Origin of the sequence: Halorubrum sp. Ea8 (assembly GCF_002252925.1) — an archaeon.
Taxonomy (GTDB): domain Archaea; phylum Halobacteriota; class Halobacteria; order Halobacteriales; family Haloferacaceae; genus Halorubrum.
In genome coordinates, this window is record NZ_NHPF01000097.1 from 1 (window position 1) to 56,906 (window position 56,906).

The window sequence follows — 56,906 nt, forward strand, 5'->3', positions numbered from 1 at the left end:
GTCACGTACGCCGAGCCCCGGATCGCCGCCAACGTCAACGAGGGGTTCGTCCCGGTCCGCGTCGACGTCGACCGTCTCCCGCGCGTGCGAGAGCGGTACAACATGGGCGGGTTTCCGACCACGGCGTTCCTCACGCCCGACGGCGAACTGCTCACCGGCGCGGGCTACCTCGACGTCGACGGGATGCGGCAGGTGCTGGAGTCCGTCCGCCAGATGTGGGCCGATAAGGGGCGCTCGGGGGGGAGAGTGCCGCGCGCGCTCGACGCCGACCTCCCGCCCCGCGGGGAGCTGACCGACGCGATCGAGAGCCACCTCGCCGGGCAGGTGGAGGTGAAGTACGACGAGGAGCACGCCGGCTGGGGGACGGACGCGAAGTTCCCGCTTCCCCGCACCGTCGAGTTCGCGCTGAAGCGCGACCGCGATCGCGCCCTCCGGACGCTCGACGCGGTTCGCGACCACCTCGCCGACGACGTCGCCGGCGGCTTCTTCCGGTTCGCCGGGACCCGCGACTGGGGCGACGTCGCCTACGAAAAGCCGATCGACACGAACGCGGCGGTCACGCGCGCGTTCGCGAACGCCTACCTCTACACCGGCGACGAGGCGTACCTGGGGCCCGCGACCGACGCGGTCGACTTCCTCACCGACGACCTCTGGACCGGCTACGGCGTCGGCGGGAGCCTCGGGCCCGGGCTCGGTCGCGCCTACTACGCCGCGCCCGCCGACGACCGCGCGGATCTCGACCCGCCCCGCCGCGACCTCACCGTCTTCGCGGGCGGGAACGCGCTCGCGGCCGACGCGTTGCTCGCGGTCGCCGCGTACACCGACGACTGGCGTGCCCGCAAGTACGCCGACCGGATCCTCGACGGTCTCGAACGCGACCTGATCGACGCCGACACCGGCGAGGTGACCCGCTACCGCGGCAGCGACGAGGTCGGCGAGTCGGACTTGCTCGACGACGTCGCTCGCGTCGTGAGCGCGTACGTGCGGGCGGCCGGCGTTCTCGGTGATGGAGCCGACGTCGCCCGCGCGGTCGCGGACCGAGCGATCGATCGACTTCACGTGGACGGCTCCTTCGTCGACGGACCGCGGTCGGGGCCGGGCCTGCTCGACCGCCCCTTCCGTCCCCTCGACGGCAACGTCGAGATGGCGACCGCGCTACTCGACTTGGCCGCGCTGACCGGCGAGGACCGCTACCGCGAGGTCGCCCGCGAGACCGCGGCGTCGTTCGCCGGGGCCACGGAGCGGCTTGGCATGCAGGTCGCCGGTTATGGGAGCCTCGTCGGGCGCCTGCTCCGCGGCACCACCGTTATCGCGGTCGGCGACGAGCCGGGGAGCGACCTCCACCGCGCGGCCTGGCGAGTCGCCGACCACGAGAAGGTCGTCGCCCCGAACGCCCACGCGGAGGGGTCGCCGGCGCCGCGGTCGGTCCCCGCGGGGTCGGCGCTTGTCGTCGCCGGCGACGCGGTCTCCGAGCCGGCGGAAACGCCGGACGAGTTGATGCGGCGAGTCGCCGAGACTGCGGAGTAGGACGCGGTATCCGTCGTTGTCGTCCGCCTTCGGTCGTCTGCGTCGATTCGATCGATCGTCCGGTAGCCGCGGAGCGCCGCTCACCACCGCACCCGCGTGTAAACGGGCGACGTGTTTATGTCAATGCCGCGTGATCGGATGGTATGGCATCTCTCCGGGATCTGGGGCTCTCCGAGTACGAGGCGCGCGCCTACCGCGCGCTGCTGCGCACCGGGCCGACGACCGCGAAGGACCTCTCGCGGGCCAGCGAGGTCCCCATGGGACGCGTGTACGACGTGCTCAACAGCTTGGAGCAGCACAACCTCGTCCGGAGCCAGGCCGCCAGTCGGCCGAAGAAGTACGCGGCGGTCGAGCCCGACGCCGCGCTCGACCGCCTGCTCGACGAGAAGAAACGCGAGCTGGAGACGCAGGTGGAGCAGTACGAGGAGGTGGTCGCGGACCTCTCGACGGAGCTCGACGCGGGGGAGCCGGTGGACGGCCAGTTCTGGACCGCGGCCGTCGGCGCGGAGGAGGCGACGGACCTCCTCTTAGAGCGGATCGCGGCCGCCGAGCGCCGGATGGTCGTCGTCGTCGGGGCGCCCGCGACCGGCTTCGACCTCGGCACGATCGGCGAACAGGTGGCCGCCGAGTTGGAGTCGGCACTGGAGCGTGGCGTCGAGATACGGGTGTTGCTGTCGCCGGAGACGGTCGATGCGCTGCCGCGGAGCGTCGGTCGGCGGTACACCGCGGAGCTCTCCAACATGGAGGGGTTCGAGGTCCGAACGACCGCGGGCGTCGACGGCACGTTCAACGTGTTCGACGGGATCGAGGTGTGCATCGAAGTGCCGCACCCGCTCTCGGGGGACGAGCCGTTCGCGATGATCGACGTGAAGGACGCGGAGTTCGCGACGAGCGTGAGCGAGGAGTTCGAGCCGCGGTGGGCGGAGTCGGATCCGCTGTCGTTCGGGTGAGTCGGCTCTACTCACGACTCACCGACGCACTCTGATCTAGCTCCGGTCAATACAACACGGACAGCGACCGCTGACTAGGCGTGTGAGCGTCTGGAAAAACAGACTTCCGGCCATCGCTGCAAACGAGGGCAGAAGTAGTCGTTAGTTGCGGACGAGGTTCGTCGCGCGAGGTCCCTTGGGGGACGATTCGATGTCGAACTCGATCTCCTGACCCTCTTCGAGGTCCGGACCGCCAACATCCTCCATGTGGAAGAACACGTCCTCGTCGTCGTCGAGATCGCCGTCGTCAGTCGAAATGAAACCGTAGCCGCCAGTATCGTTGAAGAAATCAACTTTTCCGTTTGCCATTGCAATCAAACGTACAGTCCTTTGGGGCATAACGCTTCCGAACGTCACGGTACCACGGCTCTCGATTTACCTCGTACTCTTCAGTGATCAACTGTTTCGGACGAAACGCGTCCGAAGAAGGGGAGCGTAGCAGAGCCGGGACCCCATGACCGTTCCGCGAGCGAGGGCCAGTCCGCGCCTACCGCGCGTTTAGCTCGGCCCGCAGGTTGCCCATCGTGACCTCGCGCTCGGCGTGGGCGTTGTGCTGGTGGATCGACTCGTCGTTCGACTGCTTCATGCGGACCACGGCGTCGTCCGGGAGGTGGTCGAACTCCTCGACCGTCCCCTCGGCGAGCGCGCGGACGCAGTCCTCGACGAACTTCGCGTCGGCGTGGGCCTCGTAGGTCATGTGGTCCTCGTCGGGGCGCTTCGCCATGTTGTAGATCCGCGCGCTCATCGAGTCACGGGCGACGTCGATCAGGTCGCGGAGGTCGAGGTCGGGGTGGCCGTCGGTGGTGACGGTGAGCGTCGCGTGGCCGCGCTGAGAGTGGCCCGGCTGCGGGACGGCGTCGAGGAACTCCTCGGTCGTCTCCTCGTCGACGCCGAGGTCGGCGAGCTTCTCGCGGGCGCGAGACTCGCTCATCCCCTGCGAGCAGGGGCAGACGGTCATCCCGGTGACCTCCGCGCCGATCTCCTCGCGGGTGCCCGCCTCGGTCGCGGTCGCGCTGGCGACGATCGTAGACGTGCTCTGCGTCTCGATCCCGGACGCCGGCGTGTCCTCGCGGGTGACGAGCTCCGCGGTCATCGACACCTCGGCCGTGCTGGTGTAATCGTGCTTCTCAAGGAGTCGCTCGGCGGCGTCCCCGCAGACGTCCTCGACGCGGTACGCCTCCTCGCGGGTGATCTCTTCGAGGATCTCGTCGACCGTCGCGAGGTTCCGAGACATGTCGATCCCCTTGCGTCCGCTCGGGAGGTCGACGAACACTTCGAACTCCGCCATGAGAACGATGGGGCGTTTGTCCCCGCGGGCGAGCTTGACGAGCTTCTCCACGCCGGTGACGCCGACCTGCGAGAGCCCGACGGTGACGTCGGGTGCCGACGCCTGCACGTCCGGCAACTGGTGACTCATTATAAACTCGTTAGGGAACTCCCGGGATTAGCACTTTCGATAGGGGGTCTTCCATAGGGTACTTTTCGCGCCCGTCGCGGGGGTTTCGGAGCGTTTCGGACCCCCCGCTCTGTGGTCGCTGTCGCCGGGGGGTCGGAAGTGCTGTCGCCGGGGGATCCGAAGGCGGTCGTCGCCGTGAGATCCCCCGCTCGCGACGGCGCCACCGCCGTGTGGTACCCGCTCTCGGGCGGCGGCCGTAACGCACCATTTATACCTGCGGCAGCGGAACGTAGCCCAAGACCATGCCGAGTTCCAATGGGCCCCAGAAGGCGACCCGCGACAAGCTCTCGAACAAACCGCGCGACCGCGGCACGTCGCCGCCGCAGCGAGCCATCCAGGAGTTCGAGTCGGGCTCGCAGGTCCACCTCAAGATCGACCCCAGCGTGCAGGAGGGTCGCTTCCACCCGCGCTTCGACGGCCGGACCGGCACCGTCGTGGGCAAGCAGGGCGCCGCGTTCAAAGTCGAGATTTCGGACGGCGGGAAGACGAAGACGCTCATCGTCCGCGCCGCCCACATGAGCGCCCAGCAGAACTGAGATGACGATCTTCAAAGAGAAGGTCGACGAGGAGTACGTCACCGTCTCCGAGGCGAAGGAGGTCCTCGTGGACATCGAGGCGGAGCGCGCCCAGGACGAGGAACGCGACCTCCGCTACGAGCTCGCTCGCGCGATCGAGCACGTCAACCGGTTCGCCCGGCTCGACGCCGAGGAGTCCCGCGAGCTCGTCGAGGAGCTGACGGAACTGGAGCAGATCGACGTCCCCACCGCCGTGAAGATCGCCGACCTCCTCCCCGAAGACCGCACCGAGCTGCGCTCGGTGTTCGCCCAGGAGCGCTACTCGCTCGACGGCGACGAGCTCGACGACGTGCTCAACATCGTCGCGAAGTACGCCTGAGACGTCGCGGAGCACGTCGTTTCGGATTCGGCCCCCTTCGATCGTCGGAACTTCTTCAAACCACCAGCCGCTCGCTTATAAGCAGTTGTCTGTGTTCCAACTGTGAACACTTCCAAAGTCCCAGCCGCGAGGCGCTTCGCGCCTCTGGCAGCCGGCGACGGAGCCGCCGGCGACTGCCCCTTTGAGTCCTCCCCGACCGCGACCGCACCCAGCCTCATACCTCCCCAGCCTAGTCGGCCGGCGCTTACGAGCGCCGGCCGACTCCCTCGCGCGTGCTCCTCGCGGGCCGGTGGCCCGCTCGCAGGCACGCGCCACCGCACTTGTCTGTGATGGAACACGCCGATCTCGTCGCCAGTCGGATCCGCTCGCTCGGATCGACCGACGAAACCCCGGAACCCCTTTGAACGGCCGCGACGACGGTATCTGTATGATCGACGAGACCGTCGCCGAGATCCGGGCGATGCGGACTCACAGCACGTCGGCGGTGGCCGTGAAGGCGACGCGCGCGCTCGCGGAACTGCTCGACCGCGAGTACGTGACGGTCGACGAGTTCGAGCGCGACCTCGAACACAACGCGGGCGTGCTTCGCCGGTCGAACCCCTCTCACGCCGCGCTTCACAACGCGATGCGCGACGTCGAGCGCTCCATCATCGGCGAGCCGACCAGCGTCGAGGACGCCAAACAGCTGCTGCAGGAGACCATCGACCGCGTCGCCGACGACATCGAGACGGCGAAGGGGGAGGCCGCCGCCAACGCGGCCGAACGCATCGAGGACGGCGACACGCTGTTGGTCCACGACTACTCGACGACGGTGCTGGAGTCCATCGAGAACGCCGCCCGCGACGGCGCGCACCTGACCGTCTACGTCACGGAGGCGCGCCCGCGCACGCTCGGCCGAAAGACGGCGCGCGTCCTCGCCGGGATGCCCCGCGTCGACGTCCACATGGTCGTCGACAGCGCGATGGGGTACGCCCTGCGCGACTGCGACCGCGTCCTCCTCGGGATCACCTGCATCACCGGCGGCACCTACTACAACCGGATCGGAACGTTCCCCGTGGTCGTCACCGCGCGCGAGCTCGAGGTGCCGGTGACCGCGGTCGGCTCGGGCGCGAAGACGATCGAGGAGTTCCGGTTCGAGAACGAGTTCCGCGACGCCGTCGAGGTGATGCGCGAACCCGTCGAGGACGTCGAGATCGAGAACCCGAGCTACGACGCCACCCCGATCGGGATGATCGACACCGTGATCACCGACGACGGCGTCGTCGAGTAGCCGGACCGTCCGCTTCTCGGGACCGCTTCCGACGCGCCTTCCCCCTCGTCAGGTGAGCCCGATCAGCAGCGGCGCGAGGGATCGTCTTCTTTCCGCCGTGAATCGGACGTAAGTGCTTTGTGTGTGCACCGTGTTAACGGATCCAATGAGCGTGTATTCGGGCTCCGCCAACGCCTTCCGGATCCCCAGCGCGGACCCGGCGGCGACGGGGGAGTGCACGACCCTCTCGTGTGAAGTCGGCGCGGCGGCGACCGAGCCGACCGTCGTCGTCGGGGCGGTCGTCGTCGGGCTCGCGGCGTTCCTCGCGTTCGCGTACGTCCGCGAGGCGGCCGACGCCGGCCAGCACGAGCAGCGGCGCGTCCTCGCAGAGCGCGACGCGTTCGAGGAGTTCGCTGACCGCGTCTCCGCGCTCGATCCGGCGCCGACCGGATCGACGCCGTCGGGATTCGACGGACAGATGGCGGCGGTTCGCACGGTCGACCGCGCCGACGGTGACGTCAAACTCAGGCGCGTGCTGGCGGCGTACCGCGACACGGTGATGTCGGTGCCGCATTACAGGGAGGAGTACGACGAGACGGTCCCGGAGAGCCTCGCCGCGGAGCTGGGTCCCGACACGGCGACGGCGCTGGCGTCGAACGGCACCCTGTCCGAGGCGGCGCAGTCGGCGCTCGTCAGTCGGAGCCGACACGCGGCCGACGCGCGCTCCTCGCTCGCCGAGGCGATCGGCGAGGAGATCGAGGCGTTGCGGTCGTTCGAGAACGACCTCTCCTGCGTCGACCGCCGCCGCCGCCGGCTCCTCGAACACCTCGACGGGGTCTCCGGGGCCGGCACCGACGCGGCGATCGACGTCTGGAGGCGGCTCGAAGAGCTCGAACGCGAGTGCGACGGGATCGCCGCCGAGCGACAGGAGGCGCTCACGGACCCGCCCATGACGCCGGACTCCGCGGTCGACGTCGACGGGGAGCACGCCTTCTACGAGTACCTGTACGAGCCGACGGACGGGCCTCGCTACCCCGTGTTGGCGCAGGTCTCCGAGCTCGCGGAGCGGATACGCTCGGACCGGGACGGCGTCGCGAGCCGGCTGGCTGGCGGGCGGTAGGCCGGGCGGTCGGAACGGAGTGCGGGCAGACGGTTAGTCGGGCGAACCGCGAGCGGTGCTCCGGACGGGCGACGCTCCGAACGGGCGGCGCTCCAGATGGACGGCGCCCGCGACGGGGGCGACGCGGCCGACGTGCCCGTCCCGACGTTGCGCCACTGCTTGACGTGATACTACGTGTGTAGTGCACGCTCGATTGACATGCCATACACGTCGACACAACGGAGATGCCCCCGTAGCCGTTGCATACATCCACGCACATGACACCGGACATCGTCGACACCCTCTGCTGGAATATCGTTACGACCGTCGCGGACGAACGCGGTATCGAACCCGAACGGATCGACGACCGACTGTACGACGTCCTCGACGTCGAATCGCTCGCGCGCCTCGTCGAGCAGGCCCAACGCAGCGACTCGATGGACCTCTCCGTCTCCTTCCGGATGGCCGGCTGCTTCGTCACCGTGACCGGGGACCGAACCGTCCGGGCGAGCGCTCCGAGCTAACCCGCGACCGGAACCGAACGCCGGACCGCTCTCACCGGACTATCTCCCCGCGTTCCGCGTCCACGGGAAGCGCGCCGAGGACGCGGTCCGCGGCCCCGCCGGTCCCGTAGGGGTTCTCCCACTCGCCGTCCGACTCGAGCGCCTCGGTCACCGAACGGCAGACGCCGTCGGGATCGCGCGCACCGAGCCGATTCGCGCCAACCTCCGTCGTCTCCGACCGCTCGGTGGCGTTCTGCACGGTCACGCACGGGGTCCCGAGGATACACGCCTCCTCCTGCACGCAACTCGAGTCCGTGACGACGGCCGCGGACGCCGACAGGAGCCGCACGAACGCGGCGTATCGCCGCGGCTCGACGGTCCGAACCGGGGCGGGTCCGTCGGGGACGACCTCCCCTGAGCGCTCGCGAGCACGCGGACGAACCGGACGGACGACCTCCAAGCCGTGGGCGCTCCCGGCACGGGCGGCGCCGTCGAGAACCGCACGGAAGCGCCCCGGATCGTCGGCGTTCCCCCGCCGGCGGACGTCGACGAGAAGGAACCCGCCCGCTCGGAGCCCGAACTCGTCGAGCACCTCGCGCTCCGGGCGCGAGCGGTCGCGGACGCGTTCGAGGGCGTCGACCGCCGTGCTCCCGGTGACGGTGATCCGCAGCTCCGTGACGCCCTCGCGGACGAGATACCACCGGGCCTTCTCCGTCGTGGCGAACAGGTAATCGGCGACGTGATCCGCGATCACTCTGTTCGTCTCCGCCGGCGCCGACCGGTCGAAGCTCCGGAGCCCGGCCTCGACGTGGGCGACCTTCGGACGCATCTTGCTCGCGGCGACCGCGCCGGCCAGGGCGCTGTTCGTGTCCCCGTGCACGACCGCGACCGCCGGGTCGGTCTCCGCGAGCGCCCGCTCGATCGCGGCCAGCATCGTCCCAGTCTGTCTCCCGTGCGGGCCCGAGCCGACGTCGAGCGCGATATCGGGGCTCGGGACGTCGAACCCGTCGAACACCGACCGTTCGAGCGTCTCGGCTCCGTGCTCTCCCGTGTGTATCACCGCGTGGTCCACGCCGCGTCGTTCGCACGCCCGGATCACGGGCGCGAGCCTGACCGCCTCGGACTCGGTGCCGAGCACGAACGCGACCTCCGTCATCGCCCGTCGGCCTCCGTGCCGTCGCCGGTCGTTCCGCCGTCGTGAGCCACGTCCAGTCCTCGGTCCTCGTTGGCGGCCCCGAAGCGACCGCTCCCGTCGATCCCGACCGAGCCGATGTCGTGAACCAGTCCCTCGTTTTCCGAGACGTCGAGCCACGTCCCGAATAACACCAACAGGAGCCCGAGGGTCGCGACGACGAACGACACCATTCCGCCGAGGAACGTGTCGACGCCGGCGCTCCACACGGAGTAGCCGCCGGCGGTGACGCCGGCGAGCAGCACGACCGCACCCAGCGAGTAGCACGCCGCCAGCGGATGGAACCGCCGGAGGACGTACGACCGGCCGATCCGGGTGAGGAAGTTCCGCGCGATCAGCGCTGAGAGGCGCGGGACGAACGTCGAGTATTGGATCGTGCTCCGCTCGTCGCCGTACCGCGCCGGGTGAGAGACGTCGGCGATCGGCTGCCGGTTCACGTTTAGCGCGAACAGGAGGTCGTTGAGGAAGCCGTACCGGTCGTACAGTCGGTCGAAGCGGACGATCTGGAGTCCCTCGTTTGAGATCGCCGTGAACCCGTTCTGCGGGTCGGACAGCTCCCAGTAGCCGCTCGAAACGCGCGTCAGCATGGTGAGCAGGAGGTTCCCGAACAGCCGCCAGCGCGACATCGAGGCGAAATCGCGGCTGGACCGGAGCCGGTTCCCCTTCGCGTACGTCACCTCGCCGGCCGCGACCGGCTCGATGAGCCGCTCGAGGTGTGCGGGGTCCATCTGACCGTCGCCGTCCATGACGGCGACCACGTCCATTCCGTCGTCGAGCGCGCGAGCGTAGCCCGTCTTCACCGCCGCGCCGGCCCCGCGATTCCGCTCGTGTCTGATCGGCACCACCCGGGTCTCCTCCCCGGTTCCGCCCGTCCCGTTTTGAGTCGCCGCCCGTTCGTTCCGGCGCCTTGCGTGTTCGCGTATCTCCTCCCACGTCTCGTCGGTCGACGCGTCGTCGATCGCGTAGATCCGGTCGACGTAGCGGGGGATCGTCTCGATCACCTCGCCGACGTGACCGCCCTCGTTGTACGCCGGGACGACGACCCCGACGGCGTTGCCGTCGTACATCGTCACTCTCGCCCCTCGACGCGGTCCGCGTATCGGTCCGCTCCGTGTCGGGGGGGCAGAGTCCGTCGGTTCCGCTTCGTTCGAAGCGTGCTAGTTGTCATTATCGGAGGCTTCGTATCGGTCCCCGGGTCGAGTCCGCGCTCGGATCCTCCCGGCGGCGCATACCACGACAAGACGCTGACACGGGCTTTGTTATACACTGCCTCACCCACCGGTATCGCTCGAATTCTCCCACGGTTCCGGTGCGGAGCCGCCCGCCGCGGCCCTCGCCGTCGACCGATCGTCGTTCGCCGCGTTTCCGTCGTCTTCGTCCGTTTCCCGGACGATCACCCGCTGCGCGTGACGTGTCGATCCGCGATCGTTTCGGGACCGACGCTCGGCTCTGATCGCCTCGCTTCAGTCATCCGCTCGCGTCGATCCGGGGGACCGCTCGGAGTCGGGGGGCCCGCTTCGCTCGTCGCCGTCTCGGCATAGAAGCGGGCAATCAGGCAGAGAATAGCGCCGATATGGGGGTGATAACAAACTAAGTATGGGTTGATTGGGTACCCATTCAGCCAAGCCAATCGCAGGAACCCTGTCCGTCGTCCGCGCGCGAAGCGGAGTTTTGAACCCATGGAGGAAATCACGAAAGACGAGGTGTTCGAGGTGTTGAGTAGTTCGCGGCGACGGCTGATCCTGTACCATCTCCACCGGCGCGGCGGCGAGGCGGTGCTGCGGGACCTCGCGAGCGACACGGCCGAGGCCGAGAGCGAGGACGAGGTCGACGACGACATCGTCAAGCGGTTCTACATCTCGCTGTACCAGACGCACGTTCCGAAGCTCGAGGAGGTCGGCCTGGTCAGGTACGACAGCGACACGAAGACGGTGTCGCTGACGGACCGGATCGAAGAGGTCGAAGCGATCCTGGAGACCGAGTCGGAGCCCGGCAGACGATGGCCGGTGTACTACGGAGCGCTCGCGATCGTCGGCAGCGCGCTCGCCGTCGTCCAGTTGGTAGGGATCGCCCCGCCGGTGACGAGCGTCGTGTTCGCCGCGGCGCTGCTGTTGCTCGCGGCGTTCCAGTACTACGAAACGGAAGTCAAACAGCGGGAGTACCACTTCCTCGCGCAGCTCGTCAGCGACTGAGCCCGCGCTCGCGGTCAGCCCGTGTACTGCAGGGCGACGATCGCGAGGATGCCGACGACGCTGAGCAGCGTCCACGTCGCGGCGGGCACCGCGGCGAGCGGGCCGAGACCGACGGCGCCCGCCGTGACGAGGACGGTGACGCAGCCCGCAACGGCGGGGACCGCCCACGTCCGCTCCCTCTCCTCCGCGTCCTCCCGGTCGTCCTCGTCGAGGTCCATGTACTCCAACAGCTGCGCGACGGACGCCTGCAGCTCGATCGTCCCGCGGTTCTTGTCGTAGTCGATCACCCCGAGCGAGTCCATCTTCGGGAGGTGACACTGGTAGAGCCCGATGTAGACGCGCTTCCGCTGGTCCGAGGAGAGCTGCCGGACGGTGGTGTCGTTCTCCTCCGCAGCGATGTGCTCGGCGAGGTCGTTTAGCACCGACTCGCCGTCGTTCTCCCGTAGGAAATGGATAACCATCCGTCGCCGCCGGTTCTTCAACAGGTCGAATATTTCACCCTTGGTTAACTCCGCGCCGTCCGAGCGCGACGTCTTTCCGATGTCGTCGAGGTTAGCGACGTCCGCCTCCGACGAATCGCGTTCTGTTCCCCCCGTCGGTTGGCTGCCGAGTGACCCTGATTTTCCCGCTGACATCGACCAACGTTACTCGTACACCTATCTTAGATATACGGAAATTAATTCTCGATGACCTTACTCGTCGGCGTTATCTCGATATGAGAACGTCGACCGCGACTCGGATCGAATCCGGGTCCTGCTGACGTTTCCCCCGATTAAACCCGTTAACAACGCGTTAATACGCCGGTTGGCGGACCAATCCCCGTCGCTCGTGAGCGCGCGTCCGACCCTCGAGGGTCCGGCCGAGGGTCCGCCGCGTGCGGATCGCGCGTTTCGGCCCGTGGACGGACCGCGCGTCGGCCCTCGCGGACGGACTGCGCGCTCGCCCGGCCACCGCCTCACTCGACCGTGACGCTCTTCGCGAGGTTCCGCGGCTTGTCGATGGCGCGCGAGAGCTCCTCGGCCGCCATGTACGACACCAACTGGAGCTGGACGTTCGCGAGGATACCGGCGACGTCGTGGTGCGTGTCCGGGATCCGAAGCACGTGGTCCGCGTAGTCGTCGATCTTCGCGTTGCTGTCGGCGCTCACGGCGATGATGGGCGCGTCGCGCGCGCTCACTTCCTTGGCGTTGTGCAGCGTCTTGGTGTCGTTTCGTCCCGTGAAGACGGCGAACACCGGCGTGTTCTCGGTGACGAGCGCGAGGGGACCGTGTTTGAGCTCGGCGGCCGAGAACCCCTCCGCGTGGTCGTACGTGATCTCCTTGAACTTCAGCGCGCCCTCGAGCGCCACCGGATGCGCGACTCCCCTCCCGATGAAGAAGTACGACTCGGCGTCCCGGTACGCGGCGGCGACGGACTCTGCGTCCGGCTCGTCGAGGATCTGCTGGACGTCGTCCGGCAGCGCCGCGAGCGAGCTGAGCAGCTCGCTCGACTCGCGCGGGCTCGCGCCGTTCGTGTCGTAGCTCAGCCGCTCGCTGAGCAGGATCAGTGTCGCCATCTGCGAGGAGAACGACTTCGTCGCGGCCACGCCGATCTCCGGGCCCGCGCGGATGTACACGGTGTGCTCGCACTCGCGCGTGATCGTGGACCCGACCACGTTCGTCAGGGCGAGCGTGCGGGCGCCCGTTCCCTGGATGCTCCGTATCGCCGAGAGCGTGTCGGCGGTCTCGCCGCTCTGCGTGACGGCGATGACGAGCGTGCTGTCGTCGACCGGCGGCGGGTTCGACCCGTACTCCCCCGACAGGAACGCCTGCGCAGGCATCCCGCGGTCCGCGAGCAGCGTCGTCGCGTACACCGCCGCGTGGTGCGAGGTACCCATGGCGACGAGGTGGACCGACTCGATCCCGTCGAACGCGTCGTCGGGGAGCTCCTCGAACTCGACGTGGCCCTCCAGCGGATCCATGCGACCCCGGATCGTCTGTCGCAGCGCGGCCGGCTGCTCGTGGATCTCCTTCAGCATGTAGTGGTCGTACCCGCCCTTCCCGGCGTCGTTGGGGTCCCAGTCGACCGTCTCGAACGAGCGCTCCACGGGCTCCCCGTCCGTGTCGGTGATCGCGTGCCCGTCCGGGTGTATCGCGACCACGTCGCCGTCGCGGAGGTAGACCACCTCGTTGGTGTACTCGAGGAACGCCGGCACGTCGCTCGCGAGGTAGTACGCGTCGGACGCGCGGCCGAGCACGAGCGGCGACCCGCTTCGCGTGCCGAACACGGTGTCCGAGCCCTCGAACACCGCGGCGATGGCGTAGCTTCCCGAGAGGCGATCGATCGTCCGTCTGAACGCCTCCTCCGGGCCGTAGCCGGCCGAGCGGAACTCCTCTAAGAGGTGCGGGACGACCTCGGTGTCGGTGTCGCTCGTGAACTCGTGGGTGGACAACTCCGTCTTCAGTTCGGCGTAGTTGTCGATGATCCCGTTGTGGACGACCGCGACCTGATCGAGGCAGTCGGTGTGGGGGTGCGCGTTCGCGTCGGTCGGCGGCCCGTGCGTGGACCACCGGGTGTGTCCGATCCCCGTCGCTCCGCGGACGGCCGACCGGTCGACGGCGTCGCAGAGGACGTCCATCTCGCCCTCGTGTTTCACCACGTCGATCCCGTCGGCCGTCACGGTGGCGACCCCCGCGGAGTCGTAGCCGCGGTACTCCAGGTTCTGGAGCCCGGTGAGGAGCTCCGCGATCGCGGGCCCCTCGCCGACGCGGGCGGTGATTCCGCACATTACGCCACCACCTCCGCGTTCTCGGGGACGTCGCGACGGAGCGCGATACCCGGCGCGACCGTCCCGCGCGGCCCGATCCGACAGCCCGGGGTGATCGTGACGTTGGCGCCGACGGTGGCGCGGTCCGCGACGACGCCCCCGAGCCGACGGTCCGCGTACTCGACCCCGTCGACGACGAGTGTGGCCGAGCGCCCCGGCGATACCGTCCCGTCGCCGATAGTCGCGCCGCCGCCGACGATGGTGTCTCGGAGCAGCGCGTTCGCGCCGACGCGGGAGTCGGGCCCGACGATCGACCCCTCGATCACCGCGTTCTCGCCGACGATCGTACTGGAGAGGAGACAGGTGCCGCCCTTCACGACGGCGCCGGCCGACACCTTGCAGTCCGGTCCGATCAGCACGTTCTCGCCGACGACGGCCGACTCGTGGACCCGCGCCGACTCCTTCACCTGTTCGGTGACGCCGGCGAGCGTCGGATGGGCGTAGAGGATCCGCTCGTTCGTTCGGAGGAGCTCCCACGGGTAGGAGGGGTCGAACCAGACGCCGTTCGGGGTCGCGGCGATCGCGGGACCGTCCAGCTCGGCTATCGCGCCGGTCAGCGGACGTTCTCCGTCCTCGTACTCCGTCCGGTCGAGCGCGTCGAACACCGATTGGTCGAACGCGTATACGCCGGCGTTGATCCGCGCCGACGCGCCGTCGCCGTGCTCGTCGATCTGATCGACGACCCCGTCTTTCACGCCCACCGTGCCGTACTCGCCGGTTCGGTCGGACGTGACGACCGCGAGGCAGGCGGCGGCGTCCGACTCCGCGTACCGGTCGGCGGTGACCCGCACCATCGTCTCGTCGATGACGTTGTCTCCGTTCACCACGAGGAACTCCCCGTCGACGCGGTCGGCCGCGGCCTCCAGCGCGTGCCCGCTCCCCAGCTGCGTCGACTGCGTGACGTAGGTGAGGTCGACCCCGCGGTAGGAGTTCTCGAACCGGTTCTGGATCCGGTTCCGCCCGTGGCCGACCACGAGGACGACGTGGTCGACGCCGCTGTCGACCACGGCGTCGAGCGGGTACTCCAGTATCGGCCGCCCGGCGACCCGGAGCATCGGCTTCGGCTGGTAGCGAGTGAGCGGCCTGACGCGCCGCCCCTCCCCGGCCGCGAGGACGACCGCCTGTTCGAGGGCGCTCATCGCTTCACTCCTGCGGCGCGTGCCGGTGCCCGACGAACGGGGCCGCCGGCGCGACGGACAACGCCGCTGACGCACACGTCTGACTGCGCTTTCGCCCCGTGGAGGACGTCTCTATCCATGCCCACCCTTGTCACACGGGCGAGCATTGTAATGCGGAACCTTTCGCGACCGAACGCGCGGGACGGCGGGACTCGGGAACGCCGACTGACCGTTATGACTGTCCTACCGCGGCCACCGTCTCGAACCCCTCTCGGCGACGGAACGGTCGTAATCGCGTGGTCCCGGCGACGACAGCGACGCGGTGTCGACGGCGTGCGCCTCGTACGACAAGGCCGCAGTGTCGGCGGGCCCCGCGTCACCGTCACGGAAGGCGAAAGTCGTCGGCGTCGGTCGAGACGATCGACCGCCCGCCGTCGGCAACTCCGCGAACCGAACGCCGGCCGTCGGTCGGTGCGATCCGGCGCGATCGGTTCGCGACCGGTCAGGCGCGTTCGCAGGACTGAGTATCCGGGGTTCGGATCGGTAAACGTCGTAATCGGGGTTCGGATCGGTACACCGCCGATCCGAGAGCCGCCGGAATCCGTTGTGGACGGCCGCTCGCTCACGAAATCGAATTATATCACTGTTACCCTCGGGTTGGTCTGAAAAAGAACATATTAATTCGAAGTTTACGGTTTCTAACAAACTACTCGACTTCTAAATGCGAAATATGGCTCCGAAAATTTCGGTGATTATCCCCACCTATTACCGGAACGATGTCCTTCCGGAAGCAATCGAAAGCGCGCTGAGCCAGGAGTACAAGCCGGTCGAGGTGATCGTCGTCGACGACTCGGGGAAGGAGCCGCAGAGCCGCTCATAGAACAGTACGACGAAGTTCGGGGCGTGATCCGCGAGGAGAACGGCAACTGGAAGGCGGCGTTGACGACCGGCATCAGGTCGTCGACGGGTGAGTCCGTCCAGTTCCTCGACGACGACGACGACAGGCTCTTGGAGGGAAAACTGACGAGGACGGCAGCGGTGCTTCGGGAGAGCCCGGAGGTCGGCGTCTCGTACTGTGGCGTCCTCAGGGGCGACGAGCGATGGTACCCGAAGCCCAACGTGTCCGGCGATTTCTTAGAGGAAGCGCTGGCCTTCCAGACGTTCCCGATGTGGACGGGATCGATGCTGATCGAGCGCGAGGTGTTACTCGACTGCCTCCCGCTCGCGGGAATGGGCGAAGACGACGACCTGTACAACCCACACACGATCTAGGCCGCCGACTTCGACGGCGACGGCCGACCGGACCTGCTCGTCGCCGAGATGGGACTGGACGGCGGGGAAGTCCCGCGGATGTTCGTCTACCGGAACAGGGAGAGGGGTTCGAGCGCGTCGAGATCGACCGCGGCGTCGCGAGGTACGAGGCGAAGGGGGTTGACGTCACCGGTGACGGTTCGCTCGACGTCGTCGGGTAATCGTACAGCCCGGACTGTCACGTCGACGTCTAGTATCGACGGTACTGATTCGCACGGCGGCCGCTCCGCGCAATCGGCCGAATGCGACCGCTGACAGCGGTTCAACCCGATATCTAAATCGCGTGTTCGACGCGGTATTCCGGTCGGAACGTCTCCGGATGTCCCCTCAGAGATCCACGTAGCCCAGATCAGATAGCCGATTCCGTACGACGGACCCGTCGATATCCTCGTTCTCTCTGGGCGGCTCCGATTCGATCCGGCGGCGGGTGCTTCCCTCGACGACGAACCACGGCAATACCCGCAGAGCGTCGACGTCCGTGTCCTAGGGGTGTCTGTACCGTTTCCCGTCCAGGGGAGCGATCCGCTCGCCGATCAGGTTGCCGTGGTCCGAGGTGACGACGATCCGCCCCTCGCTTCCGTCGACGAGCTACTCGACGTAGGGGAGGACCAACTCCAAGTTCTCGTCGTAGGCGGTTCGAACGGTCTCCTCGTCGAGTTCGCCCGCCGAGGCAAGAGTCCACACCGTCGGGTCGTCGCGGGAGGACTCGCCCTCCTCGACCAGCCGCTTCGTCCACTCGATCCCCGAGTGGGCATCGCTTCCCCGGTCTCTCCGAGAAACGGGTAGTGCGGCTGCTTGAAGTGGGTGAGGACGCGCTTGTCCGGATACGTCTCTCGCGCTCTCGTCGACGTGACTTCCGCACGAGCGTCTGCCCGCGGACGCGCTTCTCGCCGTCTAGCTGTCGGCCGCGCGCCTCCGCTCGCTCACCTACGAGTCGGGATGACAGAGATGCGTCTCACCGTCTAAACAGGGACCCGGGCACATAACACTGATTTGTTGGCACACAAACTGGTTATTAACTCGCGACCGGGATCCCTGAGTTGATCGAAGCGCGCAGTGGTTATCAATCTAACGGGAGTTCGACGGCCGCGCGGAGACGCCGGGACCCTTGCGAAGGCGACCGCTCGAAGCGATTTCCGGCGGTACTCGGGACGACGATGCTGCACGCGTCGGAATCGCTGCCCCCGACGGTGGGAGGCCGCCTGCAGCCGCGGTGCTCCGTCCACGAGACGAGGGGCGCGTACGGCCGAAAGCCGGACCGTCGCGCTTCTCGTCCAGGTCTGCGTACCGCTCCCGCGATTATGCGCGATATAGTATTCTGAACGCGGGGGAGGGGGGGTACGACTCGCCATGCAGAACGAGCGCGTGCTTGTCACCGGTGGTGCCGGGTTCATCCGATCGAACCTGGCGAACGCTCTGGCGACGGAAAACGAAGTCATCGCCCTCGACAACGGCTACCTCGGCACGCCGGCGAATCTCGACAGCGACGTCCGATACGAGGAACACGCCGTGCTCGACGACTACCTGCCGACCGACGTCGACGTCGTGTTCCACCTCGCCGCCCGCTCCTCGTACGCGATGCACGAGGACGACCCAGTCGCGGGGCGGCGGTCAACGTCGACGGCTTCGTGAACGTCGCCGAACAGGCGCGTCAGAGCGGCTGTGACACGGTGGTCTACGCGTCGACGTCGTCATCTACGGGAGCCAGACGGAGCCGTGTCCCGAGGAGATGCCGGTCACCGTTAATACCGCGTACGAGGCCTCGAAACTGTCCAGAGAGCGGTACGGCGAGTACTTCTCGAATCATTACGGGATGTCGATGGCCGGGATGCGCTTCTTCTCCGTCTATCAGGGGTACCGCGGTGCCGAGGAACACAAAGGGGAGTACGCCAACGTAATCGCCCAGTTCGCCGACGACGTCGCTCACGGTCGGTCGCCGGAGCTGTACGGGGACGGAACGCAAACGCGCGATTTCACTCACGTCGACGATATCGTCCGCGGACTGATCGACGCCGGCACCTACGGGCTTGACGGCGTGTACAACCTCGGGACCGGGGAGGCGTACTCCTTCAACACGGTCGTCGACCGGATAAACGACGTGTTGGGGACGGACGTCGAGCCGGTGTACGTCGAAAACCCGATTCCCGAGGACGTGTACGTGAGCCACACCTGCGCGGACTGTTCGAAGATCCGCGAGGCTACGGGGTGGGAACCCCAGATCGGCTTCGAGTTGGGGGTTCGGCAGGTCTGTTCACCGTATCTGGCGTCGACGAACGTCGACGACTGATCGCCGCGAGGCGGAGCCAGTGTGGTACTACTCGGCGTGGTACTACGTGAGTAGTACCGACTCGATTGACATGCCACACACGTCGACAGAAGCGCAATACCCCTTCAACCGTTTCGTCTATTTGGGCACATGGCACCGGACACGGCCGACGACCGCCGTGGCACGCCGGCACGACCGCCGTGGACGGATGGGATAGGCGACCGGAACGGATCGACGAGCGGCTCCGCGACGCGATCGAGACGGAGTCGATGGCACACCTCGTCGGTCAGGCACACCGTTCCGACTCGGTGAGGATCTCGGTCCCCCGGAGGGGACGGACGCACCGTCACCGCGATCAGACCGCACGGGCGAGCGCACGAGACTGGCTCGCGACCGGGATCGACCCGTACGGCAGACGCGCCCACACACACTCGCGACCGGGATCGGACGGTGGCTCAGATGCGACGGGCGGAGAACCCGGCGTCGCGCCACCGCCGTAATCGCAGTATCTGTTTCGTATCTACCACGTTCGGCGTCGACATCCGCTCGCGGAGCGCACGCGGATCGAGGGTCTCGAACTCGTCGTGATCGGCCGTGATCACGAGCGCGTCCGCTCCCGAGACGGCGGTGTCGAAGTCCGTCAGCTCGATCGACGGGTCCTCGACGTGCGGGTCGTGAACGACGACGCGCGGACCGTCCGGGCGCTCGCCGTCGGCCGCGGCTAGCGGGGTCTTCGGGCCTTCGCGTAACTCTCTCGCGAGCGCCAGTCCGGGGCTCTTTCGCGTGTCGTCGACGTTCCCCTTGTACGCGGCCCCGAGCACGGCGATCTTCGCCCCGTCGAGGTCGCCGAGGAGCTCTCGGAGAAGCTCGATGACGAAGGCGCTCATACCGTCGTTGACTCTCCTGGCGGTCGGGACCAGATCCAGCGAGTCGGATCCCACTCCCAGGAACCACGGGTCGATGGGGAGACAGTGTCCACCGACGCCGGGGCCGGGACTGAGCAGATCGACCCGCGGATGTCCGTTCGCGAGGTCGATCGCCTCTCGGGTGTCGACGTCGTAGTCGTGCGCGATACGTGCCGTCTCGTTCGCGAAGGCGATGTTCACGTCCCTGAACGTGTTCTGTATGAGCTTGACGAACTCCGCCGTCGTCGGGTCCTCAGCCGTCCGAATCGCTCCGTCGACGAAGGAGTCGTACAGCTCGACGGCGGGCTCGGTCGACTCCGGACCGATACCGCCGACGATACGGTTGTTCTCGCGGAGCTCCGCGAGGATGTTCCCCGGGAGAACCGTCTCGGGACAGTGCGCGAGTCCGAAATCGGTCCCGGCCTCGAGTCCCGACTCCTCGAGGACGGGCCGCACTCGCTCCTCGGTCGTCCCCGGCGGAACCGTCGACTCCAGGATCACGGTGTCGCCCTCGCGGAGCACCTCAGCGACCGCCTCCGTGGCCGCGTCGACGTATTCGAGTCCCGGTCGGCGCGTCTCCTCGTCGAACGGCGTCGGGACGCAGATGAGGTGGTACCGGGCTTCCGCGATCTCGTCCGCGGCGGTCAATCGCCCCGACTCGACCGCCTGTCTGAGGAGCTCATCGAGGCCCGGTTCGTCGATCTGTACGTCCGCGTTCCGGACGCTGTCACGAACCGCCCGATCGGTGTCGTAGCCGGCCACCTCGTGGCCGCTGTTCGCGAGCACCGCGGCCGTCGGCAGCCCGATGTATCCCAAGCCGTGAACGCAGACCCGGCTCACCGAACCACCTCGTCGATCTCCGCGCTCACCGGAAGCGCTCGGAGTATCCGCGCCGCGGCCTCGCCGTCGCCGTACGGGTTCTCCCACGCGCCGTCCGTGTCGAGCGCCTCGGTCACCGCGCGCCGGATGCGGTCCGGATCGCACGAACTGAGTCGGTTCGCTCCGGCGTCTATCGTCTCCGGCCGCTCCGTGTTGTCCCGCATCGTCACGCACGGAACCCCGAGGACGCACGCCTCTTCCTGGACGCCCCCCGAGTCGGTGAGCACGGCCGCCGACGCGGAGAGCAGTCGGACGAAATCCAGGTAATCCTGCGGGTCGACCGTCCGAACGGGGGGCGGAACGTCGAGCCCGAACTCCTCTATCTTGCCGCGAGCCCGGGGATGGATCGGGTACACGACCTCCAGTCCGTGGTCTCGCCCGGCGCCGGCGGCGCCGTCGAGGAGCGACCGGAACCGGTCGGGGTCGTCGACGTTCTCCTGTCTGTGTGCGGTCATGAGGAGGTACCCCCCCGTCGCGAGCCCGAGGTCGTCGAGCACCGTGGCCTCCCGTCGCGCGACGTCGCGGATCCGTTCGAGGGCGTCGACGACCGTGTTTCCGGTCACGGTGATCCGGTGTTCCGGGACGCCCTCGCGAACGAGGTACTTCTCGCTCTTCTCCGTCGGTGCGAACAGGTGATCGGCGACGTGGTCGACTATCACTCGGTTCGTCTCCTCCGGCATCGATCGGTCGAAGCTCCTGAGTCCGGCCTCGACGTGGGCGAGCTCGGGATCCATTTTGCTGGCGGCGAGGGCGCCCGCGAGCGCGCTGTTCGTATCGCCCTGCACGACGACGATGTCGGGGTCGACGTCCGTGATGACTCGCTCGACGCCGCGCAGCATCTCTCCGGTCTGCTCGCCGTGCGGACCCGAACCGACACCGAGGTTGACCTCGGGCTCCGCCAGGCCGAGACGGTCGAAAAACACGCTGTCGAGCCGCTCCGAGTAGTGCTGTCCCGTGTGAATCACGGCGTGGTCCACGCCGTGCCGGTCGCAGCTGCGAATCACCGGTGAGAGCTTGATGATCTCGGGCCTGGTTCCGAGGACGAACGCGACTTCAGTCATCGGCGAACCGCCTCCGTGCGGTCGACTGCGATCGCGCCGTTCCCGACCGCACCGACCTCCCGGTCTCCGGTACCGGTCCGGTCGGAAGCGTCCGTCTCGGAACCGAAATCGCGGCTGTCGTCGATCGGCGGCTCGTCGTCCGAGGCGTCGAACCGCGCGCCGACCGGTAGGAGGAGATCTCCGAGGGCCGCGAACGCCATCACTTCCCCCTTCCGCCGTCCGGACCGGGCTCAGTTCGATCGCAGTGAGAACGTCGACATCGGTCCGTTCGGGATCTACCGCGTCTCATACTTGTCCCTCCGTGTCGCGTTTCCCGGTCCGGATCCGCCCGCGGACTCGCCAGTGGAACATGCCGTGAGAGGAGTCTGACAGAGCTTTTGTTATGCACTCCCTCACTGGCGCTCGCGTTCGTTTCACGGTCGAAGCCGCGTTCCTTTGCGGACGCCGCTGCCGGTCTCGTCGCCGGGGGACCGCCAGCCGCATGGACGGAGACGCGCTTCATACGCCCTTCTCCGCCAGTTAGCAGACGTATACTCTTGAGCGGTCAATCGGTACTCTCGACAGTGAGCCACCAAGTTGCAGTAATCGGAACCGGGGCGGATCCGGAGACGCGCGATCGGGAGGGATTCGCGATGGCGTACCGTCACGCCTCGGGCTACCAGCGACTCGACGACTGCACGATCGTCGCTTGTGCCGACATCGTTCGGGAGAACGCCGAGGCGTTCGCCGTTCACAACGACATCGACGGCGTGTACGAGGACCACGAGGCGATGCTCGAGGAGGCGGAGCCCGACATCGTCAGCGTCTGCGTCCCGCCCGCGATCCACGCCGACTTGGTCGTCGACAGCACGGAGGCGCCGTCGATGCAGGCGGTCCACTGCGAGAAACCGATGGCGACGACGTGGGGCGACTGCAAGCGCATGGCGTCGGTGTGTGAACGCGAGGGGGTTCAGCTCACGATCGACCACCAGCGACGGCTCTCCGAGCCCGTCCGCAGAGCGAAGTCGATGCTCGACTCGGGACGGATCGGGGGAGCTGAAACGACTCGAATGGTCGGAGGTGAACCTCTTCGACGCGGGAGCGCATCTCTTCGATCTCTGCGACCACTTCGTCGACGGCGCCCGTGCGGAATGTCCTCGCCGCGGTCGATTGCTCACACGAGAACCGGTGGTTCGGAGCGCTCAATGAGACGCGCGCCATCGCCCACTGGCGATACGCGGACGGGACGATCGGATTCGCCTCGACCGCCGAGGGCGGGGACACCGTCGTCGGGCCTTACCTTCAGATCGTCGGCGAGGACGGCGTCATCGAGATCCAAAGCGAAGACGGGAAGTCCCTCCGGGTTCGGACCGACGGCGGATGGACGGCGATCGACACGGACGAAACCGTCTACGGGCCGAGCCCGAGTCTCCCGCGCGCGGCGCTGCGGAAAGCGACCGGATACCTCCCGGGCCCCGACTCTGGCCGCCGGCCCCCCAGACGCACTACGAGCGCGCGATCGAACACCTCGTCGCCAGCCTCGACGCCGGCGAGGAGCCGATCATCTCGGGCCGGCGGGTCCTCCGCGGGACCGAACTGACGTTCGCGAGCTGGGAGTCCGCGCGCCGGTGCGGGCGGGCGCACCTCCCCTTGGAGATCGACGACAACCCGCTCGAAGCGATGTACGAAGCGGGCCAGCTCGGTGGACTCGCCGAATGATCCCGGCACAGGCCGCGACGGGACCGGCGTTCGGCCGCCGACCGATCCGACAGTTACTCCCGACGGAGAACGTACGCTGAGTATGTGGCCTTGGGAACACGTGCTGTTCGCGTACGTCTTCTATTCGATCTACGTCCACCTCCGCTGGCAGAAGGGGCCGCTCGACGGGCCGACGGTCGCGCTCGCGGTCGGTTCCGTGATCCCTGACCTCATCGACAAGCCGCTGGCGTGGCAGTTCGGGGTCTTCGATAGCGGGTACGCGCTGGCGCACTCCGCGTTCGTCGCGGTTCCCCTGGCGGCGGCCATCTACCTGTTCGCGGACCGCCGCGGTCACGGTTCCGTCGGCGCCGCGTACGGCGTCGGCCACTTGTTCCATATCGCCGGCGACGTGCTTCCCGTGTCGCTCGCACAGGGCGCGTTCGATCCCACGCCGGCGCTGTGGCCGATCGCGGGGAGTCCCCGACCGGCCGATCGGATGACGATCTCTTTCTTCGACGGGGTGTACACTCTACTCAGCGAGTACGTTAGCGTGCTCGCGACGCTCGAGCTGACGCCGGTCATCGCCCTCCAGATCGGGTCGCTGATCTTCGGGCTGGTCCTGTGGACGCACGACGGCTTCCCCGGTCCCCGGCTCCTCATCAGATGGGTACGGATCGGCGGGCGGACGGCGGTTCACCGGTGAGAAAGCCCGCGGAGGGCGGCGCCGCCGCGTTCAAACCGGCCGACCGCACAGCGTCGCGATCCCCTTCCAGATCGCCGCCTCGGGGTCGTCGGGGTCGTCGTCTTCGAAGATAACCCAGTCGGCGTTCGAACGGTCGACCGCGGCCAATATCTCGTCGGGATCGATGAGTCCCTCTCCCGGGGGGACCGACCGGAACGCGGGCGGAAATACACGAGTCTGTCGAACGTCGGCGAGGTGCACCAGCGACAGCCGGTCGCCGAGGCTCTCGATCGCTTCGACGGGATCGTACCCCCCCGCGGCGACCCAGCCGACGTCGATCTCGAACGTCATCGTATCGGTCTGATAGGCGAGCTGGCTGAACGCGGTCCGATCGAGCTGCCGATTCCCCCTCAAGAGCCACCGATCGGCGGCGTCGGCGACGGACTTCCAGACGAACGCGGGGAGGGGTATCGACGAGACCGTTCCGAGCCCGAACCGGTCCAGCGGCGGGAGGAACGGCTCCCGCGAGGTGTGGTAGCCGAGCTCGATGCCGTGAGAGTCGAGCCGCTCGGCGAAGCCGTCGAGCCTCGACGCGAGGGCGTCGACGGTGGCCGTCGTCCGAAACAGGTGCGACCCCAGATGCGGAACGATCACGCGGTCACAGCCGACGATCCGACACCGGTCCACGATCGGTTCGAGGTCGTCTTCGAGGCGGGACAGGTCCACGTGGGCGGCGACCGGGACCACGTCGGTCTCGGTGAGAGCGCGCTCGACGGCCCGGGGGTCCGCATCGAGGAACGCTCCCGCGAACTCGACGCCCTGGTAGCCGGCGTCCGCCACGTATCGGATCAGTTCGGGCAGCGGCGCATCGATCGATCTGACCGTGTGGAGCTGGATGGCCGGTCGAGGGCCGTCGGACGTCTCGACGGCGGCCGTGGCAGTGTGACTCACTGCCGGCCATTCACGCGAAACGTGGTAAGTAATGGGCAACCTACCGACGACGCCCGTTCCGATCGGACGCGTGCCGCCGGGAATCCCGGCCGAACGCGGTCCGAACGGGAACGGTTCGCTCCGTCTCGGAACCGGCGGTCGGTACCGCCGATCAGGGCGTCCCGGCTCGCCGGAACGTAAAGACAAGGGCGCGGTGACACCGAACCGAGGCGCGTCGCGGACGCCGGCACCGGCTTCCGAGGCGAAGCCTCTCTCGGCCTCGGAAGCGTCTTCCCGAACGCTACTTCCGGAGCGTGACGAGTTCGTCGGTGACTTCCACTACGTAGCCGCAGTATTCGAAGGAGAGCCGTACGCCGGACCGTCCGACGGCGGGGTCCGAGTCGAAGAGACCTTCGAGCGACTCGGGGTCGATTACGTCGGCCAGTACCGGTAGCTCACCCGGAGTAACCGACTCAGCCTCGGCTACCGCCCGGACGATCGTCACCGTCGTCGACGTGTCGGCCGCGGTCGCGACACGCTCGACGATCGTCGTGTCATTTCCGGCGGACGCACGGTCGTTATTGGCGTGGGACATCGTGTGCATTGGGCCCTTAGTTACAGGATGCCGTCGTGTCTATAAACAGTATCGATTCCGCGTCGATGGCCCTGAGCGCGGCGAATCCGCGGGACCGATCGGCTACCGGCGGTGCCGCTCGTCTCCGAGTCCGCCGTCGGAGCCGAGGCGCGAGTCCGATGTCGCGACCGGACACGGGTGGCGTTTGGATCGTTCTAAAAGCCGGCGCACTCCAGTTGTATGTCACGGTCGTCTTCGGTAATTAGAGCGTACTCCGAATATGGCATGTATAGTAAATATCCGCACTGAACACGTACCGTACGTACCGCGGCTGAAGTCGACTGTCCCATGACCCCGGACACCCGCGTCAGTTGCGGTACGGCCCCCGCCCCGGTTTCTTTATAATAGCGGCTCTGTCGGCGCACGCCCGTCGACGAGCGGAGACCTCCGGCCGGCGGTTTCTCGCGGGACGAGGGCCGTACCGACGCTCCACGCGGCGATCGCCTCGAGGTAGCAGCCGCATACTAAACTCTCCGTCCGCGGTATCGACGACCCATGCACGCAGTCATCCTCGCCGCGGGACGGGGGACGCGGATGGGTCCGCTGACGGAGTCGACGCCGAAGCCGATGCTGCCGGTGGCCGACGCGCCGCTCGTCGAACACGTCGCCGACGCCGCCGTCGAGGCCGGCGCCGACGAGCTCGTGGTGACCGTCGGCTACGGCGCCGACCGGATCCGACGGCACTTCGGTGAGAGCCATCGAGGGGTCCCGGTCCGGTACGCGGTTCAGGAGTCGCAGCGCGGCACCGCGGACGCGCTGGCGGCGGCCGCCGACCACCTGGACGACGAGTTCGCCGTGCTGAACGGGGACTCGCTGTACCGCGGCGCGGACCTGCGCCGGCTGTTCGAGTCGCCGCCGCGGATCGGCGCGTTCCGCGTCGACGACCCCACCCAGTACGGCGTGTTGACCGTCGACGGCGACGCGGTGACGGCGGTCCGGGAGAAGCCGAGCGACCCGGCGACGGACCTCGTCAACGCGGGCGCGTACTCGTTCCCGGCAGAGACGGTCGACATGCTCGACGTGCCGGAGAGCGAACGGGGTGAACGCGAGCTCACCGACGTGCTGGCTCGGGTGATGGCCCGCGAGGAGCTCGGCTACGCGGTGTTAGCGGAGTGGATGGACGTCGGTCGACCGTGGGAGCTGCTGGAGGCCAACGAGCGGCGACTCCCCGGCGGCGGGTCGGATGGGCGTGACGACGGCGGGTCGGCGGGGCGGGAAGACGGTGACACCGCCTGTTCGGACGCGACAATACGGGGCGACGTCCACGCGAACGCCACGATACGGGGCGACGTGGTCGTCGAGGCGGGCGCGACGGTCGGTCCCGGGGTCGTTGTCGAGGGACCGGCCCTGCTCCGGTCCGGCTGCTCCGTCGGACCGAACGCGTACGTCCGCGGCGCGACGCTCGTCGGCGAAGGGGCGCACGTCGGCCACGCGGTGGAGATCAAAAACAGCGTCCTGATGGCGGACGCGACGGTCGGCCACCTCTCGTACGTCGGCGACAGCGTCCTCGGGCCGTCGGTGAACCTCGGCGCCGGGACGAACGTCGCGAACCTGCGACACGACGGGGAGCCGGTCAACGCAACGGTGAAGGGAGAGCGCGTCTCGACCGGGCGCAGGAAGTTCGGCGCGGTGCTCGGCCCCCGCGTGAAGACCGGCATTCAGACGGGTATCAACGCCGGGGTGACGCTCTCGGCGGACGCGCACACGGAACCCGGCGAGATCGTCCGTCGCGACCGGTGACTCGGCGACGCTCCGAGACGACGACTCCCCGAGACACGCGCCCGGGGGCCGCCTACGGCGCTCGGAACGAGCGTTCGCGGTCCGCGTCCTCTCGTCGCGCGGCTTCGCCGTTCGAGAGCCGCTTCCGCGGGAGGCAGTCGAGACAGCCGTGGACGCTGTCGCCGATCCCGAACACGCGCACGAATCTCCGACTCACGGCCGACCCGCACCGGCCGCACCGGCGGTTGACGTCGGTCGCCGTCTCGGGTTCTGTCATACCTCTCGGAGGGGAAGGCGGTCATTTTACTATACGCAGGATAGCGGCACCGACCGAACGCGGACGCGCGTTCATACCTTGTTAATTCGACACGTGTGACCGTCGACCGGCCCGCGCTCGCTCGCGGTCGGGCCGGGCGGACCGGTCAGCGCCCGACCGGCCGAGGAGGGGGTTCGGTCGCCGTCGCCTCGCCGGTTCGAATCGCCTCCGACCCCGCGACCATCGCTCGCTCGACGGTCGGGGTCGGCGAGGGATCGACGACGATGAGGTCCGCGCGGGCGCCGACCTCGATCCGTCCCCTGTCCGGCAGCCCGGCGACGTCGGCCGGGTTCCGCGTGACCCGGTTGACCCGAGCGGACAGCGGCTCGCCGGTCTCGACGAACGGCGCCGCGAGCAGCGACGCCGGGTGGTAGTCGGAACAGAGGGCGTCGAGGACTCCCGCTTCGATCGCGTCGCGGGCGCTCAGGTTGTCCCAGAGGCTCCCGCCGCGCACGAGGTTCGGCGCGCCCATCACGGTCGCGAGGCCGAGCTCCTTCGCGCGCCGGGCCGCGTCGATCGTGAGCGGGTACTCGCTGATCGCCGTCCCGTGGTCCGCCATCGTCTCGACGTCCGCCCGGCACTCGTCGTCGTGGGACGCGAGCGGGGCGCCGACGCGCCGAGCGAGCTCGACGATCCGAGCGATCCGACGGTCCCGGCTCGCGGCGTCCATCCCGCTCCGCTCCTCCGCGGCGGCCGCGGCGGCGTCGACCGGCCAGTTCCGGTCCTCGACGTAGTGCCGCTCGAACGACTCGGCGTCGTACTGGCCGTCCCCGGGCGCGTGGTGCATCACCGACACGAGGTCGACGTCGACCTCCGCGATCAGCTCCTCGACCGCGGCGGCGCTCGCGTCGGCGAGCTCGCAGCGCGCGTGCACGCGGTTGTCCCCGAGCGTGTCCGCCCCGCGGTCGACGGCCCGGGCGAGGCGGGCCGCGTTCTCGAGGCTCCGCCCGTCGTCGGGCGCCTCCTCGAACGCGAGGGCGTGGAACTTCGTCGTCACCCCGTGGAGGACGTTCATGCGGTCGGTCGTGGCGAGCGCGGCCGTCGGGTCCGTCTCGGCGCCGGACCGCGGCGCGAACTGCCCCTCGATGTCGTCTCCGTGGAGGTCGATCACCCCCGGCATGACGACCCGACCGGCGGCGTCGACGCTCGTCCCGCCGCCCGACGCGTCGCCCTCGGACCGGTCTATCCGGACGATGCGCTCGCCGGCCACGACGACGCGACCGCCCTCGATGACGCCCGACGGCGTGACGATCCGCCCGTTCCTGATCTCGGTGAACTCCGTCACGGTAGCCACCTCCCGGACCGTCTCGGTCTCCGTGTCGGCGCCGATGACCCCTCGTTTCGTCTGACCGCGGGGAACCGCGCGCTCATGATCTCTCAGGTAAGCGGAGTAACGATATTGTTAAGCAGTGACAACCGGCGCTCGGTGTCCCGCTTCGAACCGATACGTGGTGGTTACTAATGGGCGAAACTCCCGTTTCGTCTGGTATGATAGCTCACATTTCGCGGACGATAACGGGTATCCGCGCCGGCGAAGACGCTCTCCCGGCGGACAGCGCCGACGAGGAGAGGTGAGCGGCGTGACGGGCCCCCGGAACGCCGACGAAGAGCTGACCGCCGACACGTGCCTGACGCTTCTCTCGAACGCGCATCGACGAGCGGTGCTGCTGACGATTTACGACCGCGTGGCCGACGACGTGGGCGACGAACCGGTCCCCGTCGAGGAGACCGTCGACGGGTCGATACCCGAGCCCGTGGAGATGTCGCTGAACCACAACCACCTGCCGAAGCTCGCGGAGCACGACGTCGTCCGGTGGGACCGCGAAGCTGGGACCGTCGCCGCCGGCTCGGCGTTCTCGCGGATCGAACCGTTCATCGCCCGCCTCGACGGCGACCGCGAGCGACTGCCGAACGACTGGCGACCCGACATCGACCGCTGAGTCGCCTCCTGCCGCCCGCCCGATCGGACGCGGTCCCGACCGCTCACCGCCACGCGACAGCGGAGACGTAGCTCCCCTCTTTGGCGGTGATCCACGCGGTCGTGCACTCCCGCTCGGTCGGCTCCGACGGGTGGAGGGTGCACTCGTCCGGCTTGTCGTCGTACCGCACGACCGTTCCCTCGAGCGTCGGACCCCGGTCGGGGGGCTCCGCGCTCGGTCGCGTCACCCCGCCGTCGGTCCGCCCGTCGTCGTTCCCTGTTCCGCTCATACTGTCAACTAATCTAACACCCTACATCGTTATTCGTCTCATATCCGCCCGCTCATCGACGGCAATGGCCAGTTACCGCGCCGCCGAGCGCCGAGCCGATAGGAGCGATATCTCCGTCGGCGCCTCACCCGACTCCGGCCGTCCGCGCCTGCTCCCGACCGCGGCCGTCGGCGTCTCGGCCGATCGTCCGCCGAACCGCCGGCGTCTGCCCCGTTCGTTCGCCGGTTATCCGGCGTATACTCTTGCTCGGTCGATCGGACGCTACACGTATGCAAGCAGTCGTGCTCGCCGCCGGCAAGGGAACGCGTCTCCGCCCGCTCACGGACGACAAGCCGAAGGTGCTCGTGGAGGTCGACGGGACGCCCCTCATCGAGGACGTCTTCGATAACCTCATCGACTGCGGCGCGACCGAACTCGTCGTCGTCGTCGGCTACAAGAAAGAGCAGATCATCGACCGCTACGGCGACGCCTACGAGGGCGTCCCGATCACGTACGCCCACCAGCGGGAGCAGCTGGGCCTCGCGCACGCCATCCTCCAGGCGGAGCCCCACGTCGACGACGACTTCATGCTGATGCTCGGCGACAACGTCTTCCGGGGGAACCTCGCCGACGTGGTCAACAGACAGCGGGAGGAGCGCGCCGACGCCGCCTTCCTCGTCGAAGAGGTCCCGTACGAGGAGGCGAGCCGGTACGGGGTGCTCGACACCAACGAGTACGGTGAGGTCGTCGAGGTCGTCGAGAAGCCAGACGATCCCCCGAGTAACCTCGTGATGACCGGCTTCTACACGTTCACCGACGCGATCTTCCACGCGTGTCACCTCGTCCAACCCTCCGACCGCGGCGAGTTCGAGCTGCCGGACGCCATCGACCTCCTCATCCAGTCCGGCCGCACCATCGACGCGCTCCGCCTCGACGGGTGGCGCGTCGACGTGGGGTACCCGGAGGACCGCGACCGGGCCGCCGAACGCCTTTCGGAGTCGGCGGATGCCGCCGCGGCGGACACGGGAGAAGAGGCCGTTGCCGAGGACTGACGGCGCCGATCGATTCCCCTGAGGGCTGACGGCGCCGGTCTGCCCCGCCGACGTTACTTGTATCCCTCGCTCGCGAGGTGGTGGTTCATCACCGACTCGATACCGTCGACGATCTGCTCCGCGTCGACGCTCTCCACCTCGGCGGTCCGCTTCCGGACCGTCCGGTCGCGGAGGTCCCACTCGCGGGTGAACTCCGATTCGATGCCGTGCGACCGGATCCGGTCGACCAGCCCCTCGATGGCGGTCTCGTCGGCCTCGACGATTTCTTCGTAGTCGATTACGCCGCGACGGAGCGCGCAGACGACGACGCCGGAGCTGATGTCTCCCTCGCCGAGCTCGCGCTCCCAGGTGGTGATCCAGTTCCCGATCCGCGCCATCTGCTGGAGGTCACAGAGGATGCTTCGAAGCGCGCCCAGCTCGGCCCGGTCGAACGAGGGCGAGTGCATGAGGTCGACGCAGGCGTACGGGAACATCGTCATGTTGTACGCGTCGTGACGCTCCGTCTCGGCGCGGTTCGCCATCGCCGGGTTGTCGTTCACGAGCCCGGAGTACTCCATCGCGTTGAACGTCTGCCGGAGGTCGTACTCGAAGACGTCGACGAACTCCCCGTACCGCGGCGCCTCCCTGACCTCCGCGTCGATCGTCTCCCACAGATCCGCGAGGTATTCGAGGACGCCGTAGTCGATCTCGTCGGACGTCCCGTCTATCCGCTCGGTCGCGTCGACGCCGAACGGAATCCGGCGACCGACGGCGAACGTCCCCTGATCCCCCTCGCTTTCGGCCAAGTCATCGAGGACCGTCACGAACATCGTCAACAGCGTCTTGTGTTCGTACACGGCCGACCGTTCTCGGCCCGGAACCGACGTTAACGTGAACTTATCGAAGAGGTTGTGTATCCACTTCCAGAGGAACCGATCCCGCTCCCCGATGACGCGAGCGTAGCGATCCGCGAACTCCCGCGCGGTTGGGGGGAGCGTAACATCGTTCACACGCCGGCTGTACTCTCCGGGGTCCGGTTTCCCCCATCCGTCGTTCGCCACGTTCCCGCGAGCTTCGGGTGCCATGTCAGTAAACACCACCATAACACAGTTAAGGCTTTTGTTCCACATTTTTATTATGATAATAAGTACGAAAGCGTGACAATCACGATACTTCATATGAATATTTGGCAAAATATAAGCTCCGTAACCGGGATTTTCATCCGTCGTTTCCCGGTCCGGCTCTCGTCTCAGTCGATATTTCGAACTGATGTCACTGAGAAATATAGTGTTCCGTGAAAGTGACGAGAGATTTATGTGTACCCGGGCGCTCGTGTCGTCGTGTTCAAACCGGGCCGGGGTGGAGGCCGATTCGCGACGGTGAGTCGATGGACCTGAGAGACGCCGACCACCGGGCGGCGATCGGTCAGTTCCTCGCGACGGCCGACATCGGATTCCTGTACGCGGACGGCTCGCACGCGATCGCCGACGCGAACGCGACGGTCGACGACCTGCTCGGCTCCGACGACGCGTCGGTCGGCACCGACCTGCGCGAGACGGACCCGAGCTTCGGTCCGGAGCTTCGGGACGCCGTCGAGGCGGCCGAGCGGAACGACCGGGTCGCCGAGACGGAGGTCACGACCGGCGACGGAACGACGCTCCAGTTCCGGGCGGTCCCGGGCCGCGGCGGCGTCGGCGTGCTCGTCTCCGACGCCACCCGGGACTTCGAGCTGCGCCGCGACCTCAGGCGGTCGAACCGCATCCTCGAGACGCTGGAGGACGGCGTGTACACGCTGAACGAGGCGTTCGTCATCACGTCGGTCAACGAGGCGGTCACGGAGATGACGGGGTACGACCGCGAGGAGCTCGTCGGGTCGCACGCGTCGATGGTCGCGGGGAGCGAGACGCTCGAAAAGGCCGAGGAGATCCTCGCGATGCTCCGCGGCGACGGCTCCGACATCGGCATGATCGAGTCGTCGATAAGGACGGCGTCGGGAGAACTGCTGCCGATCGAGACGCAGTTCTCCTCGGTCGAGTTCGACGACGGCCGTCGCGGGCGCGTCGGCGTCATCAGGGACGTGACCGACACCCGGCGGAACGAGAGCGCCCTCCGCGAACTGAGCCGCTCCGCCCGGCGGCTCCTCCGCGCCGACGACGGGGAATCGATCTTCGAGACGATCGTCGACGTGATCGCCTCGGTCTGGCCCGACGCCGCCGTCGTGACGTACTCGTTCGACCGGACCGAAGCGAGGCTGGTCCCCGCCGCCGCGTCCGGCGGCGACCACGACGCGTGCGGGCCGGGAAGCCCGGTCTGGGAGGCGTTCACCGCCGGGTCCGACGCCGCCGAGACGACGATCGACACGGCCCGATCGGTCCGGACGGACGGCGACGCCTCCCCGCACTTCCAGCGGGTCGCCGACGCCGCGGGGGACGACCCCTCCGGCGGTGACCCGTCGACCGACGCGGACGCGGTCGCTCCGACTGGGCGGGTGGTCGAGCGATCGACCGAGCCCGACGACTCGTCCGGTCGCACCCTGTACGCGACGCTCGACGGACACGGCCTCTTCCGCGTCGACTTCGGCTCCGCGGAGCCGGCGGGGAACGTCGAGGAGCCGGTCGGCCTGTTGGCCGCCAACGCCGTCGCGGCCCTCGACAGCGTCGAGCGCGAGACCGAGCTCTCCCGGAACCGACAGCGACTGGAGCGTCTCGACGGGCTCAACGACCTCCTCAGGCGGATCAACGGCGAGCTCGTCGACGCGGACACCCTCGACGAGATCGCGACAGCCGTCTGCGACACGCTCGTCGAGGCCGACTCCGTCGAGTTCGTCTGGGTCGGGGAGACGTACCGATCCGGCGGCGATCCGACCCCGATGGCGCGGGCGGGCGAGTCCGACGGCTTCCTCGAGGCGCTCCGGCGCGAGGACGCTCCGCTTCCGGGGGCCGACGGCGGCGACCGCTCCGCCGACACCGCCGGGCTCCCGGGCGTCCGAGCCGTCGAGACGGGCGAGCCCGTCCGCGTGTCCGACGTGTCGGACGGGCTCAGGCGCGAGCGCTGGCGGGAGCGAGCGCTCGCGCGCGGATACCGCTCGGTCGTCAGCGTCCCGCTCTCGTACGACGACCTGTGTTACGGCGTCCTGTCCGTGTACGCCGACCGGGGGTCGGTGTTCGACGACGAGTTCGGCGACCTGCTCGTCGAGCTCGGAGACAACGTCGCGAACGCCATCAGCAGCGTGGAAACCAGGCGGTCGCTTCGAACCGGCTCCCTCGTGGAGCTGGAGCTGCGCCTCGACGACCCCGACGCGCTCCTGTCGCGGATCGCGTCCGCCTTCGGGGAGCCGATCCGGGTCGAGGGCACCGTCCCGCGGGGAGACGGTCGATCGCTGGTGTACCTCACCAGCGACGGGGACCGGTCCGACGTGACGGAGTCGGTGAGCGCCGTGGAGTCGATCCGCGAGATGGGCGGCGGACCGACCGGGCGCCTGGAGGCGTCGGTGAACGGCGCCACCGCGGCCGACAGGGTGAGCGCACACGGGGGGAGTATCGGCCGGATGGTCGCCGACGCCGGCGGCGTGGAACTGACGACCACCTTCCCGCGGTCAGTGGACGTGCGGCGGATAATCGAACACCTCGAGGAGCGGTACGACCGCGTCGAGCTCCGCTCCCGTCGGGACCGATCCGGGAGCGACGGTCCCGGCGCTCGGACCGGCTTCTCCGACGGACTCACTGACAGGCAGCGGGAAGCGATCGAAACGGCGTACCTCGGCGGCTACTTCGAGTGGCCGCGAGCGAGCACCGGCGAGGAGGTCGCGACGGCGATGGACATCACCCAACCGACGTTCAATCGCCACCTCCGAACCGCCGAGCGGAAGCTGCTCGGAACGATTCTCGGCGACGTCGACGCCGGCGACTGACCGCTCTCTTCCTCGTCCGCCGCGACGCGTACGGGCGCCGGTTACGCGACCGATAGCGGCGGCTTCACCCCGAGACGGGGGCCGGTGACGTCGGTCGACGACCGATCACAGCTCCACGTAGCGGCCCTCCCACTGGCGGCGTTCGCGGAGGCCCTCCATCCCCTTCTCCGTCAGCTCGTAGAAGTTCGTGCGACGGTCGCTCTCGCCCTTTTCGATGTACCCCCGCTCGACCAGCGTATCGAGGTTCGGATAGAGCCGGCCGTGGGTGATTTCATCCATCGACGTCTGTAGCTCCGTTTTGATCTCTTGTCCCGACGGTCTCTCGGCTCCCGCGATCACGTAGAGGAGATCCCGTTGGAAGCTCGTGAGCTCGAAAAGGGGATCAGGCATGGTCCACGTTTCGCCGGACCCTCGCTTTGTTATAAAGACGTAAACACTGGATTTCGGTCCACGCCCGCTCTCGAGCCGGTCCCGTCGCTCGCCGGCTCCCGGTATGCTTCCGTTAACGCGGCGGGAAGACCGCGGATCCGGAACCCCCGTTCAGGCCCGCCACTGCCGACCGGCGATCCCGACGAGCGCGAGGACGCTCACCATCGTCCATCCGGCCGGAGGCACCGCCGAGAGCACTCCGAGCCCGAGCGCTCCGGCCGTGACGACCGCCGCGATACCCACGGCGAGCAGGAACGCGGTCCGCTCCGACGCGGCCGCGTTCCGGTCGGCCTCGGGATCCAACTCCAGGTACACCTGAAACTGCGACGCGGCGTCCCGAAGCGCGACCGTCCCGCGGTCGTTGTCGAAGTCGACCACCCCGAGCGCGTCCATCCGCGGGAGGTGACACTGATAGAGGGCGATGCGAACGCGCTTCCGCTCCTGCGAGGTGAGCTGTCGAACGGCGGTGTCGTTTTCGCGCGCGGCGACGTGTTCGGCGACGTCGGAGAGCTCCGCGGATCCGCCGTGCTCGTGGAGGTACCGCATGACCGCCCGCCGCCGGTCGTTCTTGAGAACGTCGAACACGTCGGTCGTCGTCAACCGCTGGCCGTCCCCGGTTTCGGCGGATTCGTTGATTTGGCTTCCCTCTACCCCTTTAATCATCACTAAACACATACCGTTCCACCGTAATAGTCATTCGGAAATCATTATTTTCTGACAAAACTGTCGGAGGTGCCGTCGCCGGCGACGACCCGTATCGCCGTCCTCCCCTCGGCTATCGGTTCAGTTCGAGCCGACCGGACGACGGGACCGACGCGATGCGCGTGAGACCGGCGCGAGAAGAGGTGCCCGCGGCACCGGCACGAGACGACGCCCTCCCCGGGCCTGTCGTCGCGGTTCCCCGGGGTAGTTCATCGAGCGGGGCGCCATCCGCGACGTGGCGGGCGGTGAGAGGGACCCGACGTCGGCGTCCCCGAGATCGGCGCGGTGCAGTACCGCGATTGCGGTCCCGTTCGTTCCCCCGAGATATCGTTATAATCTCTCTTATTTTTATAAGCTAGCTAATAACAATTCGGGCTACCCCCCGATACTCCGTCATGACCGACGGTGGCCCAGACGAGAAGATATCGCGCCGAACAGCACTTCAGAGAGGCGGTCTCGTGGTTGGGGGGGCGGCGATCGGGCTCTCCGGAGCCCCCACGACGGCCGCCGAACCGACGGAGATCAATCGGTGCACGTCGCTGACCGAACCGGGCGAGTACGTCCTCGTCGACGACCTCGACGCGGAGGGCGACTGTCTCACTCTCGGTCCCGGCGTCACGCTGGACGGGAACGGACACGCGATCTCCGGCGACGGCTCGGGGATCGGTATCGCGTTCGACCTCGGCCGCGACGAGGGGGCCGTCGTCAGAGACCTGCGGATAGCGAACTTCGCCGCGGGCGCGTCCCTCGCGTTCGCGGACGGCGAGATAACGCTCGCGGACGTCTCCATCACGGACAACGCCGTCGGGGTCCGCGGCGGGCCGGAGAGGCGGATCACGGTCCGCAACTCTGTCATCAGCGGAAACAAAATTGGTATCGGCACCACTGAGGGCACCCGGCTATCGATAACGGAGACCACGCTGAGCGGAAACACGGATGCGGCAGTGTCCACCAACTCGGGGCACGTCACGGAGCTGAAGCGCAGCACGGTGCGAGACAACGGCGCCGGCGTCGCCACCGGCGCGGGGACGTTCGTCGACAACACCGTCGCCGACAACGACGGGTTCGGCCTGCGACTGATCGGCCTCGTCGCGCCGGGGGACCTCGGCGACGCCACCGTCGTCGGGAACGAGATCCGGGACAACGACGGTCCGGGGATCGAGTTCACCTCCAGCGGCGGAGCCGTCAGCGGAAACGCGATCGTCGGCAACCGGACCGGGATCCTGCTATCGGGCGTCGCCGACGGCTTCGGCGATTCGACGCCCGAGTACGAGTTCACCGGGAACGACATCGAGGGCAACGAGGAGTTCGGCGTTCGGAACGCGTCGGCGCAGACCGCGGTCGCGTCGTGTAACTTCTGGGGCGACCCGACCGGGCCCGTCGCGGCGGAGACCCCGGCGGCGGCCCCGGCGGGAGACGAGGTCGACGGCGACGTCGAGTTCGTCCCGTGGTCGGTCGAGCCCGTCCGCGGCGGCGACCCCGTCTGTTTCGGGGGACAGGCGATAGGCGACTTCGAGAGTCAGCCGACCGACCCGGACGGGGACGGTCGCTACGAGGACGTCGACGGCGACGGCGACGTCGACGGCGACGACGTGGAAGCCATGTTCGCGAACCGGGACGACGAGCTGATCCGGAGCCACCCGGACGCGTTCGACTTCAGCGACGACGGCGCCGTGGACGTCGTCGATGTCCGGAAGCTGTTCAACGAGGTGTCGAGCCGATGAGCATCGGCTCCCTCTCCGCGACGCTCAACGCGAAGAGCGTCGTCGTCCTCGCGGCGATCGCGGTGGTCGGCATCGGCGGCATCGGCGGGGCCGTCGCTGGCGTCGGACCCACCGGCGGCTTCGACGTCCCGTTCGCTCAACAGCAGGAACCGACGCCGGCTCCCGAAACCGCGGTTCACCTCGGACCGAGCGACGCGACGGTCCGCGTGGGCGAGACGGCGACGTACGACGTGGTCGTCGCGAACGCGTCCGGCGGCGTCGGCGACCACGTCGCCGTCGTCAGCGTCGACGACCCGAGCGTGGCCTCGATAAGGGAGGTCACTCTGCGCGGGAACCAGTCCGACGAGGCGGCCGGGGTCTCGATAGCCCCCGACGGCTCGTCGGCCAACCTGACGGCCGCACCGACGGACGCGGCCGACGGGGAGAGTGTCGTCGTCGTCGCGACCGTGACGGTCGGCGGCGACGCCCCCGGAACCAGCGACGTCGGGCTGCGTGTCGACGGGCTCGACACCGACGCCGGGGACTCGTACAACGTCACCGACGTGGGCGGCGCCGCGATCGCGGTCGAACCGAACCCGGACCCGGCGGAGTTCCGGGTGTCGAGGCTGAACGCGTCTCACAACGTGACGCAGGGGGAGCCGTTCAACGTCTCCGTGTCGGTCACCAACGACGGCGACCTGGAGGCGACCCAGACGGTCCGGTACGAACTCGATCTCGCCGACAGCGAAGCGGTCGTCGGAAACGGAACGGCCACCGGCAACGGAACGGCCACCGGCAACGAAACGGCCACCGGCAACGGAACGGCCGCCGCCGACGAAACGGTTGATTCCGACGAGCCCTTCGAAGCCGACAGGGTGGTGGCCACCCGAGAGGTGACGCTCGCGGGTCACGACAGGGAGACCGTCACGTTCAGCGGCGTGAACGTGACCGACGTCGACCCCGGATCGCACCGCCACGGCGTCTCCACCGAGAACGACTCCGTGACCGGGGTCGTCGACGTGGAGGCGGCCGCGCGGTCGGATCCCGGTCCCGAGACCGCCGTGCGACTCCTCCCGAGCGGGGTTCCGGTCGACGCCGACGAACCGGAGGTCACCGGCGAAACGGTCGACCCCGGCGAGACGACGACGTACGACGTGGTCGTCGGGAACGCGTCCGGCGGCGTCGGGGCCTACGAGTTCACCGTCGACGTGGAGGACGTCACCTACGCCACGGTGGCGGACGTCACCGCGCGGGGCGGCGCGTCCGACGCGACGACCGAGGTCGTCTTCGTCGAGGACGGCGCCGCGGCCAACGTGACGGCGGTGCCCGCGGACACCGACGACAACGGGAGCGTCACCGTCGCGACGCTCGCGATCGAGGGACACGCCGTCGGCACGACCGACCTCGGACTGCGCGTCGACGCGCTCGCGAACGAGAACGGCACCCGGTACAACGTAACGACAGTGACCGGCGCCACGATCACGTCTGAGAGCGACTACTCCGGCGGGTCTGCGTCGACCGGCGACGGAGACGCGTCCGACGACGGCGGACCGACCTCTCGCGACGAGATCAGCCGAGCGAAGTACGGCGTCGCCTTCGAGGACCTCGTTAGCAAAACGGTCGGCGAAGTGCAGGCGATCTACAACCGGCAGCCGTTCCCCGGCGACGCCGATCCCGCCGAGGTCGACACCCGCGACGAGATAAGCGACGCCCGATACAACGCGTCGTTCTCCGAGCTGGATCGCGACGCCGCGATCGAGGTGCAGAACGCGTACGACGCGCAGTTCGGGTCGCTCCCGTCTGACCCGGCTCACAGCCGCGACGACATCAGTCGAACGATGTACGACGTCGACTTCGCGGATCTCAGCATCGAAACGACCGGTGAGGTGCAGGCAGTCTATAACCGGCAGCCGTTCCCCGACGACGTGGCTCCCGGCGAGATCAGAACCCGCGACGAGATCACCCAGGACCGATACGGGGTGGAGTTCGACTACGAAGACATCAGCCGCCAGACGAAGATAGAGATCCAGAGCGCGTACGACGCGCAGTTCGGCGACGGCGACGAGTAGGCTCATCGCGACGGTTTTTGCTCGGATCGGTGCGGCCTTTCCGCCGGCATCACCGACGACCGGATGACCACCGCGCTGAAGGCCGCGTAACAGGCATTAGCTATTTTTGAAATGCGTGATTAGACGCCACGTCCCCGCTGTACTCACGACGGATACTGAGAGGTGCGCGGGTTCGGTTACGGTGCTCTCGACCGGGTGCTCGGAAACAAAGGCTCCCAAAATGGAGACTACCGGTCCGCCTCTGTCGACTACCTCGGGTACGTGCTCGCGCTCGCTACCGACGGCGACGCTGGACTGTGTGCGTAGACGACGTCATCAACGCTGTCTCGGATGGGCGGCGCGATGCGGTCGGGTTCTCGTCGGCGACCAAACGACCGGTGAGTCACGCACACACCGCCGCGCAGAAGCCGTACGCTTCGCCCGGCCCAACACAGGGCCGTCACGACTGTGCTCGCAGCGCTTGACGGATTCGATTTTACACGCGACGTAGCGAAACTCGTGGTCCACTACAGCGCGGAACTCTCGATTTCGCTCATTTTCCTGTTGACGCTGCGTTGAGACGTATAATTATTATATTAAAATACATTTATATTTATATTGTATGTGTATGATTATTATATTTTTAATCCAGGAGTCGAGGGCAAAAACCATCTTTTGAGGTAACTCGGAAAATGATCGTCTCGTTTCGGAATACAGTTGATGGTCCCACAGACGACGAATACTCCGTAGAACCGTTTAGGATTGATCTCGACGGGCGATACTTCACAGTCCATCCCATTCCCGGTCGGTGTCAAATTTTTAAATTCAGTGCTCTCCCGAGGCACCGTCCTATCGAATCTAATACCAGTTATGCGAACATTACACGCTATCTTTCATATGAACGTTCACCGAAAGGGAGTCCACACCGAGTCTCGCTTCGAACGCCATCACGGTCATTTTATACCCCTCAACGGGATACTGTCAGTCGTGGTGGCTGTGACGACGTGTTACCCCCACTGGAAGTCGATTTCTACTAATAGATATTGGGGGATTTGCTAAAATCCATCTTTCAGACACCGTGTCGAATGGAATAGTCGGCGGATGGCAGCAGTGAATTATCCGCTTGAATTCCTGCCAGTTCGAAATAATGTTCTGAGCGGCGTGAAAGATGTAAGGCACGTATCTCGCATAGAAGCTCCTCAGAAACGAGCTGGTCGGATCGTTCAACACAGGTGAACGGCGAACCGCTGGAACCCCCCGGCTACCAACTTACTGATAGTATGTTTTTTGTGAAATATCGGATCATATCCAGTGGTACGATAAACGTGGATTGACTCAATAATTTGTTTCTTAACATATTCTGGGATGTTAGAGCGAAACATCTCTTGATTTTCCACATCAGCTGCGATACTTTCCGGTCGCAAATGTAAATAGGTTAATTACTCTATATTTCTCGTGGATATGGTTTCGAGATCGAAACCAGAAGGTTTCAAATCGATCTTATATTCCTCCTGCTTATTATTCGCCAACTATATCGATAGAACACCTGCTCCGATCGAGATGAGCCAATGGTTCGTGATTAACCGTATGTACTGAATCGTGGTCTCTTGTTGGAGTTCGACAGTTGACGGTAACACCGCTGCGTTCGTCGACTTCATGTAAAAATTCATCGATTACACGTACTACGGTAGATTCAAAATCGCCTTCATCAATTGCTTGAATTTCTTGCTAGTTCCATGTTACAATCACTCTAATCATAATAAACGATTTGTTGCCCCGTATTAATGAAGTTGACCCACAGAAATATTATTAGTGAGCTTCTGTACGAATATTAATAGATAAGGGACCTGTATCTTGTACCATGCCCGGAACATCATTTATAACGGGTAGGGTATATTACGATCAGTTCGCACGTTCAACGAGCGGGTGATTCATGTGATTTGGCGCGAAATAAGAGAAGCCGTCTTGTTGAGTTCAATTACTACATTTTGCACGCTGCTTCTGACCGCTCTCTGGGATATTAACCCAGTACGTGTTGCATACAACGCGCGTATCTTGCACATGGGGTTCGGAGAAGTTGACTGTGTGAATCGGTCAATACAAGTAGCGAACCGACAGACACCCGGGACAAATACACTGCAACTCGTCCCGATCTAGCCGTGTAATTTACCGAGTGAGTTATTATGTCATTTTCAACTTATCGAATTGGATATGCCTGTGAGGATTTACAACGACAGGCATTATGCGGTATAATGAAAATCATATATTCGGTTGAAAATGAGATGACAACAAAACGAATAGGAATCATAGTGATCTCTACGTAGTGGCTCAAGCAATTTTTGCGTACTGGCAGTCATTGTAATACATAGTTTTAGATGGCAATGGCTATAGAGAATCGCGGTGAAGCGGCGGGGTAATTCGGCAAATAAAACTGAAGCAGAGAATCAACAGGCGATGTTAGCTTAACAAAAGGCGGTCGGTGTTTCGAATGGTCTATGTCCGAATCCAACCGCCTCAGCTGCTCTACTGATTGAATCGACTTGGAGTTTGTGGAGCGTGAGCGGACACCCCACGAGACTATTGAAACCGGCATTCAAATTTATTTTGCTGAACTATCACTTTCGAATACCAAACAGTATCTTGAAAAGTTGGGTGTCGAGCGGAGTCGAACCCAATTCACAATTGGATTCAAAAGGCCGAACTACAGCCAGTTGACGGTATGAACCCGAATCGCGTTGCTGTCGATAAGAGTGCGATTCAGATCGGCTCAGACCGATTCTGGCTGTATGCCGTCGTAGATCTTTGTACAAACGAATTCCGTCATGTTGACATATTTTCTGTCCAGGACCAGCAATTCACGCTGATGATTCTCCGATCTTAATGAGTAACACCACGCTGAGGATGCGCTATTTCTCGTTAATCCTGGCGGACATCTCACAGCTGCACCCTCACGAACTTCGCTCCGACTTTAAATCACTCGCCACGGACATCGAAATACCGTCGAACGTGTCCTTCGAGAAGTGAGACGACGAATCTCTTCGCGGAATCTTAATTAGTCCTACGTATTCGGATAAAATCGCAATCTCGGATTATGGATCACACTCGGATCGCCTGACTGAGCGGTCGGTCCCTCAGGGACAAACCGAAGGCGTCGAGCGGGTGAAAGCGCTGACTCTCATAGGTTTCTCACGCCGAGGTATTAATTAGGATTCACATATTGAATATCGGCCAGAGTTCAGCAGTTCATATATATTGAGAAGCCGTTGATACACTCAATAAAACAGAAAGGATGCATGAGGTGTCCAGAAAAAACATAAATTTTACATATAAACCATGTCATCGGTGAGTTCAACTCATCTTTCAGGAACAAATCTCAACGATAAATTACCATGGATTTGAAAATAAAATCTTTTCTTGAAATATGGTGTAAATCAGGGATGAAATCAGCTATTCGAGCTCTGTTGGTTTACTTCAATCTTTTAAATGTTGTCAGATTCAGAGAACCTAGATTACGGCTTGCCTGTGATATTTGGCATCCTCAGTTACCAATTTCGACACACATTCCTCATCCCGTAGGTATTATAATTCCAAAACGTGCAGAGATAGGGCACAATGTAAGTATATATCAAAACGTGACAATAGGAGTGAAAGATGGTGATGCCCCAACGATATGCGACGGTGCTGAAATATACTCTGGAGCAGTGGTACTTGGCGATGTTAGAATCGGAGAGGATGCAGTAGTAGGGGCAAATGCAGTGGTCTTGAATGATGTGCCTGATGGGAGCACTGTAGGTGGAGTGCCCGCAAGAAAAATTTAAAAGTCATTATGAACTGTAGAAAATCTGATAAAACGCTCAACTTTGCGCGTTGAACTAAGAGTGTGATATAGGGGATGGTGGATTGGGTGATGCCGAACACGGACTTCTTCGACCAACGTGCAAAGCTGAGTTGGCCGGTAAAATTCGCTCGGAAAGAGTTGTCGGATTAGTCGTCGTCCTCTTGGGGTATTGAAAATGTCAGTTCTTTCGTTCATATCCTTTATAAGTCCCGCGGATGGCCTCATACAGTTCTTGTTCGTCGATTTCATCTGTGTCGAACGGATAGCGTTTAGATAAGCTGATTCCATGCGAATGCGAGCGCTTGAAGCCAATTTTTAGCAGTACTCGGTTCGACATGGATAAACGTATTTTGAGAATTGGTTTGTTCGCCGTTTTATCCCATGAGGGACACGTTCGACAGCGTTCCGATTCCCATTTGTGACGTGTTGGAATCGGAGCCCGCGACGATGACAGGCCGCCTGTAACTATGGCGCACCATCGATGAAAAAGGTCGTGTTGTCAACCTGATGTTTCTCACGCAGTTCAGCGAGAAATATCGAGTCGGTGATATTATTCTCGGTCGGCGCCGCGAGGTACGGCTCGATCGCGTCGTAGCTGCTCCACCGCCGAGTGCCATTACGATCCGCGGGAAGACGTGTTCCTCGACGAGGAGGTGGTTTGCTCTGTAGCGGGGAAATCGTGCGTGCTCACGCGTTCGTAGTCGGAGCCCCCGCTCTCCGGGTGCGCCGGCGGTGGCCTTTCCGACCCAGTTCTGGACGGTGCGCTTCGTCACGTCGACAGGGGCTCATCGCGCGCGATCTCCTCGGTCTAGACGTGGCGGTTGATCGTCGTCTCGACATCGACGGGGAGCCACGTCTCGCGCTGCTTCCCGTCGACGTACTCGCCGGTGGTGTCTTTCCCGCTGACGACCTCAAGCTTGTAGAGCCGACCGCCGGTCATCCGAGAGATGTGTCGAGGTTTGACGTCGGCGTGACCTTACGACATAGTGGGTTGGAACCTCACCGTGGCACTCAAACCGACTCGCATCACGGTCAGTTTATTAGCCTCAGGGAGATAGTTCGGATGTGGTGGCCATGACGATCCGTTACCCCCTCTCAGCCCCTTGTGATGAAAAACTTTCACCGAGCCACCACTTCGACACGCCGAGCCGCGGCTCTCGCCCGCGGGCGATCACCGTTCCGCCGGGAGCGCGGTGAAAGTGGTCGCGAGCGCCGTCGACGGCTCGCAGTCCTTCGGTCTCGACGCGAAAAGGGCGGGTTAGAATCGGCGACGCCCCGCGGGACCGAGTCGTCGGGACGCGTTGGCGTCAGTACGAAGCGGCGCGCTTGTCGAGGCCGGCCGCCTCGATGTCCTCGCCGTCGACGGAGGTGCGGAGGACGTCCATCCCGTCGTCGCGGTCGACGTCGAAGTTGCGGGCGTACAGCTCGTCCAACCGGTCGTACTCCGCGTCGGAGATCGGCGGCACGTCGGCGGCGGCGCTCCACTCGGCGATGTCGTCGCCGTCGCGGAACGTTGGCGTGACGGACGCGACCTCGTCGTGGGCGAGCAGCCAGCGGATCGCGGCCTGCGCCATCGTGCGGGTCCCCTCGACGCCGTCCGGGTCCTCGAGGAAGCGGATCGCCTCGACCTTCTCCCAGCCGGTCTCGTACCACTCCTTCGGGCGGTGCGAGCGGTGGTCGCCGTCTTCGAGGACGGTGTCGGGCGTCACCTGCTCGTTGAGCAGGCCGGAGGAGTGCGGGACGCGGGCGATCACGGAGGTGTCCGAGCCCGTCTCGCGGATGGTATCGACGAAGTGGCGCCCGGGCTCCTGCTCGAAGAGGTTGAACACGGTCTGGACCGCGTCGAACTCCTCGTACTCGACGGCGGCGTCGCCCTCGGCGAGCCAGCCGATCGAGGGGCCGAGCGCCCAGCCGAGCGCGCGGACGCGCCCCTCGGCCTTCCACTCGCGGAGGAGGTCGCGCACCTCTGGGGTCACCTCGTCGACGTTGGCGTTGTGAAGCTGGAGCACGTCGACGTAGTCGGTGTCGAGTCGGTCCAACGAGGCCTCGAACGCCTCGGTGAGGTACTCCTCGTTCAGCTCCTTCGGGAGCTCGCCGTGGCCGGCCTGCGGGTTGTCGTAGAAGTCGTAGCCGATCTTCGTCGACAGCGTCACCTCGTCGCGGCGGCCGTCGATCGCTTTCCCGATGATCGCCTCGCTGTCGCCGTGGCCGTACACGTCGCCGGTGTCGACGTAGGTGACGCCCGCGTCGAGGGCCTCCTCGACCATCTCGACCGCCTGTTCGTCCGAGCGGTCGCCCCACCAGTCGGTGCCGACGACCCACGCGCCGAAGCCGATCTCCGAGACCTCGACGCCCGAGTTCCCGAGTTCGCGCTGTTGCATACCCCGATTTGGGGATCGGGACACTTAGCGGGTGCGGTCTCCCCCACGCCGCGGGACTGCGGCGCCGATTCATAAGCGACCGCCGGAGGCGGACGGCCCGATCAGTGGCTCAGCGCCCACGGGTAGCCGCCGGCGTGACCGTCGCTTTCACCTTCGCCGTCGCTCCCGTGGCCGTGACGGTCGTCCCCGGGATGACCGCGTCCGTCGCCGTCGTCCCCGTGCCCCTCGATCGCCTCCCCGTCCAGCGTCTCGTCGACGCGCAGCACGAGCCCCGCGGTCCGGACCGCGGTCTCGAGGCAGCGCGCGGGGACCGCGACCGGCTCGACCGCGCCCGCGTCGAACATGTCGCGGACCGCGCCGGAGCGGGCGACGCCGGCGGCCGTCTCCCCGTCGCGGTGACGGTTGCGGAGCGCGACCAATGCGTCGATCGGGTCCGTGCCCGCGTTCCTCGCGAGCGTTCGCGGGATCACGGTCACCGCGTCCGCGAACGCCTCCACCGCGAGCGCCGACCGATCGTCGACGCCCGACGCGCGGTCGGCCACGGCGCGGGAGACGGCCATCATGGCTGCGCCGCCGCCCGGAACCGCGCCGCCGCCGCGAGCGGCGTGACGCGCGACCGCGAGGCAGTCCTCGACGATCCGCTTCGTCTCCTCGGCGACGTGCGGCGTCCCGCCGCGTAGGAGGAGCGACTCGTGCGACTCGCCCGGGAGGCCCGAGAGCTCGATCACGGCGCCGCCGCCGACCGACCGACAGCGGACCGAACCGACCGCCCCGAGCGCGTCCCGGTCGAGGTCCGCGACCGCGGTCACTGCGGTCGCGTTCGCGGCGCGAGCGATCGCGTCGAACTCGTCCCGTCTGGTGCGCTCGACGGGGAGCACGCCGGCGCGCGCGAGTTCGGTCTTCGCCCCGTGGTCGATCGACTTCTGACACACGAGCACGTCGACATCGCGGTCCGTGACCGACCGAACCAGCCCGCTTCTGCTCGCCCGTTCGTGCTCCCTGACGGCCGCGAGGTCGTCGGGGCTCTCAACGGTCACCCGTCCCGACGCCTCGGCGGCGGGAACGGCCACCTCGCCGTCGATGAGCGCGATCGTCGGGTCCGCGAGCGCTCGGCGGCCGCCGCCCCCGGACTCGCCGACCGTCGTCGACGAGCCGTCGACATCGACGAGGATCCCGTTCACCCGCTTCGAGTCGGCCAGTTCGCCGCCGGGATACGCGTGGACCGTGAGCCGGGCGGGGTCGCAGTCGACCGCGCGCAGCGCGTCCACCGTGATGTCGGCGAACCGCCGGGCAGACGCCGCGTCCCAGCGGCCCGTGACCGCCGTCGACGCGACCTCTCGGAGCCGCTCGTCGCCCGGCTCGACCGGCACGCTGAGCTCGCGGAGCGCGTCGCGGGCGTGCGAGGCCGCGCCGGCGTAGCCGTCCACGATCGAGGTCGGGTGGAGGCCCTGATCGGCGAGTCCGTCGGCCGCGCCGAGGAGCGCGCCGACGAGCAGGGCCGTCGTAGTGGTCCCGTCGCCGACGTGCCGCGCGTGCGCCTGAACCGCGTCCCGTATCACGCGGCCGATCGGGGCGTCGATCTCCAGCCCGTCGAGGACGGTCGCGCCGGTGTTCGTCACGACGACGCTTCCGCTCCGGTCGATCACCATCTTGTCCAGCCCGTTCGGGCCGAGCGTGCTCCGGAGCGTCGCCGCGATCGCCTTCCCGGGCCCGAGCGGATCGTCGGGTCCCCTTTCGGTGCTCGCTCCCGCCGTCGCTTCGGTCGTGAACGTCATCTCGTATCGTCTCGCTCACTCGAGCGGGTCGTCGGTGACGAGGAGGTCGCCGCGGTCCGCCCGATTGTCGAGGTTACCGGGGGAGACGTCGAACTCGAAGACGCCCTTCGGGACCGCCAGCGTCGAGCACGCGTTCGGAACGTCGACGACGCCGCTCTGGCGCCCCTCGGCGGGGACCGTCCCGAGGATATGGAGCGCCTGCTGACCCGTGTAGCCGAACTTCTTGAGGTAGTCGATGGCTTGCAGACACGCCCGGCGGTAGGCGGTGTGCGAGTCGATGTAGCGCTGCTCGCCGTCCTCGGTCACGGAGTAGCCGCAGAACGTGACGTAGTCCTCGAAGTTGGGGCCGCGGTGGCCGGGTTCGAAGATCGGGTGGTCGACGCCGTGTTTCTCCATCCCGTCTTTGATCAGGTCGAACTCCACGTCCGCGTACGCCGCCATCTCGATCGCGCCGCAGAACGTGATCTCCCCGTCGCCCTGCGAGGCGTGGAAGTCTCCCAGCGCGAAGTTCGCCCCCTCGACGTAGACGGGGAAGTACACCGTCGAGCCGATGGAGAGGTCCTTGATGTCGTGGTTCCCGCCGTGTTCGCGCGGCGGTACGGTCCTCGCGGCCTCCTCGGCCGCCGCCTCCGCCTCCTCCGGGTCCATCTCGCCCATCTGTGCGCCCTCCGTGGTCGGCGGGTTCGCGACGCCCGGCTCCGCCTCTCCGGTCGGGTGATTCGGGATCGAGCTCGGGTCCGCCTCGTGTTTGTCGATCAGCTCCTGCTCCCGTTCGTTCCACTCCTCGAGGAGCTCTTGGCTCGGCGCACAGCCCGCGAGCCCCGGATGGATCTTCCCCTCGTAGCGGACGTCGGGGACGTGCCGCGAGGAGACGGTGTACCCGTTGATCTCCCAGATCGACTTCGCGGCGTCCGGGAAGTGGTCGGTGAGGAAGCCGCCCCCGTTCTGCTGGGAGAAGGTCCCGGTGAAGCCGAACTCGGAGCGGTCGTTCAGCGGTCCCATGTCGTGGAACTCGACTTTCAACAGGTCGCCGGGCTCAGCCCCCTCGACGCGGACCGGGCCGGCGAGGTAATGCACCTGCGTCAGGTCCACGTCCCTGACCTCGTTCGGGTCGTCGTTGTCCGATATCTGTCCGCCCGTCCAGTCCAGCGCTTCGAGCCGAATCGTCTCCCCCGGCTCCGCCTCCACGACGGCCGGGATGTCGGGGTGCCATCGGTTGAACGGCTTGGCCGTCGGCTGCTCGTCCGGCGGGCTGTCGACGTCGACCTCGAATTTTACTTCTGGCATGTGGTACCGCGTATCAGTACAGCGAACCGTCTCAAAAGTGTTGTTGAATCAATAATTATGTTGAAAATACATGATCTCGGACGGCTCTTCGCCGCCGATACGTCGCCTCTCGCGAGTTCCGGTCCCGAGAATCGCCCTGTTGCTCACGATCGCCGGCGCGCGGGCGCCACGACCGTCGGTCGCTGAAGCGCGCCCGCCGCACAACCGAATCCCTTTGAAGCACGGCGACGAAGGTGGCCCGATGACAAAGCGACACGTGTCCCTCCCCGACGGCGCAGAGGCCGGGGTCCGAGGGTTAATCGACGAGGTGGACGAGCGGCTCTCCTCGGACGAGGACACCTGTAACGTCGTTCGCGACGTCCTGATCGACCTCCACGGCGACCGCGAGCGCTGGGAGGCGTGGCAGGACGGGGAGTCGGTGTCGCGGGCCGAGCGCGTCCGCCTGCAGGGGTACGACCCGTGCAACGCGACGCTGGAGTCGGAGTACTACGCCGAGAAGGACGAGGACCGCTTCCAGCGCTCGAAGCACCTCCAGTGGCTCTGGCGCCAGTTCGACGCGACGCCGATGGCGGACAACGTCGAGTTCGCGCTCCGGTTCCGCCAGATGCTCGGAAACCACCTGTTCGCCGAGTGCGGGGACGACTGCCGCTTTTTCAAGGGGATCTCCGTCACGTACGGCCACAACATCGAGGTCGGCGACAACGTCGTGATCCACGACGACGTGCACCTCGACGACCGGGGGAAGCTGACGATCGGCGACCGCGCGTCGGTCTCCGACGGCGTCCACCTCTACAGCCACGACCACGACCTCGTCGATCAGACCGAGGTCCGCAACTTCCACACGATCGTCGAGGAGGACGCCCGCGTCACCTACGACGCGATGGTGCGCGCCGGTTGTCGGATCGGCGAGAACAGCGTCGTCGGCGCGCGCTCGGTCGTGCAGGGCGACGTCCCGGCCCACCACGTCGTCGTCGGCTCGCCCGCCCGCAGCGTCCGCGTGAAACCGGGCTGGGAGGAGGCCGCCGCCGACCTGGAGGACGGACGGCTCCCCGACAACCAGGACGAGCGCGAGATCGAGTACGACCTCCCCGACGACCTCGACCAGTTCGACGAGTTCCAGCGGGACCTGCGGCCGCCGAAGTAGGACCGACTACCGGTGCGTCGCGGTTCGACCGCTCCGGTCGATCAATCGTAAATAACTGATCGACGCCCGCTGTGGAGCGCCTCCAACGCCCCGGCCGCTCGGATATACCCCGTTGCTGCCGGAGAGATAGCGAACACCTCCAAAGCCCCGCCCAACACAACAACCGCACCTCACGCCTCCCCAGCCTCGCGGCTCCCTTCGGTCGCCGCGTCCCTCGCGCGGTGCTGTTCGCGGCCGCCGCGGGCGGCCGCGCACAGGCACGCGCCGCCGCGCCGTGCGATTGAGCCGTGCGATTGAGTTATCAATAGCCGTCGAGCGGGTAGCGGTCGGTCACACGGTGTCGGCGTGGTATGTCATCGCTCGCCAGTACCGTTATTTGACAGCAGCGCGTATATCCGAGTGGTGTTGCACACATGACAGGACAACGGATTCTGATGATCGTCGGCGACTTCGGAGAGGACTACGAGATCATGGTCCCGTTCCAGGCGCTGCAGGCGGTGGGCCACGAAGTCCACGCCGTCTGCCCGGAGAAGGAGGGCGGAGACAGCGTCAAGACCGCGATCCACGACTTCCGCGGCGATCAGACGTACCTGGAGACCCGGGGGCACGACTTCGAACTCACTCACGGGTTCGACGACGTCGACCCGACCGACTACGACGCGCTGGTCGTCCCCGGCGGGCGCGCGCCCGAGTACCTGCGCGGCTACGACGAGGTGCTCGACGCGGTGCGCCACTTCTTCGAGGCCGACAAGCCCGTCGCGTCGATCTGCCACGGCCCGCAGATCCTCGCGGCCGCGGGCGTGCTCGACGGCTACGAGATCACCGCCTACCCCGCGGTCAGGCCCGAGGTCGAGGCCGCCGGCTGCTCGTGGGTCGACGGCGTGACGACGGACGGGAACCTCGTCACCGGGCAGGCGTGGCCCGACCACCCGGAGTGGATCGCGGGGTTCCTCGACCTGCTCGGCACCGAGATCGACCACGACGCGCCCGCCGCCGCGGCGGAGTGACCCGTCCGGACTCCCCTTTTTAATGCGCGACCCACGCGCCGTCGCCGTCAACGTCGCCGCCAACACGAACCAGCCCGGTTTCCGCGGGCCCGTCTACCCGGACGGGTCGTTCGCGTACGTGCCGATCCCCGAGTCGGCGGCGACGCTCCCGCGCGAGCGATTCCCGGTCGACGAGCCGCTTCCGACGTACGCCGACCTCGACCTCCCCTTCGCGGTGCCCTCCGACTTGCACGCGACGCCGGTCCACTTGGATCCGGAACTCCCCGGCGTCCACGGCCGCGACCGCGCGACGTACGGCGACCCCCACGGCGTGAAGGCCGGCCGGATCGCCGGCCTCGCCCCGGGCGACTGGCTGCTGTTCTACGCGACGCTGTCGCTTCGGCCGCACGGCTGGCCGGGGCCGGGCGGGGCGTCGGCCGACGCGGCGGTCGACGGCGACCCCGCGCCCGACGCCGACCTCGCCCCCGACTGGGGCGCGTACCTGTTCGCCGGTATCCGCGTCGAGCGGGTGCTCGCGGTCGGTGACGGCGACCGCTCCGAGACGGGGGGCGGGACCGGCGACGCCGCGGTCGACCGCGAGTCGGCGGCCGCGCTCGCGCCGACCAACGCCCACCTGAAGCGCGACCCGTTCGACGCGCGGGTCGTCGTCGCCGGCGACCCGGCGGCGTCGGGCCGCTTCGAGCGCGTCGTCCCCCTGAGCGACCCCGAGGCGGGCGCGGACGCGAACCGCCTCGTCACGGCGCTGTCCAGCGACTCGGGGAAGGGGCCGTGGTGGCGACGGCCGATGGCGTTCGACGCCGACGCGACGGCGACGCTGCTGGAGCGGATAGAGCGGGCCTGAGGCGCAGACATCCCGACGGCGACGGAGAAACGAACAAGTATTGTTGCTATCTCGGATGCGAACCGTTCGCTCACTCGGCCGAAAACGCCCGTGAGACGGCGTTTTGAGCCGATCGACGATCCCGTTTCCGCCGAACCGCCGACCGAACCCGTTCGGCCGCCGCAACATTTGCGCGAAGCCGGTTGCACCGCTCATCCTTGTCGGTTTCCGGAGCTATACCTTACAATAAAACTAAGAAGCATTCGATGTCAGATCTCAATGTCTCCCACGAATACTTCACGTGGAGACTGGTGCAAGACGTCGCGGAAGAGAACGGGTACTTCGAGGACGAGGGCGTCGACGCCGACCTCTCGTACTTCGCGCCCGGGACGCAGGACTTCGAGGGCGAGAACGCCTTCGACGCCGACTGGTGGGACGACATGGACGAGGACGGCGGCACCCACGGCGTCTGCGAGTGGAACGCGGTCCAAGAGGTCTCCGAGACCGACCGCGACATCGTCGGCTCCTACAGCGAGTGGGACCGCGTCGTGTTCGTTGACGCCGACGACGACGCCGAGACCATCGACGACCTGCGCGGTCGCTCCGTCGGGATCAACAAGTACGCCACCTCTTTCTACTCGATGCGCGAGATGCTGGAGAACGAGGGGTTCGAGGACGACGAGGTAGTCCTCGAACACGTCGGCGAGGCGGAGGAGCGCTTCGACGCGGTGAAAGAGGGCGAGGTCGACTCCATCGCGGTGCTGGAGCCGTTCGTCACGCTCGGCCGCTACGACGAGGAGCTGAAGGAGGTGTTCGACGGCCCGTGCCGCGCCGCCATCACCACGCGCGAGCAGCCCGAGCCGGAGAAGCTGGAGGGGTTCCTCGCGGCGCTGAACCGCGCGGTCGCCGACATCAACGACGACCTCGACGGGTACACCGACCGGTACGTCGGGCTGCTGGAAGACGAGGCGGCCGACAAGGCGGCCTTCGACGACGTGAACTTCGACCGGCTCCGCGAGGAGTTCGAGCTCCGCGAGTTCCTCCCCGTGCGCGCCCCCGACGAGGACCGGATCGGCGCGACCACGGACTGGATGCGCGAGAAGGGGTTCGTCCCCGACGACGCTGACATCGGGACCGCGGAAGAGCTCGATGACGAGGGCGTCATCCCGGACGACGAGGCGGCGTCCGAAGAGGACGAGCCCGAGGCGACGGCGGACTGATCGATGTCCCTCGAGTCCCGCGCGGCGGCGACCGACGACGGCGACGAGGAGTCCGCCGTCCGGCCCGAATCCGCGTCCGCGGTCGGCGCCGACGCCGACGGCCGTCGAACGACCGGCGCGGCGCCGGTCGTCGCCAGCGACCTCACGAAGCGGTACGACGAGACCCTCGTCTTCGACGGGCTCGACCTCGCGGTCGACCCCGGCGAGGTCTGCTGTCTGCTCGGCCCGTCCGGCTGCGGCAAGACGACCCTCCTGCACCTGCTCGCGGGACTCGAAGAGCCGACCGGCGGCCGCGTCGAGATCGACGGCGACCGGGTGACGGGCCCGGACTACCGGTGGGGCGTCGTCTTCCAGGACCCCCTGCTGTACCCGTGGCTCTCGGTGCGAGAGAACGTCGAAGTCGGCCCGAAGCTCCGCGGCGAGGAGCCCGACCCCGACCTGATCGACGAGCTGCTCGACCTCGTCGGGCTCGACGGCGTCGCGGACGCCGACACCGCGGACCTGTCGGGCGGGATGGCGCAGCGCGCGTCGCTCGCGCGGACGCTCGCGAACGAGCCCGAGGTGCTGCTCCTCGACGAGCCGTTCTCTGCGCTCGACCAGCTGACGAAGATGGAGCTGCAGGACGAGCTGTTGCGGATCGTCGACGAGCTCGGCGTCACCGCCGTGTTCGTCACGCACGACATCGACGAGGCGGTGTACCTCGGTGACCGCGTCGCGATAATGGGACCGGTCCCGGCGGGCATCGAACACGTCGAGCGGATCGACAGCGAGACGCGGTCGCGGGACGACGAGGCGTTCCTCGCGGAGCGGGCGGCGACCTTCGAACAGTTGGAGGCGGTTGGACTCGAATGACGCACGATCATCACACGAACCACGACGACGTCGACCCCGATGTCGCCGAGAGCGCGCGCGAGCTCGTCGGCGGCGCCGGCTGGCGGAACCCCTCGGAGACGGCCCGCACGAGCGGGCTCTCCCGACGCGAATTCATGAAGGAGTCCGGGCTGGCGTCGCTCGCGGCGGCCGGCGTCGGCTCGACGGCCGGCTGTCTCGGGGGCGGCGGGGAGGGCGACGGCCCGCCGACCGCGGAGATCGGCTACCTCCCGATCACGGACTCGGCGCCCCTGTTGACGGGATACGCCAACGACCACTTCGCCGACCACGGCGTCGACGCCGCCGAGCCGAAACTGTTCCGCGGCTGGTCCGACCTCGCGGAGGCGTTCCTCTCCGGCGAGGTCAACGTCGCCCACTTTCTGATGCCGATGACGGTGTGGATGCGCTACGGCGACGAGCTGGACGCGAACGTGCAGGTCGTCGCGTGGGACCACACCGACGGCTCCGCGCTGACGGTCCAACAGGAGATCGACGAGTGGGCGGACCTCGGCGGCGGCACCGTCGCCGTCCCGTTCTGGTACTCGATCCACAACGTCATCCTCCAGATGGGGCTCCGCGAGCACGGGCTCACGCCCCGAACGGACTCCTCCGCCGACGAGGTGGCGGACGACGAGGTGAACCTCGTCGTGACGCCGCCGCCGGACATGCCCGCGGCGCTCGAGAACGGCTCCATCGAGGGGTACATCGTCGCCGAGCCGTTCAACGCGATCGGCGAGCTCGACGCCGGCGGGAAGATCCTGCGGTTCACCGGCGACGTCTGGCGCGAGCACGCCTGCTGCGTCGTCGTGATGCGCGAGGAGCTGGTGCAGTCGCGGCCGGAGTGGACGACCGACGTGATGAGCGGGCTCGTCGACGCCCAACAGTACCTCCGAGGGAATCGGTCCGAGGCCGCGCGGCTGCTCTCCTCGGCGGAGAGCGGCCTGCTGCCGCAGGGGCCCGAGCCGATCGACCGCGCGCTCACCCACTACGACGAGCACGAGCCGTACCTCGAATCGGGCGCGATCCGCAACGAGGAGTGGGACATCGACCGGATCGGCTTCTACCCGTACCCGTACCCCTCGTACACGGAGGAGCTGATCCGTCGCATGCGCGAGACCCGCGTGGAGGGCGAGGACGCCTTCCTCGACGAGTTAGAGCCCGCCGAGGTCGCCGACGACCTCGTCGCGTACGACCCCGTTCGCACAGCGTTAGAAGAAGCCGGCGGCCCGCCGGCGTTCGACGTCCCAGAGGAAGATGGCTACGAGAGACAGGAGACGATACGGTTCTGAGCTGCTCGGGGAGCGCGGCCGCCTGCTGCCGGCGGTCGGACTCCTCGGCGGCCTCGCCGTCTGGTGGGCGGTGACGGCGCTCGGGAGCGGCATCATCACGAACTTCGCGCCGGCGGCGACGGTCGCCGTCCTCGCCGAGCTCGTCGTCTCGCCCGAGTTCTACGACCACGTGCTCGTCAGCGTCTACCGGTTCGGGCTCGCGCTCGCGCTCTGCCTGACGGTCGGGCTCCCCGTGGGGATCGTCGTCGGCTACTTCGAGGCGGCCGAGCGGGCGACCACGGTCCTCTTCCAGTTCATGCGGATGATCTCCCCGCTGGCGTGGTTCCCGATCGCCATCATCGTCTTCGGCGTGGGGACCCGGTCCGCGGTGTTCGTGATGTTCATGGCCGGCCTCTGGCCGATCGTGTTGAACACCGCCCACGGGATCGCGACCATCGACGACGACTGGATCACGGTCGGCGAGTCGCTCGGCGGCGACACGCGCGCCCTGCTCCGCCGGGTCGTCGTCCCCGCGGTGATCCCGGACATGCTGACGGGGATCCGCCTCTCGATCGGCATCCTCTGGATCATCCTCGTCCCCGCGGAGATGCTCGGGGTCAACACCGGGCTGGGCTACCTCATCCTCGACGCCCGCGACCGGTTCTCCTACGCGGAGATCCCCGCGATCATGCTGGTGATCGGCTTCATCGGCTTCTGGCTCGACCTGTCGGTCCGCCGGCTCCACGCCCGGTGGAACTGGGGATAAGTCGGCGACCGCCGCCCGACGCCCGCGCGCTCCGCGCCCTCTCGCACGTCGATGTCCGCGTCATCCCGCACGTCGATTTATGTGGCACGCTACCGTGCGTCCACACATGACCGACGACGACACCGACGACGCCGGCGACACCGAGGCGGCCGAGACGACGCCGGGCGACGAGGAGCCGACGACCGGCGGCCGCGGCGCGCCCTCGCGGCTCGGCCGCGTGCTGCTCGGGGTCGGACTGGCGGCGCAGGCCTCCGAGGACTTCCGCGACATGGACGAGACGATCGAGTACGCGGAGTCGGCCGGGGTCCCCGCCCCCGACCTCGCGGCCCCGTTCGCGTCGGGGATGATGCTCGTCTCGGGGATCGGGATCGCGCTGTGGCGAGCCCCCCGTATCACGACGGGTGCGGCCGTGACGTTCCTGACGGTCGTGACCGCGACGATGCACGACTTCTGGAACGCCGACGAGGACGACAAGAGCGGCGAGCGGCTGGCCTTCTTCGGTAACCTCGCGATGCTGGGCGGGGCCCTAGTGTTCCTGCGCGAGGCGTTCGAGTAGCGCTCCTGCGTCGCCGTCGCGGCCGTGACGAGAGCGCTCCCCCGTCGCCGTCGCGGTCGACGCCGACCGCCTACAGATCGCCCGCGTCGAGCGGGTCCTCGAGCTGTCCCATCACCGCCTCCAGCGCGTCGGTCGCGGTGAGGAGCCCGACGATCTCGCCGTCCTCGATGACGAGCGCGAGCTCCTGTGACTCAGCCTGGAACTGGTCGTATGCGTCGCTGATGCTCGTCTCCGGCGAGACCGTCACCGGCGGGGCGGCGATCTCCTCGAACGTCGTCGCCCCCGCCCGGAGCTCCTCGAAGCGGCTCACGATCGACGGGGCGTACACGATCCCTTCGAAGTCGTTCGGACCGTCGCCCACGAGCGGGAACCGCGTGTGCGGCGTGTCGCGAATCCGGTCGAGGTTCTCCTCGATCGACGCCGACGTCGACAGCGAGACGACCTCGTCGGCCGGCGTCATCAGGTCCGCCACGCCGAGCTCGTCGACGGCGAGCGCGTTGAGGACCTCCTCGCGGCGCTCCTCGGGGAGCTCGACCTCCTCCATCATCGACCCGAGGCG

The 56,906-nt window shown here is 66.8% G+C and carries 51 protein-coding genes and 3 pseudogenes (1 of these 54 running past the window's edge); 30 read left to right on the forward strand and 24 right to left on the reverse strand.

Features of this window, described 5'->3' with window-relative positions; genetic code table 11:
• Together DJ74_RS10640 and DJ74_RS10645 are read left to right on the forward strand one after the other, a co-directional pair.
• Positions 1 to 1,527: DUF255 domain-containing protein (locus DJ74_RS10640; protein ID WP_141212699.1), on the forward strand; the 1,527-nt coding region annotated here is incomplete at its 5' end.
• A gap of 143 nt (positions 1,528 to 1,670) precedes the next feature.
• Entirely contained in the window at positions 1,671 to 2,477 is an 807-nt protein-coding gene (locus DJ74_RS10645) for a TrmB family transcriptional regulator (protein WP_094527227.1), read from the forward strand.
• Between the two features lie 141 nt (positions 2,478 to 2,618).
• Here the strand turns inward: DJ74_RS10645 and DJ74_RS10650 are convergent, their stop codons facing one another.
• Positions 2,619 to 2,825, reverse strand: a complete 207-nt coding sequence (locus DJ74_RS10650; RefSeq protein WP_094522207.1) for a cold-shock protein — start codon at positions 2,823 to 2,825, stop codon at positions 2,619 to 2,621.
• A gap of 178 nt (positions 2,826 to 3,003) precedes the next feature.
• Complete coding sequence (gene mptA, locus DJ74_RS10655) at positions 3,004 to 3,933, reverse strand: GTP cyclohydrolase MptA (RefSeq protein WP_094522206.1); 930 nt, start codon at positions 3,931 to 3,933, stop codon at positions 3,004 to 3,006.
• 281 nt (positions 3,934 to 4,214) lie between these two features.
• On the opposite strand from mptA, the gene DJ74_RS10660 reads away from it, so the two are divergent.
• From DJ74_RS10660 to DJ74_RS10680, 5 genes are all read left to right on the forward strand, one after another.
• On the forward strand, positions 4,215 to 4,508 hold the full coding sequence (locus DJ74_RS10660) for a 50S ribosomal protein L21e (protein ID WP_094522205.1): 294 nt from the start codon (positions 4,215 to 4,217) through the stop codon (positions 4,506 to 4,508).
• 1 nt (position 4,509) lies between these two features.
• Entirely contained in the window at positions 4,510 to 4,866 is a 357-nt protein-coding gene (locus tag DJ74_RS10665; RefSeq protein ID WP_094522204.1) for an RNA polymerase Rpb4 family protein, read from the forward strand.
• Between the two features lie 427 nt (positions 4,867 to 5,293).
• Positions 5,294 to 6,136: a translation initiation factor eIF-2B gene (locus DJ74_RS10670; protein WP_094527228.1), complete on the forward strand. Its 843-nt coding sequence runs from the start codon at positions 5,294 to 5,296 to the stop codon at positions 6,134 to 6,136.
• Between the two features lie 145 nt (positions 6,137 to 6,281).
• Positions 6,282 to 7,235, forward strand: coding sequence for a hypothetical protein (locus DJ74_RS10675; protein WP_094522202.1), 954 nt, complete (start codon positions 6,282 to 6,284; stop codon positions 7,233 to 7,235).
• Positions 7,236 to 7,492: 257 nt separating this feature from the next.
• Positions 7,493 to 7,738, forward strand: a complete 246-nt coding sequence (locus DJ74_RS10680; protein ID WP_094522201.1) for a HalOD1 output domain-containing protein — start codon at positions 7,493 to 7,495, stop codon at positions 7,736 to 7,738.
• 31 nt (positions 7,739 to 7,769) lie between these two features.
• On the opposite strand, the gene wecB (DJ74_RS10685) is transcribed toward DJ74_RS10680, so the two are convergent.
• Both wecB (DJ74_RS10685) and DJ74_RS10690 read right to left on the reverse strand, forming a co-directional pair.
• Positions 7,770 to 8,873, reverse strand: coding sequence for a non-hydrolyzing UDP-N-acetylglucosamine 2-epimerase (gene wecB, locus DJ74_RS10685; protein ID WP_094527229.1), 1,104 nt, complete (start codon positions 8,871 to 8,873; stop codon positions 7,770 to 7,772).
• Positions 8,870 to 9,976, reverse strand: coding sequence for a glycosyltransferase family 2 protein (locus DJ74_RS10690; protein WP_094522232.1), 1,107 nt, complete (start codon positions 9,974 to 9,976; stop codon positions 8,870 to 8,872). Before DJ74_RS10690 ends, wecB (DJ74_RS10685) begins: the two co-directional genes overlap by 4 nt.
• Positions 9,977 to 10,588: 612 nt before the next feature.
• On the opposite strand from DJ74_RS10690, the gene DJ74_RS10695 reads away from it, so the two are divergent.
• The gene (locus tag DJ74_RS10695) at positions 10,589 to 11,101 is read left to right on the forward strand and encodes a hypothetical protein (RefSeq protein WP_094527230.1); all 513 of its coding nucleotides are present in this window, start codon (positions 10,589 to 10,591) and stop codon (positions 11,099 to 11,101) included.
• A gap of 14 nt (positions 11,102 to 11,115) precedes the next feature.
• Here DJ74_RS10695 and DJ74_RS10700 read toward each other — a convergent pair whose 3' ends face one another.
• From DJ74_RS10700 to DJ74_RS10710, 3 genes are all read right to left on the reverse strand, one after another.
• Positions 11,116 to 11,562, reverse strand: a complete 447-nt coding sequence (locus tag DJ74_RS10700) for a hypothetical protein (RefSeq protein WP_254922166.1) — start codon at positions 11,560 to 11,562, stop codon at positions 11,116 to 11,118.
• Between the two features lie 494 nt (positions 11,563 to 12,056).
• Positions 12,057 to 13,868, reverse strand: coding sequence for a glutamine--fructose-6-phosphate transaminase (isomerizing) (glmS, locus tag DJ74_RS10705; RefSeq protein ID WP_094527232.1), 1,812 nt, complete (start codon positions 13,866 to 13,868; stop codon positions 12,057 to 12,059).
• On the reverse strand, positions 13,868 to 15,046 hold the full coding sequence (locus tag DJ74_RS10710; protein WP_094527233.1) for a sugar phosphate nucleotidyltransferase: 1,179 nt from the start codon (positions 15,044 to 15,046) through the stop codon (positions 13,868 to 13,870). The genes glmS and DJ74_RS10710 overlap by 1 nt, the downstream gene beginning before the upstream one ends.
• 727 nt (positions 15,047 to 15,773) lie before the next feature.
• On the opposite strand from DJ74_RS10710, the gene DJ74_RS19410 reads away from it, so the two are divergent.
• From DJ74_RS19410 to DJ74_RS10720, 3 genes and pseudogenes are all read left to right on the forward strand, one after another.
• Positions 15,774 to 15,905, forward strand: coding sequence for a glycosyltransferase (locus tag DJ74_RS19410; protein ID WP_217900324.1), 132 nt, complete (start codon positions 15,774 to 15,776; stop codon positions 15,903 to 15,905).
• A 23-nt stretch (positions 15,906 to 15,928) separates the two neighbouring features.
• On the forward strand, positions 15,929 to 16,297 hold the full coding sequence (locus DJ74_RS10715) for a hypothetical protein (RefSeq protein ID WP_217900325.1): 369 nt from the start codon (positions 15,929 to 15,931) through the stop codon (positions 16,295 to 16,297).
• A gap of 1,389 nt (positions 16,298 to 17,686) precedes the next feature.
• Positions 17,687 to 18,623, forward strand: a pseudogene (locus DJ74_RS10720) (NAD-dependent epimerase/dehydratase family protein).
• A 434-nt stretch (positions 18,624 to 19,057) separates the two neighbouring features.
• Here DJ74_RS10720 and DJ74_RS10725 read toward each other — a convergent pair.
• Genes DJ74_RS10725 through DJ74_RS10735 form a run of 3 tightly spaced genes read right to left on the reverse strand, consistent with a single transcriptional unit; the run spans position 19,058 to position 21,647 of the window.
• Positions 19,058 to 20,347 (reverse strand): nucleotide sugar dehydrogenase, encoded by a 1,290-nt coding sequence (locus DJ74_RS10725; RefSeq protein WP_094527234.1) that lies wholly within the window; start codon positions 20,345 to 20,347, stop codon positions 19,058 to 19,060.
• A complete protein-coding gene (gene wecB, locus DJ74_RS10730) occupies positions 20,344 to 21,447 on the reverse strand; it encodes a non-hydrolyzing UDP-N-acetylglucosamine 2-epimerase (protein WP_094527235.1) in 1,104 nt (367 codons plus the stop codon). The genes DJ74_RS10725 and wecB (DJ74_RS10730) overlap by 4 nt, the downstream gene beginning before the upstream one ends.
• Positions 21,444 to 21,647, reverse strand: coding sequence for a hypothetical protein (locus DJ74_RS10735; RefSeq protein ID WP_094527236.1), 204 nt, complete (start codon positions 21,645 to 21,647; stop codon positions 21,444 to 21,446). The genes wecB (DJ74_RS10730) and DJ74_RS10735 overlap by 4 nt, the downstream gene beginning before the upstream one ends.
• A 432-nt stretch (positions 21,648 to 22,079) precedes the next feature.
• Between DJ74_RS10735 and DJ74_RS19895 the strand changes: the two are divergent.
• From DJ74_RS19895 to DJ74_RS10745, 3 genes and pseudogenes are all read left to right on the forward strand, one after another.
• Positions 22,080 to 22,355, forward strand: a pseudogene (locus tag DJ74_RS19895) (Gfo/Idh/MocA family protein); the annotation flags it as partial.
• Positions 22,356 to 22,806: 451 nt separating this feature from the next.
• A complete protein-coding gene (locus DJ74_RS19900; RefSeq protein ID WP_321166856.1) occupies positions 22,807 to 23,145 on the forward strand; it encodes a hypothetical protein in 339 nt (112 codons plus the stop codon).
• A gap of 82 nt (positions 23,146 to 23,227) precedes the next feature.
• Complete coding sequence (locus DJ74_RS10745) at positions 23,228 to 23,827, forward strand: metal-dependent hydrolase (RefSeq protein ID WP_094527237.1); 600 nt, start codon at positions 23,228 to 23,230, stop codon at positions 23,825 to 23,827.
• 30 nt (positions 23,828 to 23,857) lie between these two features.
• On the opposite strand, the gene DJ74_RS10750 is transcribed toward DJ74_RS10745, so the two are convergent.
• The gene (locus DJ74_RS10750) at positions 23,858 to 24,757 is read right to left on the reverse strand and encodes a sugar phosphate isomerase/epimerase (RefSeq protein WP_094527238.1); all 900 of its coding nucleotides are present in this window, start codon (positions 24,755 to 24,757) and stop codon (positions 23,858 to 23,860) included.
• A 280-nt stretch (positions 24,758 to 25,037) separates the two neighbouring features.
• A complete protein-coding gene (locus DJ74_RS10755) occupies positions 25,038 to 25,283 on the reverse strand; it encodes a HalOD1 output domain-containing protein (protein WP_094524657.1) in 246 nt (81 codons plus the stop codon).
• Positions 25,284 to 25,865: 582 nt separating this feature from the next.
• Here DJ74_RS10755 and DJ74_RS10760 point away from each other — a divergent pair.
• Complete coding sequence (locus DJ74_RS10760; RefSeq protein ID WP_094527239.1) at positions 25,866 to 27,110, forward strand: sugar phosphate nucleotidyltransferase; 1,245 nt, start codon at positions 25,866 to 25,868, stop codon at positions 27,108 to 27,110.
• A gap of 52 nt (positions 27,111 to 27,162) precedes the next feature.
• Here DJ74_RS10760 and DJ74_RS10765 read toward each other — a convergent pair whose 3' ends face one another.
• On the reverse strand, positions 27,163 to 27,366 hold the full coding sequence (locus DJ74_RS10765) for a hypothetical protein (protein ID WP_094524649.1): 204 nt from the start codon (positions 27,364 to 27,366) through the stop codon (positions 27,163 to 27,165).
• Between the two features lie 145 nt (positions 27,367 to 27,511).
• The gene (locus DJ74_RS10770) at positions 27,512 to 28,690 is read right to left on the reverse strand and encodes an alpha-D-ribose 1-methylphosphonate 5-triphosphate diphosphatase (protein WP_094527266.1); all 1,179 of its coding nucleotides are present in this window, start codon (positions 28,688 to 28,690) and stop codon (positions 27,512 to 27,514) included.
• 286 nt (positions 28,691 to 28,976) lie between these two features.
• Between DJ74_RS10770 and DJ74_RS10775 the strand changes: the two genes are divergently transcribed.
• On the forward strand, positions 28,977 to 29,345 hold the full coding sequence (locus DJ74_RS10775; RefSeq protein WP_094527240.1) for a hypothetical protein: 369 nt from the start codon (positions 28,977 to 28,979) through the stop codon (positions 29,343 to 29,345).
• Between the two features lie 43 nt (positions 29,346 to 29,388).
• Here the strand turns inward: DJ74_RS10775 and DJ74_RS10780 are convergent, their stop codons facing one another.
• Complete coding sequence (locus tag DJ74_RS10780) at positions 29,389 to 29,613, reverse strand: hypothetical protein (protein ID WP_241881429.1); 225 nt, start codon at positions 29,611 to 29,613, stop codon at positions 29,389 to 29,391.
• A 269-nt stretch (positions 29,614 to 29,882) separates the two neighbouring features.
• On the opposite strand from DJ74_RS10780, the gene aglF reads away from it, so the two are divergent.
• Entirely contained in the window at positions 29,883 to 30,644 is a 762-nt protein-coding gene (gene aglF / locus DJ74_RS10785; RefSeq protein ID WP_094527241.1) for a UTP--glucose-1-phosphate uridylyltransferase AglF, read from the forward strand.
• A gap of 53 nt (positions 30,645 to 30,697) precedes the next feature.
• Here aglF and DJ74_RS10790 read toward each other — a convergent pair whose 3' ends face one another.
• On the reverse strand, positions 30,698 to 31,708 hold the full coding sequence (locus tag DJ74_RS10790; RefSeq protein WP_094527242.1) for a hypothetical protein: 1,011 nt from the start codon (positions 31,706 to 31,708) through the stop codon (positions 30,698 to 30,700).
• A gap of 302 nt (positions 31,709 to 32,010) precedes the next feature.
• Between DJ74_RS10790 and DJ74_RS10795 the strand changes: the two genes are divergently transcribed.
• On the forward strand, positions 32,011 to 34,533 hold the full coding sequence (locus DJ74_RS10795) for a bacterio-opsin activator domain-containing protein (RefSeq protein ID WP_094527243.1): 2,523 nt from the start codon (positions 32,011 to 32,013) through the stop codon (positions 34,531 to 34,533).
• Between the two features lie 105 nt (positions 34,534 to 34,638).
• Here DJ74_RS10795 and DJ74_RS10800 read toward each other — a convergent pair whose 3' ends face one another.
• Together DJ74_RS10800 and DJ74_RS10805 are read right to left on the reverse strand one after the other, a co-directional pair.
• Positions 34,639 to 34,923, reverse strand: coding sequence for a PadR family transcriptional regulator (locus DJ74_RS10800; protein WP_094527244.1), 285 nt, complete (start codon positions 34,921 to 34,923; stop codon positions 34,639 to 34,641).
• 150 nt (positions 34,924 to 35,073) lie between these two features.
• The gene (locus DJ74_RS10805; protein WP_094527245.1) at positions 35,074 to 35,625 is read right to left on the reverse strand and encodes a hypothetical protein; all 552 of its coding nucleotides are present in this window, start codon (positions 35,623 to 35,625) and stop codon (positions 35,074 to 35,076) included.
• A gap of 497 nt (positions 35,626 to 36,122) precedes the next feature.
• Here DJ74_RS10805 and DJ74_RS10810 point away from each other — a divergent pair, with 497 nt between their 5' ends.
• From DJ74_RS10810 to DJ74_RS10825, 4 genes are all read left to right on the forward strand, one after another.
• Entirely contained in the window at positions 36,123 to 37,388 is a 1,266-nt protein-coding gene (locus DJ74_RS10810) for a right-handed parallel beta-helix repeat-containing protein (protein WP_094590511.1), read from the forward strand.
• Entirely contained in the window at positions 37,385 to 39,436 is a 2,052-nt protein-coding gene (locus tag DJ74_RS19195) for a hypothetical protein (protein WP_094527247.1), read from the forward strand. The genes DJ74_RS10810 and DJ74_RS19195 overlap by 4 nt, the downstream gene beginning before the upstream one ends.
• Positions 39,437 to 42,295: 2,859 nt before the next feature.
• Positions 42,296 to 42,439, forward strand: coding sequence for a hypothetical protein (locus DJ74_RS19200; protein WP_176451341.1), 144 nt, complete (start codon positions 42,296 to 42,298; stop codon positions 42,437 to 42,439).
• A gap of 365 nt (positions 42,440 to 42,804) precedes the next feature.
• Positions 42,805 to 43,233 carry a serine O-acetyltransferase gene (locus tag DJ74_RS10825; protein WP_094527248.1) on the forward strand — a complete coding sequence of 143 codons (429 nt, stop codon included), beginning with the start codon at positions 42,805 to 42,807 and terminating at the stop codon, positions 43,231 to 43,233.
• Between the two features lie 289 nt (positions 43,234 to 43,522).
• Here the strand turns inward: DJ74_RS10825 and DJ74_RS19205 are convergent.
• From DJ74_RS19205 to fmdA, 5 genes and pseudogenes are all read right to left on the reverse strand, one after another.
• A pseudogene (locus DJ74_RS19205) lies at positions 43,523 to 43,796 on the reverse strand (IS6 family transposase); the annotation flags it as partial.
• Between the two features lie 265 nt (positions 43,797 to 44,061).
• Complete coding sequence (locus DJ74_RS19660; RefSeq protein ID WP_254922167.1) at positions 44,062 to 44,193, reverse strand: hypothetical protein; 132 nt, start codon at positions 44,191 to 44,193, stop codon at positions 44,062 to 44,064.
• 367 nt (positions 44,194 to 44,560) lie between these two features.
• Positions 44,561 to 45,634 (reverse strand): aldo/keto reductase, encoded by a 1,074-nt coding sequence (locus DJ74_RS10835; RefSeq protein WP_094527249.1) that lies wholly within the window; start codon positions 45,632 to 45,634, stop codon positions 44,561 to 44,563.
• A 101-nt stretch (positions 45,635 to 45,735) separates the two neighbouring features.
• Positions 45,736 to 47,409: a TCP-1/cpn60 chaperonin family protein gene (locus DJ74_RS10840; protein ID WP_094527250.1), complete on the reverse strand. Its 1,674-nt coding sequence runs from the start codon at positions 47,407 to 47,409 to the stop codon at positions 45,736 to 45,738.
• 15 nt (positions 47,410 to 47,424) lie between these two features.
• Positions 47,425 to 48,696, reverse strand: a complete 1,272-nt coding sequence (gene fmdA / locus DJ74_RS10845) for a formamidase (protein WP_094525862.1) — start codon at positions 48,694 to 48,696, stop codon at positions 47,425 to 47,427.
• 241 nt (positions 48,697 to 48,937) lie between these two features.
• Here fmdA and DJ74_RS10850 point away from each other — a divergent pair, with 241 nt between their 5' ends.
• From DJ74_RS10850 to DJ74_RS10885, 8 genes are all read left to right on the forward strand, one after another.
• Positions 48,938 to 49,840: an acyltransferase gene (locus DJ74_RS10850; protein ID WP_094525861.1), complete on the forward strand. Its 903-nt coding sequence runs from the start codon at positions 48,938 to 48,940 to the stop codon at positions 49,838 to 49,840.
• 413 nt (positions 49,841 to 50,253) lie between these two features.
• Positions 50,254 to 50,847, forward strand: a complete 594-nt coding sequence (locus DJ74_RS10855; protein WP_094527251.1) for a DJ-1/PfpI family protein — start codon at positions 50,254 to 50,256, stop codon at positions 50,845 to 50,847.
• 22 nt (positions 50,848 to 50,869) lie between these two features.
• Entirely contained in the window at positions 50,870 to 51,688 is an 819-nt protein-coding gene (locus DJ74_RS10860) for a hypothetical protein (RefSeq protein ID WP_094527252.1), read from the forward strand.
• Between the two features lie 245 nt (positions 51,689 to 51,933).
• Complete coding sequence (locus tag DJ74_RS10865) at positions 51,934 to 52,887, forward strand: ABC transporter substrate-binding protein (protein ID WP_094525858.1); 954 nt, start codon at positions 51,934 to 51,936, stop codon at positions 52,885 to 52,887.
• Positions 52,888 to 52,890: 3 nt separating this feature from the next.
• Positions 52,891 to 53,739 carry an ABC transporter ATP-binding protein gene (locus tag DJ74_RS10870; protein WP_094525857.1) on the forward strand — a complete coding sequence of 283 codons (849 nt, stop codon included), beginning with the start codon at positions 52,891 to 52,893 and terminating at the stop codon, positions 53,737 to 53,739.
• A complete protein-coding gene (locus DJ74_RS10875) occupies positions 53,736 to 55,046 on the forward strand; it encodes an ABC transporter substrate-binding protein (protein ID WP_094527253.1) in 1,311 nt (436 codons plus the stop codon). The genes DJ74_RS10870 and DJ74_RS10875 overlap by 4 nt, the downstream gene beginning before the upstream one ends.
• Positions 55,012 to 55,791, forward strand: a complete 780-nt coding sequence (locus DJ74_RS10880) for an ABC transporter permease (RefSeq protein ID WP_094527254.1) — start codon at positions 55,012 to 55,014, stop codon at positions 55,789 to 55,791. Before DJ74_RS10875 ends, DJ74_RS10880 begins: the two co-directional genes overlap by 35 nt.
• Before the next feature lie 106 nt (positions 55,792 to 55,897).
• Positions 55,898 to 56,347 carry a DoxX family protein gene (locus DJ74_RS10885; RefSeq protein ID WP_094525851.1) on the forward strand — a complete coding sequence of 150 codons (450 nt, stop codon included), beginning with the start codon at positions 55,898 to 55,900 and terminating at the stop codon, positions 56,345 to 56,347.
• A 70-nt stretch (positions 56,348 to 56,417) separates the two neighbouring features.
• Here DJ74_RS10885 and DJ74_RS10890 read toward each other — a convergent pair whose 3' ends face one another.
• A protein-coding gene (locus tag DJ74_RS10890; protein WP_094527255.1) for a CNNM domain-containing protein crosses the window boundary here: on the reverse strand, positions 56,418 to 56,906 show its 3' end. 588 nt of this gene lie beyond the right edge of the window; only the last 489 of its 1,077 coding nucleotides appear in the window; its start codon lies off the right edge, out of view; the stop codon is at positions 56,418 to 56,420.

Bases quoted from the DNA above. Each gene is read 5' to 3' on its own strand.
- DJ74_RS10645 (WP_094527227.1), top strand. From the start codon at position 1,671: ATGGCATCTCTCCGGGATCTGGGGCTCTCCGAGTACGAGGCGCGCGCC.
- DJ74_RS10650 (WP_094522207.1), bottom strand. From the start codon at position 2,825: ATGGCAAACGGAAAAGTTGATTTCTTCAACGATACTGGCGGCTACGGT.
- mptA (WP_094522206.1), bottom strand. From the start codon at position 3,933: ATGAGTCACCAGTTGCCGGACGTGCAGGCGTCGGCACCCGACGTCACC.
- DJ74_RS10660 (WP_094522205.1), top strand. From the start codon at position 4,215: ATGCCGAGTTCCAATGGGCCCCAGAAGGCGACCCGCGACAAGCTCTCG.
- DJ74_RS10665 (WP_094522204.1), top strand. From the start codon at position 4,510: ATGACGATCTTCAAAGAGAAGGTCGACGAGGAGTACGTCACCGTCTCC.
- DJ74_RS10670 (WP_094527228.1), top strand. From the start codon at position 5,294: ATGATCGACGAGACCGTCGCCGAGATCCGGGCGATGCGGACTCACAGC.
- DJ74_RS10675 (WP_094522202.1), top strand. From the start codon at position 6,282: ATGAGCGTGTATTCGGGCTCCGCCAACGCCTTCCGGATCCCCAGCGCG.
- DJ74_RS10680 (WP_094522201.1), top strand. From the start codon at position 7,493: ATGACACCGGACATCGTCGACACCCTCTGCTGGAATATCGTTACGACC.
- wecB (WP_094527229.1), bottom strand. From the start codon at position 8,873: ATGACGGAGGTCGCGTTCGTGCTCGGCACCGAGTCCGAGGCGGTCAGG.
- DJ74_RS10690 (WP_094522232.1), bottom strand. From the start codon at position 9,976: ATGTACGACGGCAACGCCGTCGGGGTCGTCGTCCCGGCGTACAACGAG.
- DJ74_RS10695 (WP_094527230.1), top strand. From the start codon at position 10,589: ATGGAGGAAATCACGAAAGACGAGGTGTTCGAGGTGTTGAGTAGTTCG.
- DJ74_RS10700 (WP_254922166.1), bottom strand. From the start codon at position 11,562: ATGGTTATCCATTTCCTACGGGAGAACGACGGCGAGTCGGTGCTAAAC.
- glmS (WP_094527232.1), bottom strand. From the start codon at position 13,868: ATGTGCGGAATCACCGCCCGCGTCGGCGAGGGGCCCGCGATCGCGGAG.
- DJ74_RS10710 (WP_094527233.1), bottom strand. From the start codon at position 15,046: ATGAGCGCCCTCGAACAGGCGGTCGTCCTCGCGGCCGGGGAGGGGCGG.
- wecB (WP_094527235.1), bottom strand. From the start codon at position 21,447: ATGACTGAAGTCGCGTTCGTCCTCGGAACCAGGCCCGAGATCATCAAG.
- DJ74_RS10735 (WP_094527236.1), bottom strand. From the start codon at position 21,647: ATGGCGTTCGCGGCCCTCGGAGATCTCCTCCTACCGGTCGGCGCGCGG.
- DJ74_RS19900 (WP_321166856.1), top strand. From the start codon at position 22,807: ATGGACGGCGATCGACACGGACGAAACCGTCTACGGGCCGAGCCCGAG.
- DJ74_RS10745 (WP_094527237.1), top strand. From the start codon at position 23,228: ATGTGGCCTTGGGAACACGTGCTGTTCGCGTACGTCTTCTATTCGATC.
- DJ74_RS10760 (WP_094527239.1), top strand. From the start codon at position 25,866: ATGCACGCAGTCATCCTCGCCGCGGGACGGGGGACGCGGATGGGTCCG.
- DJ74_RS10765 (WP_094524649.1), bottom strand. From the start codon at position 27,366: ATGACAGAACCCGAGACGGCGACCGACGTCAACCGCCGGTGCGGCCGG.
- DJ74_RS10780 (WP_241881429.1), bottom strand. From the start codon at position 29,613: ATGAGCGGAACAGGGAACGACGACGGGCGGACCGACGGCGGGGTGACG.
- aglF (WP_094527241.1), top strand. From the start codon at position 29,883: ATGCAAGCAGTCGTGCTCGCCGCCGGCAAGGGAACGCGTCTCCGCCCG.
- DJ74_RS10790 (WP_094527242.1), bottom strand. From the start codon at position 31,708: ATGGCACCCGAAGCTCGCGGGAACGTGGCGAACGACGGATGGGGGAAA.
- DJ74_RS10795 (WP_094527243.1), top strand. From the start codon at position 32,011: ATGGACCTGAGAGACGCCGACCACCGGGCGGCGATCGGTCAGTTCCTC.
- DJ74_RS10800 (WP_094527244.1), bottom strand. From the start codon at position 34,923: ATGCCTGATCCCCTTTTCGAGCTCACGAGCTTCCAACGGGATCTCCTC.
- DJ74_RS10805 (WP_094527245.1), bottom strand. From the start codon at position 35,625: ATGATTAAAGGGGTAGAGGGAAGCCAAATCAACGAATCCGCCGAAACC.
- DJ74_RS19195 (WP_094527247.1), top strand. From the start codon at position 37,385: ATGAGCATCGGCTCCCTCTCCGCGACGCTCAACGCGAAGAGCGTCGTC.
- DJ74_RS19200 (WP_176451341.1), top strand. From the start codon at position 42,296: ATGAGTAACACCACGCTGAGGATGCGCTATTTCTCGTTAATCCTGGCG.
- DJ74_RS10825 (WP_094527248.1), top strand. From the start codon at position 42,805: ATGGATTTGAAAATAAAATCTTTTCTTGAAATATGGTGTAAATCAGGG.
- DJ74_RS19660 (WP_254922167.1), bottom strand. From the start codon at position 44,193: ATGACCGGCGGTCGGCTCTACAAGCTTGAGGTCGTCAGCGGGAAAGAC.
- DJ74_RS10835 (WP_094527249.1), bottom strand. From the start codon at position 45,634: ATGCAACAGCGCGAACTCGGGAACTCGGGCGTCGAGGTCTCGGAGATC.
- DJ74_RS10840 (WP_094527250.1), bottom strand. From the start codon at position 47,409: ATGACGTTCACGACCGAAGCGACGGCGGGAGCGAGCACCGAAAGGGGA.
- fmdA (WP_094525862.1), bottom strand. From the start codon at position 48,696: ATGCCAGAAGTAAAATTCGAGGTCGACGTCGACAGCCCGCCGGACGAG.
- DJ74_RS10850 (WP_094525861.1), top strand. From the start codon at position 48,938: ATGACAAAGCGACACGTGTCCCTCCCCGACGGCGCAGAGGCCGGGGTC.
- DJ74_RS10855 (WP_094527251.1), top strand. From the start codon at position 50,254: ATGACAGGACAACGGATTCTGATGATCGTCGGCGACTTCGGAGAGGAC.
- DJ74_RS10860 (WP_094527252.1), top strand. From the start codon at position 50,870: ATGCGCGACCCACGCGCCGTCGCCGTCAACGTCGCCGCCAACACGAAC.
- DJ74_RS10865 (WP_094525858.1), top strand. From the start codon at position 51,934: ATGTCAGATCTCAATGTCTCCCACGAATACTTCACGTGGAGACTGGTG.
- DJ74_RS10870 (WP_094525857.1), top strand. From the start codon at position 52,891: ATGTCCCTCGAGTCCCGCGCGGCGGCGACCGACGACGGCGACGAGGAG.
- DJ74_RS10875 (WP_094527253.1), top strand. From the start codon at position 53,736: ATGACGCACGATCATCACACGAACCACGACGACGTCGACCCCGATGTC.
- DJ74_RS10880 (WP_094527254.1), top strand. From the start codon at position 55,012: ATGGCTACGAGAGACAGGAGACGATACGGTTCTGAGCTGCTCGGGGAG.
- DJ74_RS10885 (WP_094525851.1), top strand. From the start codon at position 55,898: ATGACCGACGACGACACCGACGACGCCGGCGACACCGAGGCGGCCGAG.